Raw genomic sequence first — 56573 nt, forward strand, 5'->3', positions numbered from 1 at the left:
CTGGGAGTCGGGCGCCGCGCGGGCCGCCGCCGAGGTCGGGCCGGGGCAGGCGCGGCTGGCGAGCTGGCGGCAGCTGCTCGACGAGGGCTCGCTGCAGGTGGACGAGCCGCACCTGGCAGGCACCGCGCGGCGCGTGGTGGCCAGGGTGTCGGCGAAGACCGCGGCGGAGCTCGGTGACGAGGTGACCGTGTCGACCGAGCGGGGCGCGATCACGCTGCCCGTCGAGGTCGCCGACCTGCCCGACGACGTCGTGTGGCTGCCCGGCAACTCCGAGGGCTCGCGGCTGCGCAGAACGCTCGCCGCCGGGCACGGGGCGGTCGTCAACATCGAGGGAGCGCGGCGATGACACCGTTTTTCGCGCAGCAGGCCGCGGATCAGATGACGCGGGCCGAGCTGCTGGCGGACGACCCGTGGTGGCTGATCCTGCTCAAGACCGTCGTGGTGCTGCTGATCGGGCCGCTCCTGACGATCTTCCTCATCGTGTGGGAGCGCAAGGCGATCGGCCGGATGCAGAACCGGCCCGGCCCGAACCGCGTCGGCCCCGGCGGCTACTTCCAGTCGCTGGCGGACGCGATCAAGCTCCCGTTCAAGGAGCAGATCATCCCGGACGGCGCGGACCGGAAGGTGTACTTCCTGGCGCCGGTGCTGTCCGCGGTGCCCGCGTTGATCGCGCTGGCCGCGATCCCGTTCGGGCCGCGGGTGTCGATCTTCGGTGAGCAGACCGTGCTGCAGCTGGTCGACCTGCCGGTCGGCGTGCTGGTGATCCTGGCCTGCTCGTCGGTCGGCGTGTACGGGATCGTGCTGGCCGGGTGGTCGTCCGGGTCGCCGTACCCGCTGCTCGGCGGGCTGCGGTCGGCGGCGCAGGTGATCTCGTACGAGATCGCGATGGGCCTGTCGATCGTCGGGGTGGTGCTGTACTCGCAGTCGATGGCGACCGGCGCGATCGTCGACGCGCAGGCCCGCGGCTGGTACTTCTACCTGCTGCTGCCCAGTTTCGTGATCTACCTGATCTCGATGGTCGGCGAGACGAACCGGGCGCCGTTCGACCTGCCGGAGGCCGAGTCGGAGCTGGTCGGCGGGTTCCACACCGAGTACTCGTCGATGAAGTTCGCGATGTTCTTCCTCGCCGAGTACGTGAACATGGTGATCGTCTCGGCGTTCGCGACGACGTTGTTCCTCGGCGGCTGGATGTTCCCGTTCGTCGGGCTGGACTCGCCGCTGAACCAGGGGTGGCTGCCGCTGATCTGGTTCGCGGTGAAGCTGTTCGCGTTGCTGTTCGGGTTCATCTGGCTGCGCGGGACGCTGCCGCGGTTCCGGTACGACCAGTTCATGAAGCTGGGCTGGAAGGTCCTGGTGCCGGCCAACCTGGTGTGGATCGTGATCATCTCGTCGATCCGCGCGATCCGGAACAACGGTGGCCTGACGACGGGCCAGATCCTGATCGGCGGTGCGGTCGTGGTGGTGGTCGCGGTGGCGATCGCGTTGCTGGTGCCGGAGAAGAAGCAGGCCGACAGCGATTCGGTGCCGGTCACCGGCGGCGGTTTCCCGTTGCCGCCACTGGATCTGCGCGTGCCCGAGGTGCCCGAGCGGGGCGCCGGGAAGCGCCGTCGCCGGGTGGCGGGACGTACTTCGGAGCCTGCCCAGGTGGGCGCCGGGAAGGAGGGTTCCGATGGGACTGTTTGACCCCATCAAGGGTTTCGGCGTCACTTTCGGCACGATGTTCAAGAAGGTGGCGACGGAGGAGTACCCGGAGATCGGCGCCCCCGCCGCGCCCCGGTACCACGGGCGGCACCAGCTCAACCGGCACCCGGACGGGCTGGAGAAGTGCGTCGGCTGCGAGTTGTGCGCGTGGGCCTGCCCGGCGGACGCGATCTTCGTCGAGGGCGGCGACAACACCGAGGACGCCCGGTACTCGCCCGGCGAGCGGTACGGCAAGGACTACCAGATCAACTACCTGAGGTGCATCGGCTGCGGCCTGTGCGTCGAAGCCTGCCCCACCCGCTCCCTGACGATGATCAACTTCTACGAAATGGCGGACGACGACCGCCAGAAGCTGATCTGGACCAAGGAGGACCTGCTGGCGCCGCTCCTGCCGGGCATGGAGCAACCCCCGCACCCGATGCGCCTGGGCGACGACGAGCAGGACTACTACGTGCACGGCCCCGAACTGGCCCGCGGCCGCGGCATCCCGACGGGCGAAACGGTGGAAACCTCCCGCGAGGAGGCAATCCAATGAGGACGCTGACAGTGGTGCCGCGCTCCGGCGCGGTAGCCGCCCCCGGCGCGGCTCCGGCTGCGGTGGCCCGCTGCTCTGATCCCGCGATCGCGCTTGGTGGGGCTCCGGCTGCGGTGGCCCGCGGCATTGATCCCGCGGCCGCGCTCGGTGGGGCTCCGGCTGCGGCAGCGCGAGGCGCTGCCCCGGTGGCGGGTTTTGGGTTCGGTTCGGTGGCTGCCGGTCGGGCTGCGGTTGCAGTGGCGCGAGGTGCCGCACCGTTGGCAACTTTCAGGGTTGGTTCGGTGGCCGCGCTCGGTGGGGCCGCGGGTGCGGTGGCGCGAGGCGCTGCCCCGTTGGCACCCGCTGCTACCGGGTTCGTTGCGCGCGGGTTCCGTCCGGCGGGCGGCGCTCGTCGAGGGGAGGTGCGGTGATGGTGCTGGCACAGGCCGCCGAGGCGGTGTCCACCGGGGAGGCCATCGCGTTCTGGATCCTCGGTCCGATCGCTCTGCTGGGCGCCCTCGGGCTGATCTTCGCCCGCAACGCCGTCCACTCGGCGCTCTTCCTGGCCCTCACGATGTTCTCGCTGGGCATCCTCTACATGGTCCAGCAGGCGCCGTTCCTCGGGTTCACCCAGATCATCGTCTACACCGGCGCGATCATGATGCTGTTCCTGTTCGTGCTGATGCTCGTCGGGCGGGAGAGTTCCGACTCGGTCGTCGAGGTGCTGCGCGGGCAGCGCCTGTGGGGCGGCATCCTCGGCATCGGCATCGCCGGGCTGATGGCCACCGCGCTCACCCGGGCGCTCGCCAACGTCACCCCGGCTCCCGCGCCGGACGGGACCGCCGGCGGGCTCGGGCGCCTCATCTTCACCGACTACCTGTTCCCGTTCGAGCTCACCTCGGCGCTGCTGATCACCGCCGCGCTCGGGGCGATGGTGCTGGCCTTCACCGAGAAACGCGGCCGCCGCACGCAGAAGGAACTCGTCGAAGCCCGGTTCCGCGGCGAGTACGAACGCATCTCGCCCAAGCCGGGGCCCGGCGTGTTCGCCACGTCCCACTCGGTCACGACCCCCGCGATCCTGCCCGACGGCACGGTCGCGCCCGAGTCGCTGTCCACCATCATCGAGTCCACGCCCACGGCGCGGCTCGAAGCCGAGCGCAAGCAGGTCGAGGGCACCGAGCCGCAGCCCGACGCCCACGCGCTCGTCGGGAAGGGTGACGAGGAATGACCCCCACCTACTACCTGCTGCTGTCGGCCCTGCTGTTCGCCATCGGCGCGGTCGGCGTGCTGGTGCGGCGCAACGCCATCGTCGTATTCATGTGCATCGAGCTGATGCTCAACGCCGTGAACCTCTCCCTGGTCACCTTCTCCCGCGTCAACGGCGGGCTCGACGGCCAGGTCATGGCGTTCTTCGTGATGGTCGTCGCCGCCGCCGAGGTCGTCGTCGGCCTGGCGATCATCATGGCCATCTTCCGCACCCGCCGCTCGGCCTCGGTCGACGACACCAACCTGCTCAAGTACTGAGAGGGCTACTCAGTGATCGCATCATCGTGGCTGCTGGTCGCGTTCCCGGCCCTCGGCGCGCTCGTCCTGCTGGCCGGGGGACGGCGCACCGACCGCTGGGGTCACCTCCTCGGGTGTGCGACGGTCATCGCGTCGTTCGTGTACGGCCTGGTGCTGTTCTTCGGCAGCGACGGGCACGTGACCGACACCAGGATGTTCACCTGGATCGGCGTCGGTGACCTCCAGATCGACTTCGGACTTCGCATCGACGCGCTCTCGCTCGTCTTCATCCTGCTGATCACCGGTGTGGGCGCGCTGATCCACATCTACTCGATCGGCTACATGGCGGAGGACCGCAACCGGCGGCGATTCTTCGGGTACCTGAACCTCTTCGTGGCCTCCATGCTGGTTCTGGTGCTGGGCAACAACTTCGTGACGCTCTACCTCGGCTGGGAGGGCGTCGGCCTGGCCTCGTACCTGCTCATCGGCTGGTACTCGGACCGCCCGTCCGCGGCGACCGCCGCGAAGAAGGCGTTCCTGATGAACCGCGTCGGCGACGTCGGCCTCGCGCTCGCGATCTTCCTGATGTTCAAGTACCTCGGCACGGTCACCTACGCGGGCGTGTTCGACCGCATCGGCGACGCCCCGCCCGCCGTGATCACCGCGATCGCGATCCTGCTGCTGCTCGGCGCGTGCGGTAAGTCCGGCCAGTTCCCGTTGCAGGCATGGCTCCCGGACGCGATGGAAGGCCCCACCCCGGTGTCGGCCCTCATCCACGCGGCCACCATGGTCACCGCCGGCGTGTACCTGGTGGCGCGCGCCAACCCGATCTACAACGAGACCGAGACGGGCAGGCTGATCGTCACCCTTGTCGGCGCGATAACCCTGCTGATCGGGTGCATCATCGGCTGCGCCTACGACGACATCAAGAAGGTGCTCGCGTACTCGACGGTCAGCCAGATCGGCTACATGATGCTCGCCGTCGGGCTCGGCCCGTTCGGCTACGCGCTCGGCATCATGCACCTCCTGACGCACGGCTTCTTCAAGGCCGGGCTGTTCCTCGGCGCCGGTTCGGTCATGCACGGCATGAACGACGAGGTCGACATGCGCAAGTTCGGCGGCCTGTACCGGCACATGCCGATCACGTTCGTCACGTTCGGGCTCGGCTACCTGGCGCTCATCGGGTTCCCCTTCCTGTCGGGCTACTTCTCCAAGGACGCGATCATCGAGGCCGCCTTCGGCCAGGAGGGCTGGCGTGGCTGGGTGTTCGGCCTCGCCGCCATGCTCGGCGCCGCGCTGACCGCCTTCTACATGACCCGCCTGATGCTGCTCACCTTCTTCGGCAAGGAACGCTGGCGGGACCTGCGCACCGCTGAGGGCAAGGAGTTCCACCCGCACGAGTCGCCGCCGGTGATGACCGCGCCGATGATCGTGCTGGCCATCGGCTCGCTCGGCGCCGGTGCGTTCTTCGCCCTCGGCGACCGCCTGTCCGAGTGGCTCGCCCCGGCGCTGGGTGAGCTCGGCGAGGCCGAGCACACCGCGATCCCGCACTCGCTGATCCCGTGGATCACGGTCGCCCTGTCCGCGCTCGGCGTGCTGCTCGCCTGGCTCGTCGTCGGGCGCCGGGACGCCCCGGTCGAGCGGCCGGAGAACGTCTCCGCCGTCGTCAAGGCGGCCCGCAAGGACCTGTACGGCAACGCGGTCAACGAGGCACTGGTCGCGACCCCGGGCATGTGGCTCACCCGGTTCTCGGTCTACCTCGACAGCCGGGGCGTCGACGGCGCGGTCAACGGACTGGCCGCCGCCCTCGGTGGCGGATCCGGGCGGTTGCGCAGACTGCAGACCGGCTTCGTCCGCTCGTACGCCCTGTCGATGCTGGCCGGCTCGTTCGTCCTTGTCGCCGCACTGCTGATGGTGAGGTTCTCATGACCTGGGTACTGGCCCTCATCCTCTGGCCGCTGGTCGGCGCGTGCGTCGTCACCGGGCTGCGCCGCAACGACCGGCTCGCCACGGTCACCGCGGTGGCGTTCGCCCTCGTCGAGCTGGCGATGATCATCCCGACGTGGGCGACCTACGAGCCGACCGGCGCCCGCCTGCAGCACACCAGCTCGATGGACTGGATCCCGAGCTTCGGCGTGCACATCTCCTTCGGCATCGACGGCATCGCGCTGGTGATGATCGCCGTGATCGCGTTCCTGGTGCCGATCGTCATCGGCGCACTGGGCACGGCGGACAAGCTGCCGCAGGACCGCAGCGCGGGTGGTTTCCTCGCGTTGATCCTGGTGCAGGAGGCCATCACCATCGCGGTGTTCGCCGCGACCGACGTGTTCCTGTTCTACGTGCTGTTCGAGATCATGCTGATTCCGATGTACTTCCTCATCGGCGGCTACGGCGGCGCGAACCGGCAGTACGCGGCGGTCAAGTTCTTCCTGTACTCCTTCCTCGGCGGTCTGATCATGCTGGCCTCGGCGATCGGGGCCTACTCGCTCGCCGCCGACGAGCTGGGCAACGGCACCTTCGACTGGGCGACGCTGGTCACGGTGGTCCGGGACGCGCCGGCGAGCACCCAGATCTGGCTGTTCCTCGGGTTCTTCCTGGCGTTCGCCATCAAGGCGCCGCTCGTGCCGTTCCACACCTGGCTGCCCGACGCCGCCGGCGAGGCGCCCATCGGCGTCGCCGTGCTGCTGGTCGGCGTGCTGGACAAGGTCGGCACGTTCGGGTTCCTGCGCTACTGCCTGCCGATGTTCCCGGAAGCCAGCAAGGACCTGGCGCCGCTGGTGCTGGTGCTGGCGGTGATCGGCGTGCTCTACGGCTCGATCCTCGCCGCCGGGCAACAGGACATGAAACGGTTCGTCGCCTACGTCTCGATCGCGCACTTCGGGTTCATCGCGCTGGGCATCTTCGCCTTCACCCAGCAGGCCGGGGTCGGCGCGGTGACCTACATGCTCAACCACAGCCTCGCGACCGGCATGCTGATCGTGGTGCTGGGCCTGGTGATCGCGCGCGGCGGCTCCACTCGGATCTCCGACTACGGCGGCATGTTCAAGCTGACGCCGTTGCTCGGCGGGATGCTGCTCATCGCCGGTCTGTCCACTTTGTCCCTCCCGGGTACCAACTCGTTCGTCAGTGAGTTCCTGGTGCTGCTGGGCGCTTTCGAGACCCAGCCGGTGTACGCGATCCTCGCCACCGTCGGCATGGTGCTCGCCGCGGCCTACGTGCTGTGGCTGTACCAGCGCCTGATGACCGGCCCGGTGCGGGGGACCGCGCTGGTCGGCGCCGGGGGCGGCCCGGGCACCGCGATCGCCCCCGAGCTGGGCGCCCGCAAGACGATCCGGGACCTGGGCGGCCGGGAGCTGGCGATCCTGGTGCCCATGGTGGTGCTGATCATCGGGCTCGGCTTCTACCCCCAACCCGTGCTGGACACGGTGACCCCGTCGGTCGACGCGACGCTTTCCGCACTCAACGGAGGCCAGTGAAATGCTCGGGATTCTGGCCCAGCAAGGGCAAATCTCCGCCCCGGAGATCGCGTACGACGCGATCCTGCCGGTGCTGATCGTGCTCGGCGCGGCGTGCGTCAGCGTGTTGTTCGAGGCGTTCCTGCCCCGGCACATGCGGTGGCCGTCGCAGGTGCTGCTCAGCCTGACCGGTCTGGCCGCCGCCGGTGTCGCGCTGGCCGTGTACGTCAGCGGTTCGCCGGTCAAGGGCCTGACCACCCTCAGCGGCGCCGTGTCGGTGGACAAGCCCGCCCTGTTCCTGTGGGGCACGCTCCTCGCTCTCGCGCTGCCCGCGATCCTGCTGATCGCGGACCGCTCGGTCGAGCCGGGTGGCGCCTTCGTCGCGCAGGCCGCGATCCGGCCGGGCACCGTGCAGGACCGGGCCCAGGTCGGTTCGACGGGCATGCAGACCGAGGTCTTCCCGCTGGCGTTGTTCGCGCTGGGCGGGATGATGACGTTCTGCGCGGCCAACGACCTGCTCACCATGTTCATCGCGCTCGAGGTGCTGAGCCTGCCGCTGTACCTGATGTGCGGCCTGGCCCGGCGCCGGCGCCTGCTGTCGCAAGAGGCGGCGGTCAAGTACTTCCTCCTCGGGGCCTTCTCGTCGGCGTTCTTCCTCTACGGTCTGGCGCTGCTCTACGGCTACGCGGGCTCGGTCAAGCTGGCCGACATCGCGGGCGCCGCGGCCGGCTCGGACCGGTCGGACATGCTGTTGTTCGCGGGCATGGGTCTCCTCGTGGTCGGGTTGCTGTTCAAGGGTTCGGTCGGCCCGTTCCACACCTGGACGCCGGACGTCTACCAGGGCGCGCCGACCCCGGTCACCGGGTTCATGGCGGCCTGCACCAAGGTCGCCGCGTTCGGCGGCATCCTGCGGGTGCTGACCGTCGGGTTCGAGTCGACCAGCTGGGAGTGGCGCGGCGTGCTGTGGGCCGTCGCGATCATCTCCATGGCGATCGGCGCCGTGCTCGGCCTGACCCAGACCGACGTCAAGCGCATGATCGCCTACTCGTCCGTCGCGCACGCCGGCTTCCTGCTCGTCGGCACGCTCGCGATGACCGATCAGGGCCTGTCCGGGACCCTGTTCTACCTGCTGGCCTACGGCTTCACGACGCTCGCCGCGTTCGGCGTGGTCTCGCTCGTGCGTGACGCCAAGGGCGAGGCCACGCACCTGTCGGCGTGGGCCGGCCTGGCCAAGCGGTCGCCCGTGCTGGCCGGGGTGTTCACCTTCCTCCTGCTCGCTCTGGCCGGGATCCCGCTCACCAGCGGGTTCGTCGGCAAGTTCGTCGTGTTCTCGGCGGCGCTGCGGGACGGCATGGCGCCGCTGGTGGTGATCGCGCTGGTGTTCAGCGCCGTCGCGGCGTTCTTCTACCTGCGGGTGGTCGTGCTGATGTACTTCTCCAAGCCGGCTCCCGAGGGCCCGACCGTGACGGTGCCGGGCGCGTTCACCACGGCGGCGATCACGCTCGGCGTGATCATCACCCTGCTGCTCGGCGTCGCCCCCGCCTTCGCCCTCGACTGGGCGGGAGCGGGCGCCTTCGCCTTCTGACGACCGCGCCACCGGAAGTGCCCCCCGCCCGCCAGGGCGGGGGGCACTTCCGCGTGCGGGGTCAGGTCGGATCGAGCGCGCGCACCACGTCGGGATAGGCACATGCGTGCCGGTGCACGTCGCCGCACCGGCAGGGCTGCTCGCGCGCCAGCCGCATCAGCTTGCGCAGGTGCCGCTGGGCGAGCCTGCGCTCGCGCGCTTCTCCCATGACAGGCCGGAGGGCCTGGTTGCGGGTGCGGCGGCCGGGGAGGGTCAGCTCGGTCATTTCTCGAGGCTCCTTTCGGAAGGGATGTCTCGAGCATGCCCGGTGTGGCGGCGGAGTGGGAAACAGAACGGGATTCTGTGGATGGCTGAGGGCGATGTGGACAAGTCGCGCCGTTTCGCCGGTGTGGCGCCGTTTTTGTCGGTCGGGTGTGCTAACCGACCGGCGTCGCATGCCTGCCCGGCGGCGTCAGCGCGCGGCTGTTGCTGATCAGCTGCGTCGCGATCTCGTCCACGCAGGCCGTGAAATCCCGGCCCGCCGCGGCCTCCGAGCCCGTCACGTTGTCCAGCACCCACAACCGCCACGCGCCGACCAGCCGGGCGAACGTGTCGCTGCCGTGCCCGGTGAACGTGAAGTGCCCGTCGGCCTCGGCGAGCTGCCCGGCAGCCACCAGCTGCCGCGCGGTGGGTTCGAAGATGCCCGCCGGAACACCGGTCTGCACGGCGATTTCCTGCAGGGTGGCGTCGCCGTCGTCGACGCTGTTGCGGTAGATCTGCGCGATCAGCCACGCCTGCGCGTAGCTCAGCGGCACGCCGGAGCGGGCCAGGATCTCCGGCCCCGGATCGGTCTTCTGCTTCGACCACACCGTCGCCACGACCTTCTCCAGCTCCTGCCGCGAATCCCCGGAGCCCGGCACGGCGAAGCCCTCGCCGACCCCGCTGTTGCCCGACGCCAGCGCCTTCGACGTGTCCCGCAGTGGAACCTCCTTGAGGAACAACGCGACCACCAGAGCGAGCAACCCGATCGGCGAGGCGATCAGGAACATCGTCCCGATGGCGTCCACATAGGACCCCGTGGACGGCTGCGGTGGCAGGTTGTTCGCGTAGATGGAGCCGAACACCGCGACCCCGAAGGAACTCCCCAGAGTGCGCAGGAAACTCACGCCGGACGTCGCCACCCCGAGGTCGGCGTAGTCCGCGGTGTTCTGCACGACGATCGTGGGCACCTGCATGGTGCAGCCGAGCCCGAGGCCCAGCACGACCATGTACGCCGAGGTGACCCAGAAGCTCGTGGTGGCGTCCAGGTGCGACAGCAGGTACAGGCCCAGCGCCAGCACGAGCGAACCGGCGATCGGGAAGACCCGGTACCGCCCGGTGCGGCTGATCACCACGCCGCTGACCAGCGAGGTGATCATGATCCCGACCACCAGCGGCAGCATCCGCAGTCCGGACTCGGTCGCGCTCGCGCCCTGCACGCGCTGCAGGTACGTCGGCAGGTAGGTGATGCCGCCGAGCATCGCGAACCCGACGACGAAGCTCAGGATGCCCGCCACCGAGAACACCCGGCCGCGGAACAGCCGCATCGGCAGCATCGGCTCCGCGGCCCGCAGCTCGACCAGCACGAACGCCACCAGCAGCACGACCGAGCCGACGGCCATCGTGATGATCACCGGCGACGCCCAGGGGTACTCGGTGCCGCCCCAGCTGGTCACCAGGGTCAGCCCGGTCGAGGCGAGCGCGATGAGGACGATGCCGAGGTAGTCGATGCGGGGTTTCACCGCCGCCTTGACCGTGGGCAGCGCGAACACCGCCACGAGGACCACCAGCACCCCGAGCGGCACGTTCACGTAGAACGCCCACCGCCAGCTCAGGTGGTCCACGAACAGGCCGCCGAGCAGCGGCCCGGCCACCGTCGAGACGCCGAACACCGCCCCGATCGCGCCCTGGTACTTGCCGCGTTCGCGCAGCGGCACGACGTCGGCGATGACCGCGGCCGAGGTCACCATCAACCCGCCCGCGCCGAGGCCCTGCAGCGCGCGGAACGCGACGAGCATGGCCATCGAGTCGGCCCATCCGCACAGGAACGACCCGGCGAGGAACAGGACCACGCTGGCCAGGAACGCCCGCTTGCGCCCGTACAGGTCGCCGAACTTGCCGATCAGCACCGTCATGATCGTCTCGGCGAGCAGGTACGACGTGACCACCCACGACAGGTGGTTCGCGCCGCCGAGGTCCGCCACGATGGTGGGCAGGGCGGTGGACACGATCGTCTGGTCCAGCGCCGCCAGGAGCATCCCGAGCATGATCGCCGCGACGATGGTGTTCTGCGCCCTCCTGCTGGTCACCTCGCGAACGTTAGTGCTGGTCAGAAGGGCCTGCGGGGCAGCTCACCCGATGGTGTGGGCACCCGTTGTCACGCGCATCACCAGGGTGGTTCGCAGAGGGCCCACGAACACCCCGGGTGCAGCCATTACGCTGGTGAGGACCGGTCAGTGAAGTGCGGAGAGGGCGGACAACGTGTCAGTGCGGCACCGGGGTAGCACGATCGAGGAGCTGCGCGGGAGCGTGGGCCTGCGGATCGCCGACGAGCAGCTGCTGCGCACGCTGGCCGCTGGACTGGACGACGTCGAAAAGCTGCTGCGCGACACCGCGCGCAGCGAGGTGCAGGCCGTCCACGACGCCGCGTCGCACCTGGTCGAGGCGGGTGGCAAACGTTTTCGCCCGCTGATGACTCTGCTGGCGGGTGAGTTCGGCGAGGGCAACCACTCCGACGTCGTGATCGCCGCGGCGGCCGTCGAGCTGGTCCACCTGGCCACCCTGTACCACGACGACGTGATGGACGAGGCGACGATGCGGCGCGGCGCGCCCAGCGTCAACGCCCGCTGGACCAACAGCATCGCGATCCTCACCGGCGACTTCCTGTTCGCGCACGCCTCCCGGCTGGTGTCCGACCTGGGCACCGACGCCGCCCGCATCCTCGCCGAGACGTTCAGCGAACTGGTCACCGGCCAGATGCGGGAGACCGTCGGGCCGGGCGAGGGCGAGGACCCGGTCGACCACTACCTCACCGTCATCGCGCAGAAGACCGGCTCGCTGATCGCCACCTCCGGCCGGTTCGGCGCGATGGTCTCCGGCGCCAAGCCGGACGCGATCCGGGCGATGCAGCGGTTCGGCGAGATCATCGGCACCGCGTTCCAGATCTCCGACGACATCATCGACATCGCCTCGCCGTCGCACGAGTCCGGCAAGACGCCGGGCACCGACCTGCGGGAAGGCGTGCGCACGCTGCCGATGCTGTACGCGCTGGCCGACCCGGACACCGACCCGCGGCTGGTGGAGCTGCTGGCGGGCCCGATCACCGACGACGAGCTGGTCGAGGAGGCCCTGACCCTGCTGCGGGCGTCCACCGGGCTGGACCGCGCCATGGTCACCCTGTCGGACTACGCTCAGCGGGCGAGGACGGAGCTGGCCCCCCTGCCGGCCGGGCCCGCGAGGGACGCGTGCGAGTCCGTCGCGGACTACCTCGTCGCGCGGACCAGGTAGATCGCGCGTCATGCGTGAGCCGCTGCGGCGTCACTGTGAGTGGTAACCGCGCGGTAGGAAAGGAAGGGCAGCACGGATGTCCATTTTCGGACAGGTCTGGCTGTGGAGCGCGGCGGCATTCGTGGTCGGGGTGCTGCTGACCTGGTTGTTCCTGGCCCGGCCCGCTCAGGCGAGAAGCCGGCACCTGGAGCGCAGACTCCTCGCCGCGCAGAGCGCGCCCGCCGCGCAGCCGACCCGCACGATCGAGCGGGACCCGGTGTCCGCGCCGGTCGCGCGGAAGGAACCGATCGCCGCGGAGACGCCCGAGGCGGAGGAGCAGCACGCCACGCCGTCCTGGCTGGAGCGCGACAGCCTCGCCGGACGGTCGCCCGGGTACCAGCCGGGCTCCGAGATCGACGACGACTCGCTGTTCGAGCCGGAGGAGCCGCAGGCGGAGGCGACGACGGTCTTCGACGCGTTCGGCCGCGAGCGGGACGACGCCGCCGAGCGGGGCGCGCTGCACGTGGGCGACGCGGGGCTCGGCCGGGAGCAGGTCGCGGGGTACGGACGCGAAGAGGCTGAGCGCGGCGCGCTGTTCGAGCCGGCCGAGGCCGGGTACGAGCGGGAGTCGCGCCACGGGCAGGACGATGCTGCCTACGGCCGCGAAGAGGCTGAGCGCGGCGCGCTGTTCGAGCCGGCCGAGCCGGGTACGAGCAGGAGTCGCGCCATGGGCAGGCCGACGCCGCTGGGTATGTGGCTGAGCAGGACCAGGCCGGGTCCGAGCGGGAGCCGCGCCACGGGCAGGGCGGCCAGGTTGCTGCACAGGATGACGCCGGGGCTGGGCGGAAGCCGCGCCATGGGCAAGAGGAGCCGCCTGCCGGCCGGGGGTCGCTGTTCGAGCAGGGGCAGGCTGGGCAGGCCGCGTTCGAGCAGGGGCAGGCTGGGCAGGCCGCGTTCGAGCAGGGGCAGGCCGGGCAGGCCGCGTTCGAGCAGGAGCAGCCTGCCGGGTCGTTGTTCCGGCGGGACGAGTCGCCTGCGGAGGCGACCACGTTGTTCCAGCCGGATCAGGCCCTTCGGGGTGAGGAGCGCCAGGCGCTGCGGGGTGAGGAGCGCGGCTCGCTGTTCGGGCGGGAGCGGGCTCCGGAGCCGGAGCGCGGGTCGCTGTTCGACCCGGACCACGCGCCCGAACCGGCGCGCGCGGAGGAGTCGGCCTTCACGCCGTTCGCCGCGCCGGAGCCCGAGCCGCCGGCCTACGCGTTCGAGGACCAGCCGCAGCCTCCGGCCGAGGAGACGGCCACCGAGACCACCCAGGTCCTGCCCAAGCGGCAGCCGCGGCGGTCGGCGCACGCCTTCGACCCGCCGAAGCCGGTCCAGCCGTCCATGCGGACCGTCGAGCGGCGCGAGCCCCGGCCCGAGGAGGGCGGCCGCAGCGGCTCCCTGTTCGAGCCGACCCCGCGCACGCGCGCGGACGGTTCGGTGCCGCCGGGCCCGTTCGGCCCCGGCTCGGCGATGCCGCGGCCCGGCGGTGGGAAGCCGTCCGAGGAGTTCACGGTCAAGGCCAGCGTCACCGCGCTGCGCTACTGCACCGAGGACTCGCCGCAGTACGACCGCATGATCGCCGAGGTCTGGTTCCGCACTGCCGACGACGCCGAGCGGGTCGGGTTCCGGCCGCTCTGAACCAAAGAAGAAGCCCCGCACGAACGATTCGTGCGGGGCTTCTTCGTGCGGTCAGTCGACCGTCCAGGTGTCCTTGCCGGTCAGCAGCGCCTGCAGGTCGGCCGGCTTCGCGGAGCGGGCCTGCTCGACCTGGGCGCGGGCCTGGTCGTCGTAGGTGGGGCGGGAGACCTGGCGGAAGATGCCCGTCGGCGTGTGGTTGAGGTGCTGGTCGCCGATGCGGGACAACCCGAAGGCGTACGCGGTGTCCTCGATCGCCGGGTCGTGGACGATCAGCTCGGACTCGCCGACCTCCGCCACCTTGGCGATCTCGAAGCCGCCCCAGCGGTTCGGCACCACGCCGTACTCGCCCTCCGGGCCGAAGCGGATCGGCTCGCCCGCCCGCAACGGGATGATCCGGTGCGCGGCCTCGTCCTTGTCCTTCAGCACGTCGAACGCGCCGTCGTTGAAGATCGGGCAGTTCTGGTAGATCTCCACCAGCGCCGAGCCGCGGTGCTGGGCCGCCGCGGTGAGCACCTCGGTCAGGCCCTTCTTGTCGGAGTCCAGCGCCCGGCCGACGAAGGAGGCCTCCGCGCCCAGCGCCAGCGAGATCGGGTTGAACGGCGTGTCCACCGAGCCCATCGGGGTCGACTTGGTGATCGTGCCCGGGTCGGACGTCGGCGAGTACTGGCCCTTCGTCAGGCCGTAGATCCGGTTGTTGAACAGCAGGATCTTGATGTTGACGTTGCGGCGCAACGCGTGGATCAGGTGGTTGCCGCCGATGGACAGCGCGTCGCCGTCACCGGTGACCACCCACACCGACAGGTCCGGCCGCGTGGTCGCCAGACCGGTCGCGATCGCCGGCGCGCGGCCGTGGATCGAGTGCATCCCGTAGGTGTTGAGGTAGTACGGGAACCGCGACGAGCAGCCGATGCCGGAGACGAACACGATGTTCTCGCGCTTCAACCCGAGCGTGGGCAGGAACGACTGCACCGTGTTGAGCACGACGTAGTCCCCGCAGCCCGGGCACCAGCGCACTTCCTGGTCGGACTTGAAGTCCTTCGCCTTCTGGGTCTCGTCCGTGGTCGGCACCAGGTCCAGACCGCCCAGGGTGGGCAGGCCCAAGTCGGTGGCGGTCATCGGGTCAGCGCTCCTTCGATGATGTCGGTGAAGACGTGCTGGAGTTCCTCGGCCTTGAACGGCAGGCCGGCGACCTTCGTGTAGGAGTGCACGTCCACGAGGTACTTGGCGCGCAGCAGCAGGGCGAGCTGCCCCAGGTTCATCTCCGGCACCACCACGCGGTCGTACCGGGCCAGGACCTCGCCCAGGTTCTTCGGGAACGGGTTCAGGTGCCGCAGGTGCGCCTGCGCGATCGGCATGCCCTGCTTGCGCACGCGGCGGGCCGCGGCGCCGATCGGGCCGAACGTCGAACCCCAGCCCAGCGCCAGCACCCGCGCCTCGCCGGACGGGTCGTCGACCTCCAGGTCCGGCACGTCGACGCCGTCGATCTTGGCCTGGCGGAGCCGGACCATGTGGTCGTGGTTGTCCGGGTCGTAGGAGATGTTGCCCTTGCCGTCCTGCTTCTCCAGGCCACCGATGCGGTGCTCCAGGCCGGGCGTGCCGGGCACGGCCCACGCGCGGGCCAGCGTCTCCGGGTCGCGCACGTACGGCCAGAACTCGCCGGACCCGTCGGCCGCGTTCGGCTCCGAGGCGAACTCCACCGACAGGTCAGGCAGGTCCTCGACGTTCGGGATCAGCCACGGCTCCGAGCCGTTGGCGTTCGCGCCGTCGGACAGGATCATCACCGGCGTCCGGTACTTCAACGCGATCCGCACCGCCTCGATGGCCGCCGCGAAGCAGTCGCCGGGGGACTGCGGCGCGATGACCGGCAGCGGCGATTCGCTGTTGCGGCCGAACATCGCCTGCAGCAGGTCGGCCTGCTCGGTCTTGGTCGGCAGACCGGTCGACGGGCCGCCGCGCTGCACGTCGATCACGACCAGCGGCAGCTCCAGCATCACGCCGAGGCCGATGGTCTCCGACTTCAGCGCCACCCCCGGCCCGGACGTCGAGGTCACGCCGAGCGCGCCGCCGTAGGAGGCGCCCAGCGCGGCGCCGATGCCGGCGATCTCGTCCTCGGCCTGGAAGGTCAGCACGCCGAAGTTCTTGTGCCGGGACAGCTCGTGCAGGATGTCCGACGCCGGCGTGATCGGGTACGTGCCCAGCAGGACGGGCAGCCCGGCGCGCTGCCCGGCGGCCACGATGCCGTACGCCAGTGCCGTGTTGCCGGTGATCTGCCGGTAGGTGCCCTTGTCCAGCTTCGCCGGCGCCACCTCGTAGGTGGTGGCGAACGACTCGGTGGTCTCGCCGTAGTTCCAGCCCGCGCGGAAGGCCAGGATGTTGGCCTCGGCGATGTCCGGCTTCTTGGCGAACTTCTCGCGCAGGAACGCCTCGGTGCCCTCGGTCGGCCGGTGGTACATCCACGACAGCAGCCCGAGCGCGAACATGTTCTTGCACCGCTCGGCGTCCTTCTTGCCGAGGCCCGTGCCCTCCAGCGCGCCCTGGGTCAGGGTCGACATGGCGACCCGGTGCACCTGGAACGCCGACAGCGTGTCGTCCTCCAGCGGGTCGCTGTCGTAGCCGACCTTGGTCAGGTTGCGCTTGGTGAACTCGTCGGTGTTGACGATGATCGTGCCGCCATTGGGCACATCACGCAGGTTCGCCTTGAGCGCGGCGGGGTTCATCACGACGAGCACGTCCGGCCGGTCGCCGGGGGTGAGGATGTCGTAGTCGGCGAAGTGCACCTGGAACGACGAGACGCCCGGGATGGTGCCCTGTGGCGCCCGGATCTCGGCGGGGAAGTTCGGCAGGGTGGCCAGGTCGTTGCCGAAGGCCGCGGCCTCCGAGGTGAAGCGGTCGCCGGTGAGCTGCATACCGTCGCCGGAGTCACCCGCGAACCGGATGACCACGCGGTCCAGCTTGGCGACTTCAGTGGGCCGGCTCGCCGACAGCACACCGTTGCCGTTCGTGCTCGTGCTCATGGGTCAGAGAATCCCTCTCTCCCGACAGGCTGCGTCCTCGTCGACACGTGGCCGGTGGGCACACTTCCGCCGATACCTCCACCTTACTTGTCGTTCTGTGACGAGAATCGGCGGTGTGATACCGGTTACCTGTAACTTACGGTAGCGTCTACTTCCGCGTGGTGATCGTGGCCTGCATCGAAGCGAGCCGTTCTGCGAAGTCGGGGGAATTCAGGGACTTCAGCTGAGGCTCGATCTCGGTGTCCACTGCGCGGGAATGCTCGGCCATGGTCGAGGTTTGCCGCATCGACAGCTTGGTCGCGAGCACGACCTCGCGCGGTGCGTTCGCCGCCGGTTCCGCCAGTTGCAATGCCGCCTCCAGCAGGTCGTCGTGGTCGCCGTCCACGGTGCGCAACACCAGCCCGGCCGCCTCCGCCGCCGCGGCGTCGAGGGACTGGCCGAACAAGGTCATGGCCCGTGCCCGCTGGATACCCACCGCGCGCTGCAACATCCAGGTGAAACCGCCGCCGGGGTGCAGGCCGAGTTCGAGGAACCGCGGGATGAACTTCGCGCGCGGGCCGGCGAGGCGGACGTCCGCGGCCAGCGCGAGGTTCAGCCCGGCGCCGACGGCCGCGCCGCCCACCGCCGCGATCGTCGGCAATGGCGACCGCGCCACCGCGAGGAAGCCCTCGTACACCGCGCGCAAGCCCTCCTCCTGCGCGCTGCCCAGCGTCGTGAGGTCGGCTCCGGCGCAGAACGCGGGCGGGGTGCCGGTGACGACCAGCGCCTGCACGCCCTGGTCCTGCTCGGCTTCGGCCACGGCCTGGGCGAGGTCGGTGGAAAGCGCCAGGGTCAGCGAGTTCCGCCGCTGCGGGGCGTCGACGGTGATCACCGCGACCCTGCCGCGCCGCTCGGTCACGATGCGTTCGGTCATGCCCGCCATCATGTCGCGGGGTTGGGCGGGCGCTCAAGGAGCCGGGACAGCACGACAGTGGACACCGTGCGGTCGACGATCTCCAGCCCGCGCAGCCGCTCCAGCGCGGTTTCGAGCTGGTGGATGTCGGCGGCGCGCAGGTGCACGATGGCGTCCGCCGCACCGGTCACCGTGTAGGCGGCGACGACCTCGGGCAGCGGTTCCAGCCGCGCGCGGATGCGAGCCGGGGAGATGTTGCCGCGGCAGTGCACCTCGACGAACGCCTCGGTGCCCCGGCCCAGCGCCTCCGGGTCGACGACCGCGGTGAAGCCGCGCAGCACCCCGGTTTCCAGCAGCCGGTCCACGCGGCGTTTGACCGCCGGCGCGGACAGCCCGACGACCTTCCCGATCTCGGCGTAGCTGGCGCGCGCGTTCGTCACGAGGCACGAAACGATCTGCTGGTCGAGCGAGTTCACACGCAATGTTTAGCAGGTGGATGAGCAAGAAACAGCGATTGATTGTCCCTGAATCGAGACATACCGTGATGTCATGACGACTCGGGTTCCGACCACCCGCCGGTACCTCATGTGCCCGCCCCGGTTCTTCGCCGTCGACTACGCGATCAACCCCTGGATGGACCCGACGCGACCGGTCAGCGCCGAGCGGGCGATGACGCAGTGGCGCGAGCTGCGGGACACCTACCGCCGCCTCGGCCACACCGTCGAGGAGATCGAGCCGCAGCCGGGGCTGCCGGACATGGTCTTCGCCGCGAACTCCGGGACCGTGATCGACGGCCGGGTGCTCGGCGCCCGCTTCCGCGCTCCGCAGCGCGCCGCCGAGGCCGAGCACTTCCGCCGCTGGTTCACCGAGCACGGCTACCGCGACGTCGTCATGCCGTCCTACGTCAACGAGGCCGAGGGCGACTTCGCGTGGACCGGGCGGATGCTGCTCGCCGGCACCGGGTTCCGCACCGACCCCGCCGCGCACGCCGAAGCGCAGGAGGTGCTCGGGGTGCCGGTGCTGTCCCTGCGGCTGACCGACCCGCGCTACTACCACCTCGACACCGCGTTGTTCGTGCTCAGCGAGGCCACCGACACGACGCCGGCCCACATCGCCTACTACCCGGAGGCGTTCTCGGCCGGCTCGCGCCGCGTCCTGGCGCGCCTGTTCCCGGACGCCGTGCTCGCCACCGCGGCGGACGCGGAGTGCTTCGGCCTCAACGGCGTCTCCGACGGGCGCAACGTCGTGCTGCCGCTGGAAGCCACGGACCTCGCCGAGCGGCTCGTGGTGCGCGGCTACGAACCGGTGCTCGTCGACATCTCCGAACTGCGCAAGGCGGGCGGCGGTCCGAAGTGCTGCACGCTGGAGATCCGCAAGTAGTTCCCGTGTCTCATTTCGAGATCGGTGGGCGGAACCGGCCGCGGTGTCTGTAACAGGTCCTTCTCGTCTCCCGAATCAGGGGGCATGACCACCTGCCGACTCTGTGGCTCGACCCGGCTGGCGAGTGTCGTCGATCTCGGTGCGACTCCGCCGTGTGAGCTGTTCCTGACCGAAGCCCAACTCGACGAGTCGGAAAATACCTTTCCGTTGCACCTGCGGGTGTGCACGGATTGCTGGCTCGCGCAGATCCCGCCGTTGATCACGCCGGAGGAGACATTCACCGAATACGCGTATTTCTCGTCGTATTCGGAATCCTGGGTGGACCACGCGGGCAGGTTCGTCGCGGGCGCGGTGGACCGGCTGGGGTTGGACGGCGACTCGTTCGTCGTCGAGGTCGCCAGCAACGACGGGTATCTGCTCAAACACGTTGTGGCACAGGGTATCCGGTGCCTCGGCGTGGAGCCTTCGGTGAACGTCGGCCAAGCCGCCAGGGACGCGGGCGTGCCGACCCTGACCGCGTTCCTCGGGCCGGAGACCGGCGCGGCGGTGCGGGCCGAGCACGGGCCGGCGGATCTCGTGGTGGCGAACAACGTCTACGCGCACATCCCGGACGTCATCGGCTTCACAAAGGGCCTGCGGGCGCTGGTCGCCGACGACGGCTGGGTGTCCATCGAGGTGCAGCACCTGCTGACGCTCATCGAGAAGACCCAGTACGACACGATCTACCACGAGCACTTCCAGTACTACACGGTGGCTTCGGCGCAGCGGGCGCTCGCGTCCGGCGGACTGTCCCTTGTGGACGTCGAGCTGCTGCCGACGCACGGCGGGTCGATCCGGCTGTGGGCCCGGCCCGCGGAGACCGCCGGTGAGCCGACCCGGCGCATGGTCGACGTCCTGGCCAGGGAAAAAGCCGCCGGGCTGCACGAGCTCTCCGGCTACACCGAGTTCGCCGCCCGGGTCGCCAAGGTGCGCCGCGACCTGCTGCGCTTCCTCGTCGACGCGGCCGACGACGGCCGGACCGTGGTCGGCTACGGCGCGCCGGGCAAGGGCAACACGCTGCTCAACCACTGCGGCATCCGGCCGGACCTGCTCGCCTACACGGTCGACCGCAACCCGTACAAGCACGGCCGGTTCACGCCCGGCACGCGCATCCCGATCCTGCCGCCGGAGCGCATCGCCGCGGACCGGCCCGACTACGTACTGGTCCTGCCGTGGAACCTGCGGGACGAACTGACCCAGCAGCTGTCCTACGTCGGGGAGTGGGGCGGCAAGCTCGTCTTCCCCATACCCCGCCTGGAAATCGTCGAGGTGAACCCAACGTGAAGGTCGTCCTGTTCTGCGGCGGGTACGGGATGCGGATGCGCAACGGCACCGCCTCCGACGTGCCCAAACCCATGGCCATGGTCGGTCCCCGGCCGCTGATCTGGCACGTCATGCGCTACTACGCGCACTTCGGGCACACCGAGTTCATCCTGTGCCTCGGCTACGGCGCCCACCACATCAAGGACTTCTTCCTCAACTACGAGGAGACCACGTCCAACGACTTCGTGCTGCGGGGCGGCAAGGCGGAACTGCTGTCCACCGACATCGCCGACTGGACGATCTCGTTCGTGCAGACCGGGATCGAGTCGCCGATCGGGGAACGGCTGCGCCGCGTGCGGAAGCACCTCGACGGTGACGAGATGTTCCTCGCCAACTACGCCGACGTGCTCACCGACGCGCCGCTGCCGTCGATGATCGAGCGGTTCTCCCGGTCGGACGCGGGCGCGTCCATGATGGTCGTGCCGCCGCAGTCGTCGTTCCACTGCGTGGAGATGGACGAGGGCGGCCTGGTCGGTTCGATCACCGCGGTGAGCGAGATGCCGCTGTGGGAGAACGGCGGGTACTTCGTGCTGCGCCAGGAGGTGTTCGACCACATCCCGGAGAACGGCGACCTGGTCGCCGACGGGTGTGCGGAACTGGCCAAGCGCGGCCGCCTGCTGGCCTACCCCTACCGCGGCTTCTGGAAGCCGACGGACACCGTCAAGGAGCGCTACGCGCTCGACGAGGCCTACACGCGCGGGGTGCGCCCGTGGGCGCTGTGGGAGAAGGACCGAGTGCCGGCGTGATCGGACTGGTTCCGGAGCGGCTCGAGCGGATCGTGGTGCTCGGCGCCCACTGCGACGACATCGCGATCGGCGCGGGCGGCACGCTGCTCACGCTGAGCCGCCCCGGACTGCGGGTGGACGCTCTGGTGCTCTCCGGCGGCGGCACCGAGCGCGAGGACGAGGAACGGGCCGCGCTCGCGGCGTTCTGCCCCGGCGCGGATCTCGGCGTCACCGTGCTGAAGCTGCCGGACGGCCGGCTGCCCGCGCACTGGGACGAGGCCAAGAACGCGCTCGAGGAGCTGCGGGCGCGCACCGATCCGGACCTGATCCTCGCGCCCCGCACCGGCGACGCGCACCAGGACCACCGCGGCCTGGCCGAGCTCGTGACCACCGCGTTCCGCGGTCACCTCACCCTCGGCTACGAGATCGTCAAGTGGGACGGGGACCTGACCACGCCGTCGGCCTACGTCCCGCTGCGGGACGAACTCGCCGAGAAAAAAGTCGAATTGCTGCAACAGCACTACGCCTCGCAGCGACATCGTCCTTGGTACGACCGGGAGGCGTTCCTCGGGCTGGCCCGCATTCGGGGGATCGAGTGCCAGGCGCGGTACGCGGAGGCCTTCCACGTCAGGAAGCTGTGTCTCCGGCTGGAGGGTTGAGTCATGCGTGTGCTGCTGACCGGGCACAAGGGGTATCTGGGCACGGTGATGGCGCCGGTGCTCGCCGCCGCCGGCCACGAGGTGACCGGGCTCGACTCCGGTCTGTTCGACGAGTGCGTGCTCGGCCCGGCGCCGCAGGACCCGCCGGGGCACCGGGTGGACCTGCGGGACGTGACGCCGGAACAGGTGTCCGGTGTGGACGCCGTGATCCACCTGGCGGCGCTGTCCAACGACCCGCTGGGCGCGCTCGCCCCCGAGCTGACCTACGAGATCAACCACAAGGCGGCCGTCCGGCTGGCGCGGCTGGCCAAGGACGCCGGGGTGTCCCGCTTCCTGTACGCGTCGACGTGCTCGGTGTACGGCGCCTCCGGCGGCGCGGACCTGGTCAACGAGGACGCGCCGCTGCGGCCGGTGACGCCGTACGCGGAGTCGAAGGTGCTGGTCGAGGACGACCTGCACGAGCTGGCCGACGACGACTTCTCCCCGGTGTACCTGCGCAACGCCACCGCGTTCGGCTTCTCCCCGCGGCTGCGCGCGGACATCGTGCTGAACAACCTGGTCGGGCACGCGTGCCTGTCCGGCGAGGTGCTGGTGCTCTCCGACGGCACGCCGTGGCGGCCACTGGTGCACGCGAAGGACATCGCGCGGGCCTTCGCCGCCGCGCTCGTCGCGCCCCGGGAAGCCGTGCACGACAAGGCGTTCAACATCGGCACCGAGCGGAACAACGTGACCGTCGCGGAGATCGCCGAGCAGGTCGTCGAGGCCGTGCCCGGCTCGCGGCTGCGGATCACCGGCGAGGCCGGCGCCGACCCGCGCTCCTACCGGGTCGACTTCTCCCGGTTCCGCGCGGCGATCCCCGGCTTCGCCTGCGAGTGGTCGGTCAAGGACGGCGCGGTCGAGCTGGTCGAGGCCTACCAGCGGCACGGGCTCACCCACCGCTCGTTCGAGCAGAGCTTCACCCGGCTCGCGCGGCTCAAGCAGCACCGCGAGGCCGGTGCGGTCGACGACACCATGCGGTTCGTGTGATGCGTGACGGGGCCTGGATGCACGCGCTGGTGGAGCGGTTGTACCCGCTCTGCCGCAGCATCACGGGCGACGGCGTCCGGGCCACGCTGGACGTCATCGGGGAGCACGTCCCGCTGGAGCGGCACGAGGTGCCCACCGGCACGCAGGTCTTCGACTGGACCGTGCCGCAGGAGTGGAACATCCGGGACGCCTGGATGGCCGACGCCGACGGCAAGCGCGTGGTCGACTTCGCCGAGTCGAACCTGCACGTGGTCGGCTACAGCGTGCCGGTGTCGGCGACGATGAGCCTGGCGGAGCTGCGGCCGCACCTGCACACCCTGCCGGACCGCCCGTCCTGGGTCCCGTACCGCACCAGCTACTACTCGCCGGCGTGGGGTTTCTGCCTCGCGCAGGAGACGCTGGACGCGCTGCCGGAGGGCGACTACGAGGTCCGGATCGACTCCACGCTGGCGGACGGGCACCTCAGCTACGGCGAGCACGTGGTGCCGGGGCAGGTCGCCGACGAGGTGATCGTGTCCTGCCACATCTGCCACCCGTCGCTGGCCAACGACAACCTGGCCGGCGTGGCGGTCGCGATCGCGCTAGCCAAGGCGCTGGTGAACCCCTGGTACACCTACCGGTTCCTGTTCATGCCGGGCACGATCGGCGCGATCACCTGGCTGGCGCGCAACGACGTCGCGCGGGTCAAGCACGGGGTCGTGCTCGCCTGCGCGGGCGACCGGGGCGACCTGACGTACAAGCGGTCGCGGCGCGGGGACGCGGAGATCGACCGGGTGCTGGCGCACGTGCTGCGCGATCGTCCACACCGGATCTTGGACTTCTCGCCGTACGGCTACGACGAGCGGCAGTTCTGCTCGCCGGGGTTCGACCTCGGCGTCGGCTCGCTCACCCGCACTCCGTACGCCGGCTACCCGGAGTACCACACCTCGGCGGACAACCCGGACTTCGTGTCACCGGCGGCGATGGAGGACACGCTCGCCGTGCTGCGCGAGGCGTTCGCCGTGCTGGACCGCAACCGCCGCTACACGAACCTGAGCCCGTACGGCGAGCCGCAGCTGGGCAAGCGCGGGCTCTACGACTCGCTCGGCGGCCGCAGCGACGCCAAGCAGGCCCAGATGGCGATGCTGTGGGTGCTGAACCTCTCCGACGGCGACCACGACCTGCTCGACATCACCCGCCGGTCCGGCCTGGACTTCGCCGCGGTCGCCGCGGCCGCCGACGCCCTGCGGGACGCCGGCCTGGTGGCGGGGTGATCGCATGACCACCACCGGCCGCCACCGCAAACCCGCCGCGAAGCCCTCCGGGCTGCGCGCGATGGCCGGGCGGCTGTCTTGGGGCCTCGGCGACCAGGCCGTGTCGAGCCTGACGAACTTCGCCGTCGGCATCTACGTCGCGCGCGAGCTGGGCGTCACCGCGTTCGGCATCTTCAGCCTCGCCTGGGTCACCTACGGCGTGCTGATCAACATCTCGCGTGGCCTGGCGACCGATCCGCTGATCGTGCGCTTCAGCGGCGTGGACACCGGCGTGTGGCGGGCGGCGGTGGCCCGGTCGTCGGCGACCGCGCTGGCCGTGGGCGCGCTGGCCGGCCTGCTGAGCGTGGTGTTCGGGATCGTGGTGGGTGGGAGCCTCGGGCCCGCGTTCGTCGCGCTCGGCGTCATCCTGCCCGCGCTGCTGCTGCAGGACAGCTGGCGGTTCGCGTTCTTCGCCTCCGGCGAGGGGCGCAAGGCGTTCGTCAACGACGCCCTGTGGGGCGTCGCGATGATCCCCGCGATGGTGCTGGCCGACCTGCACGGCAGCGTCGTCGCGTTCCTGCTGGCCTGGGGCGGCGCGGCCGCGGTCGCCGCAGGCTACGGCTACCTGCAGACGGGTCTTCGGCCGAGCCTCGACGGGGTGCGGTCGTGGCTGCACGACCAGCGTGACCTCGGCCCGCGCTACCTGGTGGAGAACGTCAGCAACAGCGGTGGCTCGCAGATCCGCATGTACGGCCTCGGCGCGATCGCCGGGGTGGCGGCGGTCGGCACCGTGCGCGGCGGGGAGCTGCTGCTCGGGCCGTTCGTCGCGGTCCTGATGGGACTGGCGTTCGTCGCGGTGCCCGAGGCCGCCAGGGTGGTGCGCCGCAACTTGCGGCGGCTGCCGACGTTCGCCCTGCTCCTCGGCGGGAGCCAGGCGCTCGGCGCGCTGCTGTGGGGCGGCGCGCTGCTGCTCGTCCTGAACGACCGGCTCGGCGAGCTCGTGCTCGGCGACGTCTGGCACACCGCCGAGGCGCTGATCATCCCGGCCACCCTGTCCGTCTTCAACGCGAGCTTCATCGGCGGCGCCGCGACCGGCCTGCGGGCGCTCGGCGCGGCCAAGCGCAGCATGCGGTGCCAGCTCGTCGCGTCCGCGCTCTACGTGATCGGCGGCCTGACCGGCGCGGCGATCGGCGGCGCCGTCGGGTCCGGCTGGGGCGTCGCGTGCGCCACCTTCGCCGGCGCGTTCGTGTGGTGGAGCCAGTTGCACGTCGCCGTCCGCGAGCACGTTCCCGAGGAAGCGAGGACCCCATGACGACCGCACCGAGGCTGAGCATCGGCCTGCCCGTCTACAACGGGGAGAACTACGTCGCCGAAGCCATCGACAACCTGCTCGCCCAGACCTTCACCGACTTCGAGCTGATCATCTCCGACAACGCCTCCACCGACGGCACCCAGGAGATCTGCGAGAAGTACGCCGCGAAGGACGAGCGGATCCGCTACCTGCGGCAGCCGCGCAACATCGGCGCCGCGCCCAACCACAACTTCGTGGTGCAGGCCGCGCGGGGTGAGTTCGTCAAGTGGGCGGCGCACGACGACCTGTTCGCGCCGGAGCTGCTGGCGAAGTGCGTCCAGGCGCTCGACCGGCACCCGGAAGCGGTGCTCGCGCACTCGTACATGGCGATCGTGGACGAGCGGGGCGAGGTCATCGAGAACTACGACTACGGCCTGGACACCGATTCGCCGGACGCGGCGGTCCGGTTCCGCAGCCTGATGTTCACCGAGGGCGGCGACGACTTCTACGGCGTGATCCGCACCTCGGTGATGCGGCGGATCGCGCCGCACGACAGCTACCACAACGCCGGACGGAAGCTGGTCGGCGAGCTCGCCCTGCACGGCACGTTCGTGCAGGTCCCGGAGGTCATGTTCTTCCGCCGCGAGCACCCCGGCCGCGGCGACAACCTGGGCTCGGTGCAGAAGGTGTGCGCGAACCTGGACCCGCGCCGGACGGGGCAGTCGAAGGCGCGGCTGTTCGCCGAGTACCTGGCCGGGTACGTCACCGCGATCCGCCGCGCGCCGTTGTCGTCGAGCGAGCGGATGCGCTGCTACGGCGTCCTCGGCGAGTGGCTCGGCGGCAAGCCGCTGCGGAAGGTGGGTCTGCTTTCGTGACGCGCATCGGGTTCTTCGGCATCCTCGGTTCGGGCAACCTGGGCAACGACGGATCGCTCGACGCCGTATTGAGTTACGTGCGAGAGCGATATCCGAACGCCGAGCTGGGCTTCCTGGCGATGGGCCCCGAGCAGCTCACCGCGCGGTACGGCGCGCCGGCGACGCACCTGCAGTGGTACGAGCCGCACGCGGGTGACGCGACCGGGCTGCCGGCCGCGGGGCTGAAGGTGCTCGGCAAGCTGCTGGACCCGTTCCGGACCTGGGCCTGGGTGCGGAACTACGACGTGGTGATCGTGCCCGGAATGGGCGTGCTGGAGGCCACGCTGCCGCTGCGGCCGTGGGCGCTGCCATACTCGCTGTTCTGGCTCGGCGTCACCGCGCGGCTCACCGGGACCCGGGTCGCGCTCGTCAGCGTCGGCGCCGACGTGGTGCGCAAACGCGCCACCCGGTGGGTCATCACGCGCGCCGCGCGGCTGGCGCACTACCGCTCCTACCGGGACGAGCACTCGCGCCAGGCCATGGCGCGCATGGGCGTCGACGTGAGTTCGGACGCCGTCTTCCCCGACCTCGCGTTCGGGCTGGCCGATCCGGAGCCGCGGCCCTCGACCGGCGCCGTCGGGGTCGGGGTGATGGCCTTCCGCGGCGGCAACGACGACCGGGCCCGCGCGGACGAGATCAACCGCGCCTACCTGGACACCGTGAAGCGGTTCGTGCGGCTGCTGGCCGACGAGGGCCGTCCGATCCGGTTGTTCACCGGCGACGTCGCCGACGACGAGGTGCTCGCGGAGGTCATCGCCGCCGCGCCGGGCGCGGACATCACCGCCGAGCCGCTGACCTCGCTGCAGGACCTCATGCGTCAGATGGCCGAGGTCGACGTCGTGGTCGCCACCCGCTACCACAACGTGTTGTGCGCGCTGAAGACCGCGAAGCCGACGCTCTCGCTGGGCTACGCGCGCAAGAACGACATGCTGATGTCGGCGATGGGCCTGGGCGAGTTCTGCCAGTCCGCGCGGGAGCCCGAGTTCGACCGGCTCGTGGCGCAGTTCCGCGAACTGGAGGACCGGCGCGAGGAGCTGACCGCGATCCTCAAGGAACGCAATCGTGTGATGAGCGAGCGGCTGGAGCGCCAGTTCGCCATCATGTCCGAATCCGTCGTCGAAGGGAGCCGGACGTGAAGGCCGTTCCGGTAGCCGGCATCGCCGGGGCCTGGTTGTTCGAACCGACACCGCACGTGGACGCGCGCGGGTTCTTCTCGCGCACGTTCGACCGCGAGGTCGTCGCGTCCGTCGGCATCGACCCGGACGGCTTCGCGCAGGACAGCCTGTCCCGGTCGGTCAAGGGCGTGATCCGCGGCATGCACCTGCGCTCCGGCGCCGGCGAGTCCAAACTGGTCCGCTGCTCCTACGGCGAGGTGTTCGACGTCGTGGTCGACCTGCGGCCGGACTCGCCGACCTTCCGCAACACCGAGTACTTCCGGCTCTCCGGCGACACCCAGGTCACCGTGTACGTGCCGGCCGGCTGCGCGCACGGCTTCCAGGCGCTCACCGAGCCCGCCGACGTCTCCTACCGCATCGACCGGCCGCACGACCCGTCCGAGGACGTCACCATCGCCTTCGACGACCCCGACCTGGCCATCCCGTGGCCGCTGCCGGTGACCCTGACCTCCGACCGCGACCGAAGCGCGCCCTCGCTCGCCGAAGTCCTGAGAACCCTGAGGTGACAGTCATGGACGCGCAGATCCTGCCCCGCTCCACCGAGGTCAACGAGCGCCTGCACCAGCTCGTCCCCGGCGGCGCGCACACCTACGCCAAGGGGGAGGACCAGTACCCCGAAGGGCTGGCGCCGGTGATTTCACACGGCCGCGGCGCGCACGTGTGGGACATCGACGGCAACTCCTACATCGAGTACGGCTCCGGCCTGCGCTCGGTGAGCCTCGGGCACGCCCACCCGCGGGTGGTCGAGGCCGTGCGGCGCGAGCTGGACCGCGGCAGCAACTTCGTGCGGCCGTCCGTCGTCGAGCTGTCCGCGGCGGAGAAGTTCCTGGCGACCGTGCCGACCGCGGAGATGGTCAAGTTCGCCAAGAACGGCTCGGACGTCACCACCGCGGCGGTGCGGCTGGCGCGCGCGGCGACCGGGCGACCGGTGGTCGCGATCTGCGCCGACCACCCGTTCTTCTCCACCGACGACTGGTTCATCGGCACCACCGGCATGCCGGCCGGGATCCCGCCGCAGATCACCGGCCTGACCGTGCGCTTCCCGTACGGCGACCTGGCCGCGACCGAAGAGATCCTGCGCAACCACGACGTCGCCTGCCTGATCATGGAGGCCGCGACCGGGGTCGAGCCGCAGCCGGGGTACCTGGAGGGGATGCGCGCGCTGGCCGACCGGTACGGCGTGGTGCTGGTCTTCGACGAGATGATCACCGGTTTCCGCTGGTCGGAGGCGGGCGCGCAGGGCTACTACGGGGTGACGCCGGACCTGTCCACGTTCGGCAAGGCGCTGGGCAACGGGTTCGCGGTGTCCGCGCTGGCCGGCAAGCGGGAGCTGATGGAGCTGGGCGGGCTGCGGCACTCGCGCGAGCGGGTGTTCCTGCTGTCCACCACGCACGGCGCGGAGACGCACTCGCTGGCCGCCGCCATGGCCGTGATGGACACCTACGTCGAGGAGGGCATCTCGGCCCGGCTGCACGCACTCGGCGAGCGGCTCGCGTCCGGCGTCCGGGACGTGGCGGCGGCGATGGGCGTCGGCGAGCACGTCGTGGTGCGCGGCCGGGCGAGCAACCTGGTGTTCGGCACGCTCGACGAGCAGCTGCGGCCGTCCCAGCCGTACCGGACGCTGTTCCTGCGCCAGCTGGTCGCCGGTGGCGTGCTCGGGCCGTCGTTCGTGGTGAGCAGCGCGCTGACCGAGGCCGACATCGACCGGACGGTGGACGTGGTGGCGCAGGCCTGCGCCGTCTACCGGAAGGCGCTGGACGTCGAGGACCCGACGCCGTGGATCGGCGGCCGGTCGGTCAAGCCGGTGTTCCGGCCCTACGCCTGACGCGGTCGAGGAGCCACGCCGTCACGGGCACGACGACGAGCGCGACGCAGAAGCCGCCGAGCGTGTCCGTCGGGTAGTGCACGACCATGCCGAACTGCGCCCAGGCCTCGGCGGCGCCCGCGGTGACCGCGGCGTAGAGCACCACCGCCGTGGCCGCGGGCGGGCGCAGCCGCAGCCGGTCGGCCAGGACGAACGCGAACACCAGGACCATCGCGGTCACCACCGCGGTGTGCCCGCTGGGGAACGACAGGTGCGGGCCGTTGATCGTCCGCCCCACCACGGGTTTCAGCAGCGTCGTCACGGCCACCGACAGACCGGGCCCGAGCACGGCGAGCAGCGCGGTGCGCCGGTGCCCGAGCACCAGGCACAGCGTGACCAGCGCGGCCACCAGCAGGCCCGCGCCCGCCGGTTCGCCAGCGAAGTCCAGGCCCTTGGCGGTCACCCGCTGCGCCGACGGGTACGGGATCGCGCCGCCAGAGGCGTCCAGGATCCAGCGGTCGAGAGCGCTCGCCGAGCCGGCGCCCGCGACGCGGACGGCCAGCACCGCGACGGTCACCGCGGCCGGGATCGCGAGCACCAGCAGCGGGCGCCGCACGGCGTCGGGCAGGGCGGTTCGCGTGGGCAGCACGGCGGTGGTCACCGTTGGGAGTCGGTCCCGCGGCGGGGTTCGTTTCGCCGTAACGGGGGAATGATCATCGGCGACTGGCAGGTGAAGCCGCCAGTTCCGGGAGGGCCGCCATGCGCGTACGGGCATCCGACATCTCGGCTCGCACCATCGGTGACGAGACGATCGTGCTCAGCCTGTCGACCTCGAAGTACTTCACCATCACCGGTGTCGGCACGCGACTGTTCGAACTGCTCGCCGAGGACCGCTCGCTCGACGACCTGGTCGGCGCGATCACCAGCGAGTACGACATCGACGCGGACACCGCGCGCCGCGACATCGAGGCGTTCCTCGGCCGGCTCCGCGATGCCCAGCTCCTCCACTGAGGCGCCGCCGCGACTGTCTACAATGGACGTCGCGGTGGGACGCCCGCTCGGATCCGCGCCGTTCCCGCTCGGCTCGCCGATGGACCCGGTGCTCGCGCTGCGGAACGCGTTGCGCCCCGCGTTGCTGCGTGAGCCGTGCGTCATCGCCTTCTCCGGTGGGCGGGACTCCTCGGTGCTGCTGGCGGTCGCCGCGGACCTCGCCGCGCGCGAAGGGCTCGCGCCGCCGATCGCGCTCACCTTCCGCTACCCTGGCGACCCGGCCGCGGACGAGTCGGCCTGGCAGGAGTCGGTGATCCGGCACGTCGGCGTCGAAAGCTGGGTGCGCCGCGACATCGGCGACGAGCTGGACCTGATCGGGCCGCTCGTGCAGCCGGTGCTGCGTGCCCGCGGCCCGGTCTACCCGGCCGCGCTGGGCAACACGGTGCTGCTCGCGTCGCACGCGCCCGGCGGCAGCCTGGTGACCGGCAACGCCGGGGACGAGGTGCTCGGCGGGCACCGGCTCGGGACCCTGCGCGCGGTGGCGCGCCGTCGCGGCCGCGGGATGACCGGGGCGGACTGGGCGCGGTTCGCGGTGTGCGCGGCGCCCGGGTTCGCCCGCCGCGAGGTGGCCCGCCGGTCCGTCCCGATGCCGTGGCTGCGGCCGGACCTGCGGCGCGTGGTCTGGCGCGAGGCCGCGGACCGCCCGTTGCGGTGGGAGACCAGCGTGCGGACCGCCCTGGCGACCCGGGCCTACGCGGTGGGTTTCCGGACGCGGGCCGACGCCGCGGCGGAGTACGACTGCGAGCTGGTCGAGCCGTTCGCCGACCCGTCGTTCGTGGCGTCCTACGCGGCCGGGCGGCCGATGACCCGCGCGGCGGGCACCCGGCTGGTCGCGGACGGGCTGCTGCCGGAGGCGGTTCTCCAGCGGCGGGACAAGGCGCGGTTCAACGCGTCCCGGTTCGGGCCGCGGTCGCGGGAGTTCGCGCGGAACTGGGACGGCAGCGGCGTCGACGGCTCGCTGGTCGACCCGGACGCGCTGCGGGCCGCGTGGCTCGCCGACGAGCCGCCCGCGTCCACGGCGATGCTGCTGCAACAGGCCTGGCTGGCGACATGAGGAGGCGGCGGCTGGCGTGGGAGGTGCTGCGGGCGCTCCCGCCGATGGTGCGGATCGAGCTCAGCCTGCGGCGCGCCGACCTGCGGGAGACCTGCCGTCGCCTCGGTGTGCGGTGCGACCTGACCAGCGCCGCGCCGCCCGCAGACGAGTCGCCCGTGCTGCCGCGGTGGTCGCGCGCGCCGATCCGGGCCTCGTACTTCGTGGTGTCGCGGTGGCCCGCCGGGGACACCTGCCTGCGGCAGTGCCTGCTGATCGGCCACCGGTTGCGGGCACTGGAGCCGGTGCTGCGGATCGGCGTGCGGCGCGAGGCGGACGGCCGGTTCTCCGCGCACTCCTGGCTGGAGATCGACGGCAAGGCGCTCGACCCCACGGCGGGTCGGTACGCGGTACTCGGATCGGCGGGGTGACCACGATGGACTTCACGTACCGGGCGCACGGGCTGACCGTGTGGAGCGACGTCGAGCTGGCGCTGCCCGCCGGGGACGGCGGCGAGCCGGACCTGGTGCTGCGGCGGGGCGCCGACCGGGAGGTGCCACGCGCGGAGCTGCCCGGGCGGTGTCTGGCCGAGCTGGCGAAACCGGACGGGCGGGTGTTCTACACGCTCGCCACGGACGGCGACCGGACGGTGCTGCGGTATCCGGGACTGTGCGAGTTCGCCGGCGATCCGTTGCTGCGTGAGGTGACCTACCACCTGGACCCGGCGGCCGACCACGGGTTGCTGACCGTGCTCGCGACGGGCGCGCTGCTGGCCGTGCACCTGACGCTGAACTCGCACCTCGTGCTGCACGCGAGCGCGGTGCGCGTGGACGGGCGGGCCCTGGCGTTCGTGGGCGCGTCCGGGATGGGGAAGTCCACGCTGGCCGCGGCCCTGTGCGGGCACGGGTGCGATCTGGTGGCCGACGACGTGCTGCGGGTGGACCCCGGCGGGCTCGTGCACCCGGGGAGCACGGAGAACCGGCTGCGCATGGCGGCGCGGGGCCTCGCGGACGGAGCGGCCGCGGCGGACGTGCGGCCGACCGCGGACGGGCGGCTGGCCCTGCGGTCGCCGGTGACCGCGGACGCGTTGCCGCTGGCGGCGTGCGTGATCCCGCGGCCGAGCCGGTCCGCTGTGGACGTTTCCGTCGAGCGGCTCACCGGGACGCGGGCGTTCCTGCGGATGAGCCAGTTCCCGCGCGTGCTCGGCTGGCGCGATCCGGCCGTGATGGACTTCGCGTTCCAGGGGCTGGCCGACCTGGTCGCGCAGGTCCCGGTGTTCGAGGCGACCGTGCCGTGGGGACCGCCGTTCCGCGACGAGGTGCTCACGGACCTGCTGTCAGCGGTAAGCAGCTGACTGGAGCCGGTACAGCTCGGCGTACTGGCCGGCGCGTGCCATCAGCTCGTCGTGCGTGCCGCACTCCACCACGCGGCCCGCGTCCAGCACGTAGATCCGGTCGGCCATGCGGGTGCTGGAAAAGCGGTGCGAGATCAGCAGCGCGGCGCGTCCGCCCAGCATCGCGCGGACGTCGGTGAACAGCTCGTGCTCCGCGCGCGGGTCGAGCGCCGCGGCGGGTTCGTCCAGCACCACCAGCGACGTGTCCCGGTAGAGCGCCCGCGCCAGCGCCACCCGCTGCCACTGCCCGCCGGACAGGTCGAAACCCTCGTCCAGGTCCCGGCCGAGCATCGTGTCCAGGCCGTGCGGCAGCTCGCGCGTCACCCCGAGGACACCCGCGCGCCGGGCCGCGTCGTGCACCGACTCCTCGTCGCCCGGCCGGTCGCCGTCGCTGATCGTGATGTTGTCGCGCAGCGTCATCTGGTACCGCACGAAGTCCTGGAAGATCACCGTGACCGAGGCGCGGATGTCGGCGGGCGGGGCGTCGGCGCCGTCCCAGCGGCGGGTGCCGAGGTCCGGGTCGTACAGTCCGGCGACGATCTTGGCCAGCGTCGTCTTGCCGGACCCGTTCTCGCCGACCAGCGCGACCACCTCGCCCGCGCCGATCTCGATGTCCACCGCGTCGACCGCGGGCCGCTCCTGCTCGGGGTAGCGGAAGCTGATGTCCCGCAACACGACTCCCTGCCGCAGCGGCCGCTTCTCCCCGGCCGCGGGCGACGGCGGGGCGGACGCGACGAACCGCTCCAGGTCGGCCAGGAACGGCGCCGATTCGAGCAGCCCGCCGATCGAGGTGAACAGCGTGCCGAGCTGGCTGCTCAGCAACCGCACCGCGATCGCGGCGGCGCCCGCGGCGGGCAGGTCGATCCGGCCGCTGCGCACCAGGCCGATGATCGCCAGCAGCGCGGCCGTCAGCGACAGCGCGACGCCGATCGTGGTGAGACCGGCGATCAGCTGCCGCCGCCGGACCTGTTGCCGCAGCTGGACGTTGATGCCGGCGTTCAGCTCGCGGTGGCGCTCCCGCAGCGGCTTCGTCGAGTGGAACGCACGCAGCTCCGCCGCGTACGGGCGCTGGGTGAGCAGCTGCCGCAGGTAGTTGCGGCGGCGGAACAGCGGGGTCAGCCGGTGGGCGAACGCGAACTCGGTGCGGCTGGCCCACCGCGCGAGCAGCACCGCGGGCAGCCCGGCGGCGAGCAGGATCGGCACCAGCAGCGGTTCGACGCCGATCAGCACCGCCGACATCGTGACCACGCCCAGCAGGCTGCCGGTCAGGCCGAGCAGCGCGGTGGTCACCGCGAACGGGCGGGTGAGCGCGTTCTGCTGGACGCGCTCCAGCGACGTGGCGAAGCCGGCGGACTCGTAGGTCACCAGGTCCGCGCGCGCCGTGGTGTCCAGCACCCTGTCCCACACCCGCTGCGACACGCGCTCGCCGAGCAGCCGGTGCTGCTGGGTCTGCAGGGCGCCGACCGAACCGGTCAGCGCCGTCATCAACGCCAGCGCCAGCAATGAAACGGTGAGGCCGAAGCGCGCGCGCTCCGGTTGCAGCAACGCGTCGAAGGTCAGTTTGCTCGCCGCGACCACGCCGAGCGCACCGACGGCGCCGATGATTTGGTAGACCGCCGCCGTCACGGTGCCGAACCGGTCGGCCGCCGCGACCTCGCGCGCCGCGGCCGCGATCAGCCGTGGCGTGGCCGCCGAAGCCCGCGCGATGCGTGTGATCCCCACCGTCGAATCGTACCGCCGGGAAAACGTATTCCAGGAATTGTCCCGGTACCGGTTGGACAACGTCACCAGCACATTCGGCGAGTGGTTGTAACGGCCTGCCGCATTCAGGCGAATCCCGGTCGAGGTCCTTGGGCTCTGTCACGTCGACGATTAACGGAAAGGAGTGACATGAAGAAAGAGTACGCCGCCCCCGGCATCGAGGACATCGGCTCGTTGTCCGAGCTCACGCTCGGTCAGTCGTCGGGAAGCCGGCTCGACGCCGATTTCGCCGCGGGCACCCTCTTCGGAGATCTGACGTTTTCGTGACCCCGGTTTTCCCGTTCCTGCCAGTGGCGGGGGGAGGTGAACACATGCGCGAGCCCTACACGACCCCGGAAATCACCCTGTTGGGTTCGGTGACGGACTTGACACAGGCGAACCTGTTTGGTTCTTCGCCGGACAACCTCACGTGGGCGATCCCGATTCTCGGCGACAACGACGCCTACTCGTGATGCGTTGCCCGGTCACGGGGCCGGCGGTCGCCCGCCGGTCCCGTGACCACCTGTCCCCGTCCGCCGACTGTCCGGAAGTGAGCACCCGGTGGCGCTGTACACAATGGACCGACTGGAGATCGCGGGTGGCTGGATCAACGGGTACGACCTCCTCCCGCTGCCGCTGGGCGATCCCGGCGAGCCGCGGCGGGTGCTGGACCGGATCCTGCTCGGCCACCTGAGCCGCACGCCGTGCCTGGTCGCCTTCTCCGGCGGCCGGGACTCCTCCGCGCTGCTGGCCGCGGCGGTGGCGCTGGCGCGGCGCGAAGGGCTGCCGCTGCCGGTGCCGATCACGTTGCGTTATCCGGCCGCGCCGGAGTCGGACGAGACCGCGTGGCAGGACGCCGTGCTCACGCACCTCGGGGTCACCGAACGGATCGTGCTGACCGTGGACGACGAGCACGACCCGGTCGGGCCCATCGCGACCGCGGTGCTGCGGCGGCACGGGCTGGTGTGGCCGCCGAACTTCGCGCCGACCTGGCGGATGATGGACGCGGCCCGCGGCGGGGTGCTGCTGACCGGCGAGGGCGGCGACGAGGTGTTCGGGCTGAAGCGGATCACGCCGTTGACGAAGGTGCTCAAGGCGCGGGGGCGGGTGCGGGCGAGCGTGTTCCCGGACGCGGTGCGCGCGCTGGCCCCGGCGCGGGTGCGGCGGCGGGCGGCGCTGCGCAACCGGCACCAGCGGCCGTGGCTGCGGCCTGCCGCGGCCGAGTTGCTCGCCGAACGGGACGCGGCGGACGCGGCGGCGTACGAGCTGCACGCCGGCCGCCACGCGTGGCAGTTCACGACGCGGCGGTGCGCGCGGCTGGGCTACCAGAGCGTGCGCGCGCTGGGGTCCGAACTGGACTGCCGGTACGTGCAGACGTTCGCGGAGCCCGACTTCGTGGCGGCGATCGCGCGGGCCGCCGGGTTCTGGGGGTGGAGCGGGCGGACGGCCACGATGCGCGACGTGTTCGGCGACCTGCTGCCCCGGGAGGTCCTGGAACGCACGACGAAGGCGACCTTCACCGGCGCGGTGTTCACGGAACGGACGAGGGCGTTCGCCCGGGAGTGGACCGGCCGCGGGGTGGACCACGACTTGGTGGACGCGCAGGCGCTGCGGGACGGATGGCTGTCGGCGAAGCCGCACGCGGCGTCGATGACGTTGCTGCAGCAGGCCTGGCTCGCGGCGGCTCGGTAGGTGGTTCGGCGGTGGGTTGCTGTGCGGGGCGGCGCGGTTTGGTGGGACGGTGGGGCGGCAGGGTTGGCTGGCGGCGGTCCGGTAGGTGGTGCCCGCGGGTTGTTGTGCGGGGCGGCGCGGCTTGGCGGGACGGTGGGGCGGCAGGCTTGGCTGGCGGCGGCTCGGCAGGTGGTGCCCGCGGGTTGCTGCGCGGGGCCGCGTGCCATGACGGGACGGTGCTGCGGCAGGCCGGACTGGCCACCGCTCGGTAGGAGTCCGACGGTTCCTGGTTGTCGGCACTAGGCCGCGGATCGTGTCGCCGCCGCAGCGGGCGCGGCTGGCCACCGCCCGTTGGGTGGTATCCGCAAGTCCTGGTTGTCCCCACCCCACGCGGATCATGCTGGGCACGTGGAACGGAACGAACTCGCGGACTTCCTCCGGCGTCGCCGGGCGGTGCTCCAGCCTGGGGACGTCGGGGTGCCCGCCGGCGGGCGGCGCCGGACGCCGGGGCTCCGCCGCTTCGAGGTCGCCCAGCTCGCCGGCATGTCGCCGGACTACTACGCCCGCCTGGAGCAGGGCCGCGGCCCGCGACCATCAGTCTCCGTGCTCACCGCGCTGACCCGCGCCCTGCGGCTGACCGTCGACGAACGCGACCACCTCTTCCGGCTCGCCGGCCACCAGGCCCCGCCGCGCACCGACGGTGACGAGCACGTCAGCCGCGGCCTCCTCCGGCTCCTGGACGGGCTCACCGGCCTCCCCGCGCTGATCGCCACCGACCTGAACGTCGTGCTCGCCCAGAACGCCATGGCGGACGCGCTGCTCGGCGAGCAGACCCGCTTCCGGGGCCTGGCCCGCAGCTGCACCTACCGGTGGTTCACCGACCCGGCGATGCGCGAGCGCCACCCCGCCGAGGACCACGACCACGAAAGCCACGCGCAGGTCGAGGACCTGCGCGCGACCCTCGCGGCCCGCCCGAGCGATCCGGCGGCACGCGAACTGGTCGAGGCGCTCCGGGCGGAGAGCGCCGAGTTCGCCGGGCTCTGGGCCCGGCACGACGTCGCCGTCCGCCGCAGCGACCGCAAGCGCATCCGGCACCCGGTGATCGGGCTCGTCGAGCTGGACTTCGACGTGCTGGCCACGGCCCGCCAGGACCAGCGCTTGATCGTCTACTCGCCCGCGCCGGGCAGCGCCGCGGTGTCCCAGCTGGAGCTGCTGGCCGTGCTCGGCCAGGAGACCTTCACCACCGGAGGAGAAGCATGACGCCCCACCGGATCACCGCCCTCTTCGCCGCCACCCTGCTCGCCGCGGGTGTCCCGGCCACCGCGGACGCCGGCACCCGCCTGGCCGACGTTCGCGTCCTCGCCCACTTCGACCGGGCCGCGGGGCAGGCCGCCGAGAGCATCGCCCCGGAACCCGGCGGCGGTGCGGTCGTCGGCATGATCCCCGCCCGCCAGGTGGTGCGGGTCGCGCCGGACGGGACCGTCCGGGTGCTCGTCACGATGCCGCTCCCACCGGACGGCGGCGGCACCACGCCGGCCGTCGGGACCCCCGTGGTCACCGGGGTGGCCCGCTCGGACCGCGGCGACGTGTACTTCCTCTACTCCGCCGGACAGGGCGGGCTGACCGGGATCTGGCAGATTCGCGCCGGGACGCCACGGCTGGTCGTGCCGCTGCCCGCCGACACCATGCCGAACGCCCTGGTCATCGACGGCGACCGCTTCCTGGTGACCGATTCCGCGGGCGGGCGCATCTGGCGGGCGCCGCTGCGTGGTGGCGCGGCAACCGTGTGGTCGGCCGACCCGGCTCTGGCGCCCCACGGCTTCTTCGGCGTGAACGGCCTGAAGGTGCACGACGGCGCCGTGTGGGCGAGCAACTCCGACCGAGGCACGATCGTCCGCATCCCGCTGACCGGCGGCCCCGCCGAGGTCCGGGCCACCGGGCTCGCGGGCATCGACGACTTCGACTTCACCGGCCGCGGCGACGAGATCCTCGCGGCGATCAACCAGGACAGCAAGCTCGTGCGGGTGGCTCCGGACGGCGCCGCGGAGACCCTCCTCGACGCCGGGGACGGCATGCAGGGCACCACGGCCGTGGTGGTGCGGGGAAGCCGGGTCTACGTGACCAACGGCGCCAACCTGGTGGGCGACGACTCGAACCTGCTGGTCGCCCGGCTGCGGCGCTGACCCTCAGCGCGTCCCGGTCGGCGAGCCCTTCCGCACCTCGCGCAGCGCGTAGGTGAAGCGGCTCAACGGGTTCCGGTGCCGGTCCGCCGTGTAGTCCGCGTCCGGGAAGACCAGGGCACGCAGGTAGGCCGGCTTGTCGCGCCAGGGCAGGACCCGCAGGGTGGCCACGGCCTGCGCCGCGAACGTCTTGTCCGGCGTCGTGTGCAACCCCAGCCACGACTCGTCCCGCGGCGACGGCACGTAAGCCACCGCCCAGTGCGCCAGCGGGCCGGGGACCTTGATCCCCAGCAGGCGCACCGTGTCGGCCACCGCGGCGGCGACCACGGCCTCCGCGCCCCACGACCCGGCCAGCGCCAGCACCGGCCCCGGATCCACCACGCGCAGCATCTCCGCCACGTCCCGCAGCGACCCGAGCCGCAGCGGCCAGTCGCCGAGGGCCGCGTGGTAGCAGGCGTGCAGGAACCGGTTCGGCGGCGACAGCGCCCGCACCGCTCGGCCGCCGATGGCGAACTCCTGCCCGGCGTCCCACACCGCGTCCAGGTCGACCCGCCGCCCCCACGGCCCGAGGACGAAGGTGCGGTGCAGGTCCAGCTCGTACCCGGCGGGCGGGCGCAACGTCATGCCCTTGTCGAAGCGCCGGTCGAACCCCGGCCGCGGCTCGGCGAGCGTGCGCTGGAACCCGGCCGCCCCCAGCACCGCGACGGTCCGGTCGATGTCCGCCGCGCGCACCATCACGTCCAGGTCGTTGAAGGACCGCAGCGCCGGATCGGGGTAGTCCAGGTGCGCCACCGCCGTGCCCTTGAGCACCCGCGCCTCGATGCCCGCCCCGTCGAGCAGGTCCAGGATCCGCAGCAGCTCGTGCTCCAGCACCAGCACGCGCATCTGGTTGGTGGCGTGCGCCGACCTCACCTCGCGTGCCTGCTCGCCGGTCGCCGGGAACGCGCCCGCGGTGATCGCCGCGGTCAGCAACCCGGTCATCCGGTGCTTCCGCGCCGCCGCGAGCAGCCTCGGCCACTCCTCGGTGGCCACCGGTTCCGCCGGGAACGCCCGGTCACTCCCCGGCAGGCGGTACCCCGCCACGGCGAGCAGCGCCGCCGGGTACTCGCTCTCCGCGCACAACCTGCGTCCCATCCGCCCTCCGCTCATCCGAACGTGCTGCCCGCGTCCTGGTGGTACGGCGCCCCGGTCCACTGCGGGACCGGCACCGTCGTGCTCATGTCCGGGACCGTGAACCGCCACGGCCCGGTGTAGGTGTTGTCGTGCCAGCGGTTGCCCGCCGCGAACACGATGTGCCGCTGGATCACGTCGCCCTGGTACGGCGACCACTCCGGCGAGCTGCCGTAGTTGGACAGCAGCGCCATCCGCCCGCAGAACTCGACCGGGCATCCGCCGTCGACCGCGGCCGGGTCGAACCGGAAGGTGTTGCCGTGAATCTCCAGGCCCGAGGTCCACCAGCGGCAGTCGGTGTACAGCGGCTCGCGGGCGATCGCGGGCGGCGAGCAGACCGAGGTGTTCTCCGGGCCGACGATCAACGTGCAGTCGGCGGTGGTCGACGCGGACGAGTTGCAGAACCGATCCGCGTTGGCCCAGGCCACCACGCCGCCCCAGTTGTTCTCCAGCAGGTTCCCGGTGACCTCGATCTTCGCGGTGCGGGCCGGGATCCGCGCGTCGCCGTCGGTCTCGGACAGGTAGATCGCGCCGGTCGGGAACGGGTCGCGCTCGCCGGCGAACTCGCGGCCGGTTCGCCACGCGTTGTCCCGCAACGTGTTGCCGCGGATCACCGCGTTGTAGGAGATCTCGTAGAAGATGCCGGTGCCGTCGTTGTCCTCGATGAGGTTGCCCTCGATGAGGAAGTCGTTGTTGTTCGTGTCGGCCCACACGGCGGTGCCGTGGTTGCCGTGGATCCAGTTGTCGCGCACGTCGGCGCCGTTGACCGCCCAGAACTTCATCGCGCCGGTGCAGCCGCAGCCGGGCAGCTGCGCCTCCCAGTCCTCGGTGTTGTTGCCGGTGAACTCGTTGCCCTCGACGACGAGATCGGTGATGCGGTTGCCGGACTGGTAGGCGTTCAGGCCGTACTGGCCGTTGTCCGCGAGGCAGTTCCCAGCGATGCGGTTGCGCGCGCCCGCCATCAGCGCCGCGCCGCGGTTGCGGGTCAGGGTGTTGTGCTCGACGGTCCAGCCGTCGCCGGAGTCGTGGTTCACCACGCCCTCGTCGCGGGGCGCGACGAAGTTGCGGATCGTCAGGTGCCGGATCGTGACGCCGGTGGCGCGGCCGGTGATGGCGTACCGGTTGTCGCGGTTGCCGTCCAGCACCGCGCCGGGCCCGCCGAGCAGCGTCGCGCCCGCGCCGGGGCTGATCTGCGAGTACTCGCCGGGCGCGAGCATGTGGACCCCGGGCGCGAACCAGTAGGTCGCGCCCGGCGTGCTGAAGTCGAAGCCCGCGTTGCTGCCTGCCGGGACGACCACCGCGCCGGGCGGTGGCGAAGCCGGCCCGGCCAGCGCCGGGCTGCCGCAGACCGCGGCGGGCGGCGCGGGGGGAGCGGCCGGGGCGCCCTGCGCGGTCGGAACCACGGCCGGCGGGGCGGGATCGGTCGCGACGGCCGCGACGACGCCGGCGAGCGCGAGGACAGCCGCGGCGCCGAGCGCGAGCGGGATCGCCCGGCTCCTCGTGGTCATCACCCGCCCCCGTCCGTCAAGGTGTTCGTCTATGGAAGTCGCCGGGGCGAAAAGCGCCGTTACCCTCCGGCGTTCACACGATCGGCTACTCGATCGATCGCCAGCGCGGCGACGACCACCACGGCCAGGGACGTGCAGAACCCGCCGACGGTGTCGGTGAGGTAGTGGACCCGGGACGCGGTCTGCGACCACGACATCGCCGCGCCGCACAGCACCGCCAGGCCGAGCACCAGCGGCAGCCCGGCGCGGCCGAGTCGGAACCGGTCGGCGAGCAGCAGCCCGACGACGATCCCGAGCGAGGTGACCAGCGCGGTGTGCCCGCTGGGGTAGGACAGGTGGTCGCCGTTGATCGTCCGGTCCACCACGGGTTTCACCACCGTGGTGAGCACCCCGGTCGCGGCGGGCCCGGCGACGGCGAGCAGCGCGAGACGACGGCGTCGCGCGGCGAAGCAGATCACGGCGAGGACCACGACCAGTCCGGCGGCCCACCCCGGATCCCCCGCGGTGCCGACGGCCCACGAGACGTCGAACGACAACGACGGTTCGCGCACGCTGTCCCGCAACGCCTCGTACGCGCGCTGGTCGAGCGCGGTGCCGGTGCCGTCACCGGAGAAGAGCACGCCGAGCACGAGCGCCACGACCCCCGCCACGGCGGCGGCAGCCGCGAGCGGAACCCGCAGCGCGGGTGGGACGGCGGGCCGGGGGGCCTGCACGTTCGTCTGGTCCACGTGGGGAAGTCGCCGCCGATCGGCGTATTGTTGCCACCCGGCAGGCAAATGGCCTGGCACGGTGGGTTGTGGCCGGCCGCGGCGTCGGTGCCGGTGGTGGTCGCGTGCAGCACCGCCGCGGGCGGTCCCGCCGGGTTCGTGCGCCCGTCGTGCTGTACCCGCACACCGTTTCGACGGGTCTTGTCGCGGCCCTGGTCAGCTCCAGATGTCGCGGTGCACGTTGAAGATGATGCGGGACCCCAGCCGCTCCAGTTTGATCGGCAGTTCCTTCATCGTGGTGAGCCGGGCGCGCACCGCGTGCTGGTGTTCCAGCGGGCAGCTCACCAGCAGGAACCCGCCGCCGCCCGCGCCGGTCACCTTCGCCCCGGTCGCGCCCGCCGACAGCGCCGCGTCGACGGCCTCGTCGATCTGCTGGTTGGACACCCCGGACGCGAGCGAGCGCTTGGCCTCCCAGCTCTTGCGCAGCGCGGTGCCCAGCGCGGACAGCTCGCCGCCGCGCAGGCCGTCCGCCGCTTCGCCCGCGAGGTCGCGCAGCTGCCCCAGCTGGGTGAGCTTGTTGCCGACGTTCGCGTTCTGCTCGCCGAGGATCGTGTTGGCGCTGCGCGTGATGCCGGTGAAGAACAACATCAGCTCGTCCTGCAGCTTCCGCCAGTCCGCGCGCGGCAGGTCGATCTGCTCGACCCCGACCGCGTCGCCCGGCCCGAACTGCAGGTCGCACAACCCGCCGAAGGCGGCCGCGTACTGGTCCTGCTTGCCGATCGGCTTGCGGCACCGGTCGATCTCGATCGCGCACGCCCGCTCGGCCAGCTCCTCGGCCGTCACCTGCCTGCCCTGGTAGGCGAACAACGCGTGCAGCAGCCCCACCGTCACCGACGACGACGACCCGAGCCCGGACCCGGCCGACGGGATGTCGGCGAGCGTGGTGATCTCCACGCCGCTGCGCACCCCGGTCATGTGCATGGCCTCGCGCACCAGCTCGTGCTCGAGGTCCTCGACGCGGGAGACGATCTCCTTGCGCGAGTAGTTGACGTAGATCTCGTCGTCGAAGCGCTGCTTGACCACGACGTAGACGTACTTGTCGATGGCCGCGTTGAGCACCCGGCCGCCGTGTTCCCGGTAGTAGCTGGGCAGATCGGTCCCGCCACCGACGAGCCCGATGCGCAGCGGGGTCTGGGTGATGATCACGATGCTCGCCTGCCTTGCCAGACTTCGCGTGCCCTGGACAGGGCCGCGGGGGTGCCGATGTCGAGGAACCACGAGTCGCCGAGGGAGACCGCGCGGGCGCGCCCGACGAGCGCGGGCAGCAGGTCGTAGCCGATGTCCCGGGGCGGCGGGCCGATCAGGTCGAGCACCGTGGGGGAGAACGCGTACATCCCCGCGTTGGCCAGGTCGCCCGGCGGGTCGGCGGGCTTTTCCACGAACCCCGTCACCAGCCCGTCGTCGACCGTGAGGATTCCGCACTGCGTCGGATCGGGCGCCCGGAACACCGACAACGTCGCGATCGCCCCGCCCGCGCGGTGCGCGCCGACCAGCACCCGCAGGTCGAAGTCCGTCAGGTTGTCGGCGTTGAGCGCCAGGAACACCTCCTCGCCGGCGACGAACTCCCGGTTGGCCCGCAGCGTGCCCGCGCTGCCGAGCAGTTCCGGCTCCTCGACGGTGTGCACGACCGGACCGCCGTCGCGCCCGGCCAGGTGCCGCCGGACCAGCGGCGCGAGGTGGTGCAGGTTGACCAGCACCTCGTCCACCCCGGCGGCCGCGAGCGCGTCCAGCCAGATGTCCAGCATCGGCCGCCCGCCGATCTCGACGAGGCACTTGGGGGTGTGGTCGGTCAGGGGCCGCAGCCGCGTCCCCAGCCCGGCCGCGAGCAGGAACGCCTTCACGACCCCGCCTTGCGCACCACGCCGAGCGAACGCATCTTGGCGTCGGCCTCGGATAGGATTTCCTCCAGGCCCGGCATGTCCCGCAACCACGCGGCGTACTCGGCGACCGAGTCCGCCGGGGTCCGCTTCGGGGACCAGCCCAGCTGCTTGAGCGCGTCGACGTCGGAGAGGATGTGCCGGGTGTCGCCGAAGCGGTACTCGCCGCTGATCCGGCCCGGCCGGTCCGATCCGTACTGCCGGCGCACGACCTCGGCGAACTCCTGCGTGGTGTACCCGGTCCCACCGCCGACGTTGAACACCCGCCCCGCCGCGCGGTCGTCGGCGAGCACCAGCACGTTCGCGTCGACGACGTCGTGGATGTTGACGTAGTCGCGGATGTTCTGCCCGTCCTCGTACAGGGTCGGCGCGCCGCCGAGCAGGTAGTGCAGGTTGAAGATGCGGCACGCGCCGGAGTAGGCGTTGTAGACCGACTGCCGCGGGCCCTGCACGATGCTGTAGCGCAGGGCGACGGTCGGGATGCCGTAGCGGCGCCCGAGGTTGACTGCCACGACCTCCTCGCCGTGCTTGGACATGCCGTAGGCGTTCTGCGGGTTGGCGACGCGTTCCGGTGTCGCCAGCACCTCGATCGGCTCGCTGCACACCGCGCAGCCGATGTCCCAGCGCGCGGCCCGCAGCGCGGACTCCGGGCGCATGTCCGGCGTCTGCTCGCCGTGCGCCGCGCACCGGTACAGCCCTTCGCCCATCGCCGCCTGCGAGGACGCCACGACGATCCGCTGCAGGTCGAGTTTCTCGGCGACCACGATCTCGTAGATCATCGCGGTCGAGGTGACGTTGACGTCGGTGAACTTGGCGAAGTCCGGCAGGTAGTCCTGGTAGGCGGCGAAGTGGTAGACCGCGTCCACCCGGCGCAGCAGGTTGCGCACCAGGTCGCGGTTGCGCACGTCGCCCTCGTAGAACTCCACGCCGGGCGTGAGGTGGTTCGGCTTGCCGTCGCGGTGCACCGGCGCGGCCAGGACGTCCAGCACGATCACCTCGTGCCCCAGCTCGACGAGCCGGTCGCAGGTGTGCGAGCCGATGAACCCGGCACCGCCGGTGACCAGGACCCTCATCGGGCGTGCACCTCGCGGTACACGTCGAGCGTCCGCGCCGCGGTGGCCGCCCAGGTGAACTCGCCGGCGCGTTCCGGTCCGCGGGCCCGCAGCCGCTCGCCCTCCGGGCCGCACGCCTTGACGATCTGGTCGGCGATCGAGTCCGCGTCCTTAGGGTCGGCCAGCAGCGCCGCCCCGCCCGCGGTCTCCGGCATCGCTGTCACGTTCGAGGTGACCACCGGGCACGCCGACGCCATGGCCTCCAGGATCGGCAGGCCGAACGTCTCGTTGTGCGACGGGTACACGAACACGTCCGCGGCGCGGTAGAAGTGCACCGTCTCCTCCAGCGGCACCCCGCCCACCCACACGATGTCGTCCGCCACGCCGAGCCGCGCGGCCAGCGCCTTGAGCTCGCCGACGTACTCGACGTCCCGGCCGGGTCCGACGACGACCAGCTGCCTGCCGCCGAGGTCGGACTTCGCCGCGGCGAACGCGCGGATCAGGCCCTCGCAGTTCTTGTACGGCCACAGCGACGACACGAACAACACGAAGTTCTCGCGCACCCCGTACCGCTTCGCGACGTGCGCGAACGCCTCGTCCCGGTCGCCGGGGTTGAACAGCTCGTGGTCGACCGCCTCCGGGATGAGCCGGATCTTCGCCGGATCGACCTTCAGGTACCGCTGCACCTCGTCGACCAGGCTGCGCGAGTTGAGGATGATGGCGTCGGCCAGGCGGGCGGTGCGCGGGTAGCTCAGCTGGCGGTACAGCCGCGCGGGCGGCGAGATCGCGTGCGGCGTCGTGTACGCGTGCAGTGTCTTGATGTGCACCACGAGTTTCGGCGCGGACTTCACGATCGGCGCCATCAACGTGTTCAGCACGTCGATCCCGCTCAGCGGCAGCCGCAGCGGCGAGTACAGGTGCTCCGACAGCGTGCGCAGGTTGCGCTTCTCGTTCGACCACGGGTAGGTGATGTAGCCGACGCTGCGGCCGTAGTCGTGCGTCGGCCGCGACTTCGGGCTCACCATCAGGTGGAACGACTCGCCGTCGCGGAGCAGCCTGGTCATCTCGGGGATGACGCGGGTCCAGAACCAGTGCGCGCCCGACGGGTTGAACGGGTCGTCGGTGAGCAGGTTGATCGCGACGCGCATGCGGTCAGAATGTCTGCGAGACAACGGCATCTGGGGTCATCCTCGACTGTCGGACGTACTGGGCCAGCAGGTGCATGCACGCCTGGTGGGCGTCTTCGACGACGCCGTAGTTGGCGGAGTCGACGTGGATGGAGACCTCGGCCCGGCGGCGGGCGGGCCCGCCGGCGAAACCGGTGAGCGCGATGGTCGGCATTTCGTGCGCCGCCGCCCAGTCCAGCGCCCGCACGATGTTCGGCGAGCGGCCCGAGGACGAGATGACGATCAGCACGTCACCCGGCCGCGCCTGGGACTGCAACTGGTACTCGAAGACGTGTTCGTAGCCGAGGTCGTTGGCGATCGCGCTGAACAGCTCCACGTTGGTGCTCAGGCTCTGCACGCGCGTGGTGACACCGGTGCCGTTGCGCACGCCCTTCACGTGGTCGCACTGCAGGTGGTTGGCGATCGACGCGGATCCGCCGTTGCCGCAGGCGAACACGGCCGAATCGCGGTCGTAGGCGGCATTCAGGATCTTCGCCGCGCGGCTGACCTGCTCCAGGTCCACGGTGGCGAAGGCGCGCGCCAGCTCGGCGACGTAGGCGCCGCCGTAGGAGTCGGCCCGGTGGAACTTCGCGGCCGGGAACTTGGGCGCCTTTTGCTGCTCCGGCGCGGGTGCGGTGTCGCCGCCGAGGATGAACCGCACGGCGGCGGCGAGGTCGGGGAACGTGTCCACGCCCGTCACGGCCGAGCCGGGCGGCCCGACGTGCAGCGGTTTCGCGCCGACGGCCCGCGCTAGCCCGACGTCGGCCGGGCTGTCCCCGACCACCCAGGACGCGGACAGGTCCAGGTCGAGCGCTTCCGCGGCGGCCAGCGCCATGCCCGGCCCCGGCTTGCGGTCGGCGCTGCGGCGGGCGAAGGCCTCCACGATGCCGTCCGGGTGGTAGGGGCAGAACAACCACAGGTCGACGTGCGCGCCGTGCCGCGCCATCTCGGCGATCATGTGCTTGTGGACCTGCTCCACGTCGGCGATGCCGTAGTACCCGCGGGCGACGCCGGCCTGGTTGGTGACCACGGCGACCGGGATGCCGGCCCGGTTGAGCGCGGCGATCGCCGCGATGGACCCGTCGATGAACTCGACCCGGTCGACGGAGCCGACATACCCGCTGTCGACGATGATCGTGCCGTCGCGATCGAGCAGAACCCCTGGCTGGCTCACGGTTCGACCACCTCTCTGCGATGTCTTGAGGTCGCGCGCGGGCGCTGGTCCGTTACGGGTTCGCCGCTCACCGCGGTACCGTCCTTTGTGGAGTGCCGGCGAGGAGGCCAGCCGCGACGGCCAGGTGCAGCAGGTACGGGGAGGCGTCCCCGAGCCCGGCTTCGGTGTAGGAGGCCGCGAGGCAGTACGTGATCAGGAACAACGCGCACGCCCGCCCCGGCGACGGCGGGCGGGCGATGGCCACCACGACGAGGGTCACCAGGAACAACACGACGATCGTGGCGCCCAGGTAGCCCTGCTCGTGGTAGACGGCCAGCCAGCTGTTGTCGATGGGCAGGCCGTCGAAGGACTTGTTGGACAACCCCGTGCCGAAGATCTCCTCGAACCAGGTACGCGGGGTGGCCAGCAGCCGCTCCCACACCTTCGCGCGGCCGGTGAGGTTGCCGAAGTTCTCCGCGTCCTGACCGCGCAGGACCCAGGTCTGCAGCAGCGGCCCGAGCAGGACGGCGCCGATCCCGGCCACGGCGATGCCCCAGGCGAACGCCTTGCGGGCGCGGCCGCTGGTGAGCCACATCGACAGCATCGCGATGACGAGCCCGGCGACCAGGCCGAGGGTCGCCGTGCGGGTGTGGGTCAGCACGAGCAGGACGATCGCCGGGCCGGCGACCATGACCACGCTGCGCGTGTCGGTGAGCTTGTTGATCCACAGCAGCACGGCAAGCCCGGCGGCGATCGCGGCGTACTGCCCGATCTGCGTCGGCGTCAGCGGCCACAGCACGCCGGTGAGCCGGCCGTCGTTGAGTTCCGGCATCGCCAGGCCGGGGGAGATCACCAGGCCGACGGCGACGGAGACCAGCAGCACGGTCAGCACCCTGATGTGCTGGCGGACGAACCAGATCGAGCCGTTCATCCACGGGCTGATCAGCCACAACGTCCCGACGAACAACCCGAGCCGGGCGCACCGGAACAGCGAGCCGAGGCCGGACTCCATTCGCACGCTGCTCGCGAAGCTCGCCACCAGCAGCAGGCTGAGCAGCACCAGGAACGCGCTGGGCCGGATCTTCAGGCGCGGGTTGAGGATCAGGGCGAGCGCGAACGCGATGCCGACCGCGCTCATCGTGAGCGCCTGCGTGACCGGGCGCGGGATCGGGATGAGCGCCGAGACGCCCTGGGTGGCGAGGGTGTTGAAGATCAGCAGCGCCCAGATCGCGCCGAGGATCCGGAAGGTGCGCGGGCCGCGGGCGACGTCGTCCTCGTCGAGTGTCCGCGGCCGGATGCCGGTGAGGCTCATCAGTTGCCGCCCCCTGCCGCGAAGGTGCTGCCGGCGTCCTGCCGGTAGGCCGGGCCCTGCCACTCGATCTGCTCGACCAGCCTGCTCGCGTCGTGCGCGACGAAGGTCCACGGCCCGACGTAGGTGTTGCCGGACCAGCGGTTGTTCTGGTCGAAGGTGATCGCCTGCGGGACCACGTCGCCCTGGTACGGCGACCAGTCCGGCGAGCTGCCGTAGTTGGACAGCAGCGCCATCCGCGCGCACATCGCCTGGCAGCCGATGTTGCGCGGGTTCACCTCGAACCGGTTGCCGTGGACCTGCACGTTCTGGGTCTTCCAGCGGCAGTCGGCGTGCAGCGGGTCCGTGTTGATGCCCGGCGGGGCGCACTTCGCGACGTCCCCGACGACGAGCGTGCAGGTGCCGGTGGACGTGTTGGCGGGGCTGTTGCAGAAGCGGTCCGCGTTCTCCCACAGCGTGACCCCGCCCCAGTTGTCCACGAGGTCGTTGTCGTAGATGTCGATCTTGTCGGTGCGGGCGGGCACGCGCGCGTCACCGCCGGACTCGGAGATGTAGACGGCCGCGGACGGGAAGTTGTCGTCGCGGTCGACGAACTCGCGCCCGCTGACCAGGTTGTTGCGCTTCAGCGTGTTGCCGCGGATGGTCGCGTTGTAGCTGGTCTCGTAGAAGATCGCGGTGCCGTCGTTGTTCTCGATGAGGTTGTTCTCGATCAGGAAGTCGTTGTTGTTGGTGTCGGCCCAGATGCCCGGCCCGCGGTTGTCGTGGATCCAGTTGCCGCGGATGTCGGCGCCGTCGACCTCCCAGAACTTCATCGCGCCGGTGCAGCCGCAGCCGTCGGGGTACTTGCTCTCCACGTCGTCGGCGTTGTTGCCGACGAACTCGTTGCCCTCCAGCACGAGATCGGTGACGTCGCCGCAGCAGGCGTTGAGCCCGTACTGCCCGTTGTCCTTGAGGCAGTTGCCCGTCATGACCTGGCGCGCGCCCGCCATCATCGCGGCGCCGCGGTTGTCGGTGAGCAGGTTCGACCGGATGACCCAGCCCGCGCCGGAGTCGTGGTTGACCACGCCCTCGTTGTCCGGCGCGTCGAACCCGGTCACCGTGAGGTGCTGGACGGTCACCCCGCTCGCCTTGCCGCTGAAGGCGTACCGGTTGGTGTGGCGCCCGTCGACGACCGCTCCCGGGGCGCCGGTGTAGGTGTTGCCGTCCTTCGGCGCGACCTGGTCGAACTCGTCGGTGCCGAGGGTGTGCGTGCCGGGCTGCAGCCAGAACGTGGTGCCCGGCGGGCTGGCCTTCGTCTTGGCCTGGAGGTCGCCCGGCACGGCGGCGTCGACGACGACCGCGCCGGCCGGCGGCTCCGCGGGGCCGGGCGGCAGGTTGCCGCACGCACCGGAACCCGCGATTGCCGCGGTGGTGTCCGCCGGTTCCGGGGTGGGGGTGCACGCGAGCGCGGCCAGTGGCGCCAGGACGCCGAGGAACACCGCCACCCAGCGGGCTCGGGTCGTCGTTGGTGCGGGCACGGCGGGCAACCTCCCGGCTAGTCGGCGAAGCGCAGCAGTGTGGTGAGCGGGCCGGCGCGGCCGGTGAGCCCACTGCCGATCAGGGTCGTGGCCGGTTCGCGGCGGCCGTAGCCGGGCGAGTACCAGCCGAGCGGCGGGTCGGTCTGGCCGCGGTGCGCGGTCCAGGTGAGCGCCGCGGGAAGGTCGAGGATCGCCGCCCGGTCGCGGCCGCCCGCGGTCCACGTCAGCACCGCCGCGTTGCCGGTCAGCTCGGCGCTCACCCGCGGGCCGAGGTGGAACGCGAGCCGCGCCGGGTGGTGCCGGTCGTCGGTGATCTCGTCGGTGATCCGCAGTTCCCGTTCGGCCGGGTCGAGATCGACGGTGCGCCGGTGCACGGCGGGCCGGTAGCCGTCGTGCTCGGCGGACCACCGCGCCACCCCGCCGCCGGGGCGGGCCAGCACGCGGGTGCGCGCGTGCCGCGTCCACAGGAACGGGCCGCCCGAAGTGGACTGGTCGGCGTCGTCCAGCTGCACCGTGTTGTGGCCGAGCGTGGACCGGAAGTACGCCCGCCACCCGGGTTCGCCGTGGTAGCAGTAGGTTCCCGGGTCGGCGAGAACGTCGACGCCGTCGTGCCGCACCTCGACCGACAACGCGTCGGCGTGCGCGTGCGCGGCGATGGACAGGAACCCGTGCGGGCCGCCGTCGCAGCGGCACCAGATCTCGCCGCGGCCGTCCCCGGCCGGGGTGCGCAGCAGGGTCAGCCCGGCGTCGGCGAAGTGGTCCGGTCGCGTGCGTGGCCGGTCCGCGGCCTCGAAGCGACGGGCGAGCGCGGTGAGCAGCGGCGTCCGGGCGTCCCCGCCGCGCGGGCTCGGCCACCAGTCCAGCCGTCCGAACAGGACGTCCCCGGTCGCCAGCAGCGACGACCACCGGTTGACCCCGGCGCCGTCGAGCACGAGCCCGTGCCCGTCGTCGCTGTCGCCCTGGCGCGGCGGGTGCAGCCGCACGTCGACGACGGCCGCGAGCGCGTCGGTCATCCGCAGCAGCGTCCGCCACAGCGAGTCCGGCGCCGCCGGGCCGGCCTCGATCGCCGCGGCCAGGCCCAGTTCCAGGACCAGGCCGTGGTACTCGGTGGCCAGCTCCCGGTTCAGGCCCGAGCCGAACGTGTTGGCCGCCAGGTGCTCGTCCAGCGAGCGCAGCGCCGCCGCCCGCCAGCCGGCCGATTCGGGGAACCACGGGAACGCGCAGGACGCGGCAAGCTGCCCGGCCGCCTCGGCGATGACGTGGTTGTTCGCCGACGACCCGCGGCTCGGGAAGGTGGCGAGCCACCGCTGGTGGTGCCAGATCTGGTGCAGCGCCTCGGGGTTGTCCTCGAACAGCCCGGACGCGCCGGGCCAGCCGTCGAGCAGCCGCCGCACCCACACCCAGGACAGCAGCCGGATGCCCAGCTCGATCCCGCTGACCCAGTGCACGCTCGTCATCGGCGCGTTCGCCGCCCACCACGACTTCAGGTGGTCGGCGACGCGCTCGGCGTAGCGGTCCTCACCGGTCAGCGCGTACGCGGTGGCCAGCACGGTGAGGTGCTGGTGCCGCGACGGCTCCCAGATCTGCTTGATGTCGCCGACGACGTCCTCGTGCCGGTAGGGGATGTCGAAGGCGAAGGTGTCGGCGGGCGCGTGCCGCCCGGTCTTCGGGTCGAACGACCAGTCCGGGCTCACCATGTCGTGCCGCCGCAGGCCGAAGTACTCGGCGCGGCCGTCGAGCAGCCGGTCCGCGGTCTCCAGCACGCGGGCCCGCGCGTCCGCCGGGACCTGCACGCCGTCGGGCAGCACCGCGGTGAACCGGCGGCCGGGCAGCGGCGCGGACGCCTCGGGCAGCGCGCGCCGCAGCCTGCGCCGGTTCAGCACGTCCGCCGCGCGGCCGGCGACCTCGCGCGGGCCCATCCGCGACAGCCGCCGCAGGTACCAGGCGGGGTCCATCATGACGTGGTTCCGATCTTGACCGGCACGCCGGTGGCCAGGCTGGTCTGCACCGCGAGCGTCGCGAGCGTGGTCGCGACCAGCGACTCCAGCGGCACCGGCATCGGGCCACCCGAGGTGACCGCGGTGACGAACGCGTCCAGCTCGGCGTGCTGCCCCTTATCGCGGCCCTTCGGCAGGCGCGAGCTGGTCCACCGCTTGCGCCCGTACACCGAGGCGCGCGCGAAGTCGTCGAACTTCAGCACCTTGCCATCGGCGACGACGTCCAGCGTTTCCTTGGGGAAGCTCGTCGAACCGCTGGTGGCGTAGCTGATGGTCGCGGTCGAGCCGTCCGGGTACCGCAGCACGACCTGCAGGTCCTGCTGGTCCGGCGTGGCGCACGCGTAGACCGACACCGGGTCCGCGCCGAGCAGCCAGCTCACCGTGTCGATGAAGTGCCCGCCCTCGCCGGCGAACCGGGTGCCCTCGGAACCGGCCTGGTTGTACCAGCTGCCGTGCTCCAGGCGGCCCGCGTTGACCAGGTACCGCACCGACGCCGCGCCGATGCGCCTGCCGAACCGGCCGGTGGCCTCGTGCAGCAGCGGCGCGAACCGCCGGTTGAACCCGACCTGCAGCCGGTCGTTGCCGGACTCCTCGATCGCGCCGAGCACCTTGCCCAGCTCGGCTTCGCTGAGCGCCAGCGGCTTCTCCACGAACACCGCCTTGCCCGCCAGCAGCGCGCGGCGGGTCAGTTCGGCGTGCGAGCTGTGCCGGGTCACCACGAACACCGCGTCGATCTCCGGGTCGGCGAGTGTGGCGTCCACATCGGTCGTGGCCTCGGTGAACCCGAACTTCCGCTTGGCGTTCGCGCCCGACAGGGCGGACGTGGTGACGACGCGTCGCAGCTCGACGTCCTCCCGTTCGGCCAGGTGCGGCAGCAGCATCGAGGACGCGTAGTTGCCCGCGCCGATGAACGCCGTGCGCACCTTGCCCATCCGCTGCGACGTGCGGATCGGCTCGCGCCGGGGGACTTCCGCGACGAGTGCGGGCTCCTCGGCGTCCTTGGCCACGTCGGGGTACCGGAAGAGAACGGCGACGGCCTTCAGCTCGCCCTCGTTGAGCCTGCGGTAGGTCTCCACGGCGGTCGAAAAGTCCGCGACGTGCGAGACCAGCGGCTCGACGTCGACCCGTCCGCGGGCGATCAGGTCGAGGAAGCACTCCAGGTTGCGCCGCTCGGTCCAGCGCACGTAACCGATCGGGTAGTCACGGCCGTCCAGTTCGTACTCCGGGTCGTACCGGCCGGGGCCGTAGGAGCGGGAGAACCGGACGTCGAGTTCCTTTTCGTAGTAGGCGTTCCACGGCAGGTCGAGACGGCACTTGCCGATGTCGACCACGCGGCCGCGGTCGCGGGCGAGCTTCGCGGCCAGCTCGACCGGCTCGTTCGTGCTGCCGCCCGCGGCGAGGTACACCTGGTCGACGCCGTGCCCGCCGGTCAGCTCGCCGACCGCGATCTCCACGTCCCCGGAGCCGGGGTGCCCGCACACCGACGCGCCCAGCCGTTCGGCCAGCTTGCACCGCTCCTGGTCCGGGTCCACGCCGACCACCCGCACGCCGGACGCGGCCAGCAGCTGCACGACCAGCTGCCCGATCAGGCCGAGCCCGATGACCAGCGCGACGTCGCCGAGCTGCGGCTCCCCGCGCCGGACGCCCTGCATGGCGATCGCGCCGACGGTCGCGAAGGACGCGTGCCGCGGCGCGACCCCGGCGGGCACCCGCGTGTAGAGGTTCTTCGGCACCCAGTTCAGCTCGGAGTGCAGCGCGTGTTCGTTGCCCGCACAGGCGACGAAATCCCCGACGGCGACATCGTCGATCCCGGGCCCGACCTCCTCGACCAAGCCGCACAGCGAGTAGCCGAGCGGGGTGTAGGAGTCGAGCCGGTTCATCACCTTGCGGTAGGTGGCGCCGACGCCGTTGGCCGCGACGCTCTGCACGACCTTCGCGACCTGATCCGGCCGCGACCGCGCCTTGCGCAGCATCGACATGCTCGCCTCGGACACCTTCATCATCTCGGTGCCCGTCGAAATGAGCGAGAACGCGGTCCGCACGAGCACGCCGCCCGGCTTGCACGCCGGCGCCTCGACGTCCAGCAGCGCCAGCTCGCCGCTCTTGTAGTTCTGTACGACCTGCTTCACCAGGGCTCCTTACGCTGCTCGCTCGGCCGCGCCGGCTTCGGTCGCGCTGCGGTACCAGTACTCCAGGGTCAAGACGTGCCAGAGGTGCTTGGACCGGTCCTCGCGGCCGGCGGCGTCCTCGTCGACCAGCCGCTGCAACGCCTCGCGCCGCAGGAACCCGGACTTCACGAGGACACCGTCGTGCACGACCTCGCGCACCAGCGGCGCCAGATCGCGGCTCATCCACGCCCGCAGCGGGGCGCTGAACAGGCCCTTCGGCCGGTAGACGATCTCCTTCGGCAGGATCGACAGCGCGGCTTCCTTCAGCGCGGCCTTGCCCTGCCGCCCGGCGATCTTGCGGTTGCCGGGCAGGCTGAACGCGGCCTTGACGACCTCGACGTCCACGAACGGCACCCGCACCTCGGTGGAGGCGGCCATGGTGGAGCGGTCGGTGTAGGTCAGGTTCAGCCCCGGCAGGAACATCCGCGCGTCGGCGAGGCACATGCGGTTGACGAAGTCGTCGAGCAGGTTGTCGTGGTAGGTGTCGGCGTGCTCGGTGAGCACGTCGTCCACCGCGCCGGCGAGGTCGGGCGCGACCAGGCCGGCGAGCTCGTCCCGGTCGTACATCGTGTAGCTGCGCCGGAACGCGGTCTCCTCCGGCAGGGTCGCGAAGGACAGGAACCGCTTCGCGAAGCGGACCGACCGGAAGCCCCGCTTCGAGGTCGCCACCGGCAGCCGGTCCACAACGGACTCCAGCGGCGTGCGCACCGCGCCGGGGATCTTCTGGTAGCGCAACGCGATCAGGTTCGCCAGGTGCTTGCGGTAGCCGGCGAACAGCTCGTCCGCGCCCATCCCGGACAGCATCACCTTCACGCCGGCCTCCCGCGCGGCCAGGCAGATCAGGTAGCTGTTGATGGCCGCCGGGTCGCCGATCGGCTCGTCCAGGTGGTAGGTCAGGTGCGGCAGCAGGTCCTGCACGTTCGGCGCGATCTCGATCTCGTGCAGGTCGACGCCGAAGCGGTCGGCCACGATCCGCGCGTACCGCAGGTCGTCCGGCATGGCTTCGAACTTCGCGTCCTCGGCGCGGAAACCGATGGTGTAGGCGGAGATCCCGGGGGAGTACTTGGCCGCCAGCGCGGTCAGGTAGCTGGAGTCCAGGCCGCCGGACAGGAACGTCGCCACCGGCACGTCGGAGAGCAGGTGCTTGCGGGTGGAGTCCTCGACGACCGCGGCCAGGTCGGCGGGCGGGCCGTGCCGGGCCTCGGTCGCGACGTCCCGCAGGATCCAGTAGCGGCCGGTGTCCACCCGGCCGTTCGGGCGCATGCGCAGCCACGAGCCCGGCGGCAGCTTGCGTGCCTCGCGGAACGCGCACCGGCTGTCCGGCACCCAGTAGTAGAGCAGCGACGCGACCAGCGCGGTCTCGTCCACGTGCAGCCCGCCGATCTCGCCGGCGAGAGCTTTCAGCTCGGAGGAGAACGCGATCCCGTCGCCGCGGCGCACGTAGAACAGCGGCTTGATGCCGAGCTGGTCGCGGGCGAGGAACAGCTCACCGGTGCGCTCGTCGAAGATCCCGAAGGCGAACATGCCGCGCAGCCGCGGCAGGCACTCGACGCCCCAGCGCCGCCACGCCTCCAGCAGGACCTCGGTGTCGGAGGTGCCGCGGAACCGCACGCCCTTGCTCATCAGCTCGGCCCGCAGCTCGGGCGCGTTGTACAGCTCCCCGTTGTAGGTCAGCGCCAGTCCGCCGGAGACCATCGGCTGCGCGCCCGTCTCGGACAGGTCGATGATCGACAACCGGCGGTGGCCCAGGTGCACGTCACCGTGGTCGTAGCGGCCCTCGCCGTCCGGCCCGCGGTGGGCCAGGCGCTTGGTGAGCCGGTCGGTCAGCGGGCCACCGTCGGGCCAGCGGTAGGTTCCTGCGACACCGCACATGGTCAGCCTTCGCGATCGAGGGGCAGCTTGCCGTTCACGTGTGCCTCCGGGGCGTCGACCGGCGTGAACTGCTTCGTCGGCAGGTCGGCGTGCACCGGCTGGAGCGTCACGGTCTGCTCGCCCTTCCCGGCGGAGGAGGGGATCGGCGCGAACCACTTCGTCGGGTGGTCGTCGACGTTGGCGCTGCCGTTGGCGGGCCGCGCCTCGGCGAACGCGGCGCGGCCGCGCAGCGCGGTGTGCAGCCCGTCCCACAGCGTGCCGTCCGTGCGGTCCCGCTGATCCGGCGCGACGAGCACGATGCCGATGACCGGGATGCCCAGGTCGGCCAGCTGCCGCGCGACGGTGTGCAGCCACGCCGCGTCCGCCTTGCCCGCGCGGACCACCAGCACGGTTTCCGCGCCCAGCCGGCGCAGGTCGGTCCACGCCGTCCCCGGCGACACCGACCCGACCCCGATGCGGGCCTTCTCGGCCGCGCTGCCGTCGACGACCCGCACGCCCTCACCCGCCTCGCCGGACAGCGCGGTGACCTCGCGGTGCGGC

General features: G+C 71.5%; 52 protein-coding genes (2 of these 52 running past the window's edge). 30 read left to right on the forward strand and 22 right to left on the reverse strand.

Features of this window, described 5'->3' with window-relative positions; genetic code table 11:
* From AMY39116_RS0309320 to nuoN, 8 genes are all read left to right on the forward strand, one after another.
* On the forward strand, window positions 1-346 hold the 3' portion of the coding sequence (locus AMY39116_RS0309320; protein WP_020417420.1) for an NADH-quinone oxidoreductase subunit G. Its footprint begins 2123 nt before the window's first position; only the last 346 of its 2469 coding nucleotides appear in the window; the start codon falls outside the window, past its left edge; its stop codon occupies window positions 344-346.
* Entirely contained in the window at window positions 343-1683 is a 1341-nt protein-coding gene (gene nuoH, locus AMY39116_RS0309325) for an NADH-quinone oxidoreductase subunit NuoH (RefSeq protein ID WP_020417421.1), read from the forward strand. Before AMY39116_RS0309320 ends, nuoH begins: the two co-directional genes overlap by 4 nt.
* Entirely contained in the window at window positions 1670-2236 is a 567-nt protein-coding gene (gene nuoI, locus AMY39116_RS0309330) for an NADH-quinone oxidoreductase subunit NuoI (RefSeq protein ID WP_020417422.1), read from the forward strand. Before nuoH ends, nuoI begins: the two co-directional genes overlap by 14 nt.
* A 409-nt stretch (window positions 2237-2645) precedes the next feature.
* Window positions 2646-3443: an NADH-quinone oxidoreductase subunit J gene (locus AMY39116_RS0309335; protein ID WP_020417423.1), complete on the forward strand. Its 798-nt coding sequence runs from the start codon at window positions 2646-2648 to the stop codon at window positions 3441-3443.
* Window positions 3440-3739 (forward strand): NADH-quinone oxidoreductase subunit NuoK, encoded by a 300-nt coding sequence (gene nuoK, locus AMY39116_RS0309340; RefSeq protein WP_020417424.1) that lies wholly within the window; start codon window positions 3440-3442, stop codon window positions 3737-3739. The genes AMY39116_RS0309335 and nuoK overlap by 4 nt, the downstream gene beginning before the upstream one ends.
* Before the next feature lie 12 nt (window positions 3740-3751).
* Window positions 3752-5647 carry an NADH-quinone oxidoreductase subunit L gene (gene nuoL / locus AMY39116_RS0309345; RefSeq protein ID WP_020417425.1) on the forward strand — a complete coding sequence of 632 codons (1896 nt, stop codon included), beginning with the start codon at window positions 3752-3754 and terminating at the stop codon, window positions 5645-5647.
* Complete coding sequence (locus tag AMY39116_RS0309350) at window positions 5644-7194, forward strand: NADH-quinone oxidoreductase subunit M (protein ID WP_020417426.1); 1551 nt, start codon at window positions 5644-5646, stop codon at window positions 7192-7194. Before nuoL ends, AMY39116_RS0309350 begins: the two co-directional genes overlap by 4 nt.
* A gap of 1 nt (window position 7195) precedes the next feature.
* A complete protein-coding gene (gene nuoN / locus AMY39116_RS0309355) occupies window positions 7196-8758 on the forward strand; it encodes an NADH-quinone oxidoreductase subunit NuoN (RefSeq protein ID WP_020417427.1) in 1563 nt (520 codons plus the stop codon).
* A gap of 61 nt (window positions 8759-8819) precedes the next feature.
* Here nuoN and AMY39116_RS0309360 read toward each other — a convergent pair whose 3' ends face one another.
* On the reverse strand, window positions 8820-9023 hold the full coding sequence (locus AMY39116_RS0309360; protein ID WP_020417428.1) for a hypothetical protein: 204 nt from the start codon (window positions 9021-9023) through the stop codon (window positions 8820-8822).
* 151 nt (window positions 9024-9174) lie between these two features.
* Entirely contained in the window at window positions 9175-11085 is a 1911-nt protein-coding gene (locus AMY39116_RS0309365; RefSeq protein WP_020417429.1) for a DHA2 family efflux MFS transporter permease subunit, read from the reverse strand.
* Between the two features lie 178 nt (window positions 11086-11263).
* On the opposite strand from AMY39116_RS0309365, the gene AMY39116_RS0309370 reads away from it, so the two are divergent.
* Window positions 11264-12283 (forward strand): polyprenyl synthetase family protein, encoded by a 1020-nt coding sequence (locus tag AMY39116_RS0309370; RefSeq protein WP_020417430.1) that lies wholly within the window; start codon window positions 11264-11266, stop codon window positions 12281-12283.
* Window positions 12284-13015: 732 nt separating this feature from the next.
* Window positions 13016-13939: a hypothetical protein gene (locus tag AMY39116_RS48085; protein ID WP_020417432.1), complete on the forward strand. Its 924-nt coding sequence runs from the start codon at window positions 13016-13018 to the stop codon at window positions 13937-13939.
* Window positions 13940-13990: 51 nt separating this feature from the next.
* Here AMY39116_RS48085 and AMY39116_RS0309385 read toward each other — a convergent pair whose 3' ends face one another.
* The 4 genes from AMY39116_RS0309385 to AMY39116_RS0309400 all read right to left on the reverse strand — a co-directional run bounded on the left by AMY39116_RS0309385 (window position 13991) and on the right by AMY39116_RS0309400 (window position 18321).
* Window positions 13991-15055: a 2-oxoacid:ferredoxin oxidoreductase subunit beta gene (locus tag AMY39116_RS0309385; protein WP_020417433.1), complete on the reverse strand. Its 1065-nt coding sequence runs from the start codon at window positions 15053-15055 to the stop codon at window positions 13991-13993.
* Window positions 15052-16953 carry a 2-oxoacid:acceptor oxidoreductase subunit alpha gene (locus AMY39116_RS0309390; RefSeq protein ID WP_020417434.1) on the reverse strand — a complete coding sequence of 634 codons (1902 nt, stop codon included), beginning with the start codon at window positions 16951-16953 and terminating at the stop codon, window positions 15052-15054. The genes AMY39116_RS0309385 and AMY39116_RS0309390 overlap by 4 nt, the downstream gene beginning before the upstream one ends.
* 148 nt (window positions 16954-17101) lie before the next feature.
* The gene (locus AMY39116_RS0309395; RefSeq protein ID WP_020417435.1) at window positions 17102-17866 is read right to left on the reverse strand and encodes an enoyl-CoA hydratase; all 765 of its coding nucleotides are present in this window, start codon (window positions 17864-17866) and stop codon (window positions 17102-17104) included.
* Window positions 17867-17874: 8 nt separating this feature from the next.
* Window positions 17875-18321, reverse strand: a complete 447-nt coding sequence (locus AMY39116_RS0309400; RefSeq protein ID WP_020417436.1) for an Lrp/AsnC family transcriptional regulator — start codon at window positions 18319-18321, stop codon at window positions 17875-17877.
* 73 nt (window positions 18322-18394) lie between these two features.
* Here AMY39116_RS0309400 and ddaH point away from each other — a divergent pair, with 73 nt between their 5' ends.
* The 11 genes from ddaH (at window position 18395) to AMY39116_RS0309455 (ending at window position 29434) form a co-directional block, all read left to right on the forward strand.
* Complete coding sequence (gene ddaH / locus AMY39116_RS0309405) at window positions 18395-19225, forward strand: dimethylargininase (RefSeq protein WP_235716088.1); 831 nt, start codon at window positions 18395-18397, stop codon at window positions 19223-19225.
* A gap of 84 nt (window positions 19226-19309) precedes the next feature.
* Entirely contained in the window at window positions 19310-20548 is a 1239-nt protein-coding gene (locus AMY39116_RS0309410; protein ID WP_027935777.1) for a class I SAM-dependent methyltransferase, read from the forward strand.
* Window positions 20545-21333: a sugar phosphate nucleotidyltransferase gene (locus AMY39116_RS0309415; protein ID WP_020417439.1), complete on the forward strand. Its 789-nt coding sequence runs from the start codon at window positions 20545-20547 to the stop codon at window positions 21331-21333. The genes AMY39116_RS0309410 and AMY39116_RS0309415 overlap by 4 nt, the downstream gene beginning before the upstream one ends.
* Entirely contained in the window at window positions 21330-21971 is a 642-nt protein-coding gene (locus AMY39116_RS0309420; RefSeq protein ID WP_020417440.1) for a PIG-L deacetylase family protein, read from the forward strand. Before AMY39116_RS0309415 ends, AMY39116_RS0309420 begins: the two co-directional genes overlap by 4 nt.
* A 3-nt stretch (window positions 21972-21974) precedes the next feature.
* On the forward strand, window positions 21975-22997 hold the full coding sequence (locus AMY39116_RS0309425) for an NAD(P)-dependent oxidoreductase (protein ID WP_020417441.1): 1023 nt from the start codon (window positions 21975-21977) through the stop codon (window positions 22995-22997).
* Window positions 22997-24250, forward strand: coding sequence for a DUF4910 domain-containing protein (locus AMY39116_RS0309430; protein WP_020417442.1), 1254 nt, complete (start codon window positions 22997-22999; stop codon window positions 24248-24250). The genes AMY39116_RS0309425 and AMY39116_RS0309430 overlap by 1 nt, the downstream gene beginning before the upstream one ends.
* A 4-nt stretch (window positions 24251-24254) precedes the next feature.
* A complete protein-coding gene (locus AMY39116_RS0309435) occupies window positions 24255-25541 on the forward strand; it encodes a membrane protein (protein WP_020417443.1) in 1287 nt (428 codons plus the stop codon).
* Window positions 25538-26395, forward strand: coding sequence for a glycosyltransferase family 2 protein (locus AMY39116_RS0309440; protein WP_020417444.1), 858 nt, complete (start codon window positions 25538-25540; stop codon window positions 26393-26395). Before AMY39116_RS0309435 ends, AMY39116_RS0309440 begins: the two co-directional genes overlap by 4 nt.
* Window positions 26392-27570, forward strand: coding sequence for a polysaccharide pyruvyl transferase family protein (locus tag AMY39116_RS0309445; protein WP_020417445.1), 1179 nt, complete (start codon window positions 26392-26394; stop codon window positions 27568-27570). The genes AMY39116_RS0309440 and AMY39116_RS0309445 overlap by 4 nt, the downstream gene beginning before the upstream one ends.
* A complete protein-coding gene (locus AMY39116_RS0309450) occupies window positions 27567-28115 on the forward strand; it encodes a dTDP-4-dehydrorhamnose 3,5-epimerase family protein (protein WP_020417446.1) in 549 nt (182 codons plus the stop codon). The genes AMY39116_RS0309445 and AMY39116_RS0309450 overlap by 4 nt, the downstream gene beginning before the upstream one ends.
* A 5-nt stretch (window positions 28116-28120) precedes the next feature.
* A complete protein-coding gene (locus tag AMY39116_RS0309455; RefSeq protein WP_020417447.1) occupies window positions 28121-29434 on the forward strand; it encodes a glutamate-1-semialdehyde 2,1-aminomutase in 1314 nt (437 codons plus the stop codon).
* On the opposite strand, the gene AMY39116_RS0309460 is transcribed toward AMY39116_RS0309455, so the two are convergent.
* Window positions 29406-30074, reverse strand: coding sequence for a phosphatase PAP2 family protein (locus tag AMY39116_RS0309460; RefSeq protein WP_020417448.1), 669 nt, complete (start codon window positions 30072-30074; stop codon window positions 29406-29408). The genes AMY39116_RS0309455 and AMY39116_RS0309460 overlap by 29 nt on opposite strands.
* A 98-nt stretch (window positions 30075-30172) precedes the next feature.
* On the opposite strand from AMY39116_RS0309460, the gene AMY39116_RS0309465 reads away from it, so the two are divergent.
* The 4 genes from AMY39116_RS0309465 to AMY39116_RS0309480 are packed head-to-tail and all read left to right on the forward strand — an operon-like array spanning window position 30173 to window position 32847.
* Entirely contained in the window at window positions 30173-30424 is a 252-nt protein-coding gene (locus AMY39116_RS0309465) for a PqqD family protein (RefSeq protein ID WP_020417449.1), read from the forward strand.
* Window positions 30425-30446: 22 nt separating this feature from the next.
* A complete protein-coding gene (locus AMY39116_RS0309470) occupies window positions 30447-31517 on the forward strand; it encodes an asparagine synthase-related protein (RefSeq protein WP_020417450.1) in 1071 nt (356 codons plus the stop codon).
* The gene (locus AMY39116_RS0309475; protein WP_235716089.1) at window positions 31514-31924 is read left to right on the forward strand and encodes a lasso peptide biosynthesis B2 protein; all 411 of its coding nucleotides are present in this window, start codon (window positions 31514-31516) and stop codon (window positions 31922-31924) included. The genes AMY39116_RS0309470 and AMY39116_RS0309475 overlap by 4 nt, the downstream gene beginning before the upstream one ends.
* Window positions 31925-31929: 5 nt before the next feature.
* Window positions 31930-32847: a hypothetical protein gene (locus AMY39116_RS0309480; RefSeq protein WP_039791374.1), complete on the forward strand. Its 918-nt coding sequence runs from the start codon at window positions 31930-31932 to the stop codon at window positions 32845-32847.
* Here AMY39116_RS0309480 and AMY39116_RS0309485 read toward each other — a convergent pair.
* The gene (locus AMY39116_RS0309485; protein ID WP_020417453.1) at window positions 32830-34608 is read right to left on the reverse strand and encodes an ABC transporter ATP-binding protein; all 1779 of its coding nucleotides are present in this window, start codon (window positions 34606-34608) and stop codon (window positions 32830-32832) included. The genes AMY39116_RS0309480 and AMY39116_RS0309485 overlap by 18 nt on opposite strands.
* A gap of 168 nt (window positions 34609-34776) precedes the next feature.
* Here AMY39116_RS0309485 and AMY39116_RS46010 point away from each other — a divergent pair, with 168 nt between their 5' ends.
* The 5 genes from AMY39116_RS46010 (at window position 34777) to AMY39116_RS0309515 (ending at window position 38480) form a co-directional block, all read left to right on the forward strand.
* Window positions 34777-34914, forward strand: a complete 138-nt coding sequence (locus AMY39116_RS46010) for a lasso RiPP family leader peptide-containing protein (RefSeq protein WP_020417455.1) — start codon at window positions 34777-34779, stop codon at window positions 34912-34914.
* 44 nt (window positions 34915-34958) lie between these two features.
* Window positions 34959-35099: a hypothetical protein gene (locus tag AMY39116_RS46785; RefSeq protein ID WP_017986482.1), complete on the forward strand. Its 141-nt coding sequence runs from the start codon at window positions 34959-34961 to the stop codon at window positions 35097-35099.
* A gap of 103 nt (window positions 35100-35202) precedes the next feature.
* Complete coding sequence (locus tag AMY39116_RS0309505) at window positions 35203-36318, forward strand: asparagine synthase-related protein (protein ID WP_020417456.1); 1116 nt, start codon at window positions 35203-35205, stop codon at window positions 36316-36318.
* Window positions 36319-36705: 387 nt separating this feature from the next.
* Window positions 36706-37557, forward strand: coding sequence for a helix-turn-helix transcriptional regulator (locus tag AMY39116_RS0309510; protein ID WP_020417457.1), 852 nt, complete (start codon window positions 36706-36708; stop codon window positions 37555-37557).
* A complete protein-coding gene (locus tag AMY39116_RS0309515; protein WP_020417458.1) occupies window positions 37554-38480 on the forward strand; it encodes a hypothetical protein in 927 nt (308 codons plus the stop codon). Before AMY39116_RS0309510 ends, AMY39116_RS0309515 begins: the two co-directional genes overlap by 4 nt.
* A gap of 3 nt (window positions 38481-38483) precedes the next feature.
* On the opposite strand, the gene AMY39116_RS0309520 is transcribed toward AMY39116_RS0309515, so the two are convergent.
* From AMY39116_RS0309520 to AMY39116_RS0309585, 14 genes are all read right to left on the reverse strand, one after another.
* Window positions 38484-39611, reverse strand: a complete 1128-nt coding sequence (locus tag AMY39116_RS0309520) for a nucleotidyltransferase family protein (protein WP_027935779.1) — start codon at window positions 39609-39611, stop codon at window positions 38484-38486.
* 11 nt (window positions 39612-39622) lie between these two features.
* Complete coding sequence (locus tag AMY39116_RS0309525) at window positions 39623-41155, reverse strand: right-handed parallel beta-helix repeat-containing protein (protein ID WP_020417460.1); 1533 nt, start codon at window positions 41153-41155, stop codon at window positions 39623-39625.
* Window positions 41156-41214: 59 nt separating this feature from the next.
* On the reverse strand, window positions 41215-41883 hold the full coding sequence (locus AMY39116_RS0309530; RefSeq protein ID WP_020417461.1) for a phosphatase PAP2 family protein: 669 nt from the start codon (window positions 41881-41883) through the stop codon (window positions 41215-41217).
* 195 nt (window positions 41884-42078) lie between these two features.
* Entirely contained in the window at window positions 42079-43068 is a 990-nt protein-coding gene (locus AMY39116_RS0309535) for a GHMP kinase (protein ID WP_020417462.1), read from the reverse strand.
* Window positions 43065-43763, reverse strand: a complete 699-nt coding sequence (locus tag AMY39116_RS0309540; protein WP_020417463.1) for a nucleotidyltransferase family protein — start codon at window positions 43761-43763, stop codon at window positions 43065-43067. Before AMY39116_RS0309540 ends, AMY39116_RS0309535 begins: the two co-directional genes overlap by 4 nt.
* Window positions 43760-44872, reverse strand: a complete 1113-nt coding sequence (locus AMY39116_RS0309545) for an SDR family NAD(P)-dependent oxidoreductase (RefSeq protein WP_020417464.1) — start codon at window positions 44870-44872, stop codon at window positions 43760-43762. The genes AMY39116_RS0309540 and AMY39116_RS0309545 overlap by 4 nt, the downstream gene beginning before the upstream one ends.
* Window positions 44869-45999, reverse strand: a complete 1131-nt coding sequence (locus tag AMY39116_RS0309550; protein WP_020417465.1) for a glycosyltransferase family 1 protein — start codon at window positions 45997-45999, stop codon at window positions 44869-44871. The genes AMY39116_RS0309545 and AMY39116_RS0309550 overlap by 4 nt, the downstream gene beginning before the upstream one ends.
* 4 nt (window positions 46000-46003) lie before the next feature.
* Window positions 46004-47191 carry an HAD-IIIA family hydrolase gene (locus tag AMY39116_RS0309555; RefSeq protein ID WP_020417466.1) on the reverse strand — a complete coding sequence of 396 codons (1188 nt, stop codon included), beginning with the start codon at window positions 47189-47191 and terminating at the stop codon, window positions 46004-46006.
* A 67-nt stretch (window positions 47192-47258) separates the two neighbouring features.
* Window positions 47259-48482: a membrane protein gene (locus AMY39116_RS0309560; RefSeq protein ID WP_020417467.1), complete on the reverse strand. Its 1224-nt coding sequence runs from the start codon at window positions 48480-48482 to the stop codon at window positions 47259-47261.
* Window positions 48482-49963 carry a right-handed parallel beta-helix repeat-containing protein gene (locus AMY39116_RS0309565; protein WP_020417468.1) on the reverse strand — a complete coding sequence of 494 codons (1482 nt, stop codon included), beginning with the start codon at window positions 49961-49963 and terminating at the stop codon, window positions 48482-48484. Before AMY39116_RS0309565 ends, AMY39116_RS0309560 begins: the two co-directional genes overlap by 1 nt.
* 50 nt (window positions 49964-50013) lie before the next feature.
* A complete protein-coding gene (locus AMY39116_RS0309570; protein ID WP_020417469.1) occupies window positions 50014-51951 on the reverse strand; it encodes a heparinase II/III family protein in 1938 nt (645 codons plus the stop codon).
* The gene (locus tag AMY39116_RS0309575; protein WP_020417470.1) at window positions 51951-54122 is read right to left on the reverse strand and encodes a bi-domain-containing oxidoreductase; all 2172 of its coding nucleotides are present in this window, start codon (window positions 54120-54122) and stop codon (window positions 51951-51953) included. Before AMY39116_RS0309575 ends, AMY39116_RS0309570 begins: the two co-directional genes overlap by 1 nt.
* 9 nt (window positions 54123-54131) lie before the next feature.
* Complete coding sequence (gene asnB / locus AMY39116_RS0309580) at window positions 54132-56033, reverse strand: asparagine synthase (glutamine-hydrolyzing) (protein ID WP_020417471.1); 1902 nt, start codon at window positions 56031-56033, stop codon at window positions 54132-54134.
* A gap of 2 nt (window positions 56034-56035) precedes the next feature.
* On the reverse strand, window positions 56036-56573 hold the 3' end of the coding sequence (locus AMY39116_RS0309585; RefSeq protein WP_020417472.1) for a Wzz/FepE/Etk N-terminal domain-containing protein. The gene runs 1064 nt beyond the window's last position; the window shows 538 of its 1602 coding nt (coding positions 1065-1602); its start codon lies off the right edge, out of view; the stop codon is at window positions 56036-56038.

The sequence above is a fragment of the Amycolatopsis sp. ATCC 39116 genome (assembly GCF_000231075.2).
Lineage (GTDB): Bacteria > Actinomycetota > Actinomycetes > Mycobacteriales > Pseudonocardiaceae > Amycolatopsis_E > Amycolatopsis_E tucumanensis.

What these genes read in the sequence shown, in the direction of transcription:
- nuoH (WP_020417421.1), top strand. Translation starts at nt 343, where the DNA reads ATGACACCGTTTTTCGCGCAGCAGGCCGCGGATCAGATGACGCGGGCC.
- nuoI (WP_020417422.1), top strand. Translation starts at nt 1,670, where the DNA reads ATGGGACTGTTTGACCCCATCAAGGGTTTCGGCGTCACTTTCGGCACG.
- AMY39116_RS0309335 (WP_020417423.1), top strand. Translation starts at nt 2,646, where the DNA reads ATGGTGCTGGCACAGGCCGCCGAGGCGGTGTCCACCGGGGAGGCCATC.
- nuoK (WP_020417424.1), top strand. Translation starts at nt 3,440, where the DNA reads ATGACCCCCACCTACTACCTGCTGCTGTCGGCCCTGCTGTTCGCCATC.
- AMY39116_RS0309350 (WP_020417426.1), top strand. Translation starts at nt 5,644, where the DNA reads ATGACCTGGGTACTGGCCCTCATCCTCTGGCCGCTGGTCGGCGCGTGC.
- nuoN (WP_020417427.1), top strand. Translation starts at nt 7,196, where the DNA reads ATGCTCGGGATTCTGGCCCAGCAAGGGCAAATCTCCGCCCCGGAGATC.
- AMY39116_RS0309360 (WP_020417428.1), bottom strand. Translation starts at nt 9,023, where the DNA reads ATGACCGAGCTGACCCTCCCCGGCCGCCGCACCCGCAACCAGGCCCTC.
- AMY39116_RS0309385 (WP_020417433.1), bottom strand. Translation starts at nt 15,055, where the DNA reads ATGACCGCCACCGACTTGGGCCTGCCCACCCTGGGCGGTCTGGACCTG.
- AMY39116_RS0309390 (WP_020417434.1), bottom strand. Translation starts at nt 16,953, where the DNA reads ATGAGCACGAGCACGAACGGCAACGGTGTGCTGTCGGCGAGCCGGCCC.
- AMY39116_RS0309395 (WP_020417435.1), bottom strand. Translation starts at nt 17,866, where the DNA reads ATGACCGAACGCATCGTGACCGAGCGGCGCGGCAGGGTCGCGGTGATC.
- ddaH (WP_235716088.1), top strand. Translation starts at nt 18,395, where the DNA reads ATGACGACTCGGGTTCCGACCACCCGCCGGTACCTCATGTGCCCGCCC.
- AMY39116_RS0309410 (WP_027935777.1), top strand. Translation starts at nt 19,310, where the DNA reads ATGACCACCTGCCGACTCTGTGGCTCGACCCGGCTGGCGAGTGTCGTC.
- AMY39116_RS0309425 (WP_020417441.1), top strand. Translation starts at nt 21,975, where the DNA reads ATGCGTGTGCTGCTGACCGGGCACAAGGGGTATCTGGGCACGGTGATG.
- AMY39116_RS0309430 (WP_020417442.1), top strand. Translation starts at nt 22,997, where the DNA reads ATGCGTGACGGGGCCTGGATGCACGCGCTGGTGGAGCGGTTGTACCCG.
- AMY39116_RS0309435 (WP_020417443.1), top strand. Translation starts at nt 24,255, where the DNA reads ATGACCACCACCGGCCGCCACCGCAAACCCGCCGCGAAGCCCTCCGGG.
- AMY39116_RS0309440 (WP_020417444.1), top strand. Translation starts at nt 25,538, where the DNA reads ATGACGACCGCACCGAGGCTGAGCATCGGCCTGCCCGTCTACAACGGG.
- AMY39116_RS0309455 (WP_020417447.1), top strand. Translation starts at nt 28,121, where the DNA reads ATGGACGCGCAGATCCTGCCCCGCTCCACCGAGGTCAACGAGCGCCTG.
- AMY39116_RS0309465 (WP_020417449.1), top strand. Translation starts at nt 30,173, where the DNA reads ATGCGCGTACGGGCATCCGACATCTCGGCTCGCACCATCGGTGACGAG.
- AMY39116_RS0309470 (WP_020417450.1), top strand. Translation starts at nt 30,447, where the DNA reads ATGGACGTCGCGGTGGGACGCCCGCTCGGATCCGCGCCGTTCCCGCTC.
- AMY39116_RS0309475 (WP_235716089.1), top strand. Translation starts at nt 31,514, where the DNA reads ATGAGGAGGCGGCGGCTGGCGTGGGAGGTGCTGCGGGCGCTCCCGCCG.
- AMY39116_RS0309480 (WP_039791374.1), top strand. Translation starts at nt 31,930, where the DNA reads ATGGACTTCACGTACCGGGCGCACGGGCTGACCGTGTGGAGCGACGTC.
- AMY39116_RS46010 (WP_020417455.1), top strand. Translation starts at nt 34,777, where the DNA reads ATGAAGAAAGAGTACGCCGCCCCCGGCATCGAGGACATCGGCTCGTTG.
- AMY39116_RS46785 (WP_017986482.1), top strand. Translation starts at nt 34,959, where the DNA reads ATGCGCGAGCCCTACACGACCCCGGAAATCACCCTGTTGGGTTCGGTG.
- AMY39116_RS0309505 (WP_020417456.1), top strand. Translation starts at nt 35,203, where the DNA reads ATGGACCGACTGGAGATCGCGGGTGGCTGGATCAACGGGTACGACCTC.
- AMY39116_RS0309515 (WP_020417458.1), top strand. Translation starts at nt 37,554, where the DNA reads ATGACGCCCCACCGGATCACCGCCCTCTTCGCCGCCACCCTGCTCGCC.
- AMY39116_RS0309520 (WP_027935779.1), bottom strand. Translation starts at nt 39,611, where the DNA reads ATGGGACGCAGGTTGTGCGCGGAGAGCGAGTACCCGGCGGCGCTGCTC.
- AMY39116_RS0309525 (WP_020417460.1), bottom strand. Translation starts at nt 41,155, where the DNA reads ATGACCACGAGGAGCCGGGCGATCCCGCTCGCGCTCGGCGCCGCGGCT.
- AMY39116_RS0309545 (WP_020417464.1), bottom strand. Translation starts at nt 44,872, where the DNA reads ATGAGGGTCCTGGTCACCGGCGGTGCCGGGTTCATCGGCTCGCACACC.
- AMY39116_RS0309550 (WP_020417465.1), bottom strand. Translation starts at nt 45,999, where the DNA reads ATGCGCGTCGCGATCAACCTGCTCACCGACGACCCGTTCAACCCGTCG.
- AMY39116_RS0309560 (WP_020417467.1), bottom strand. Translation starts at nt 48,482, where the DNA reads ATGAGCCTCACCGGCATCCGGCCGCGGACACTCGACGAGGACGACGTC.
- AMY39116_RS0309570 (WP_020417469.1), bottom strand. Translation starts at nt 51,951, where the DNA reads ATGGACCCCGCCTGGTACCTGCGGCGGCTGTCGCGGATGGGCCCGCGC.
- asnB (WP_020417471.1), bottom strand. Translation starts at nt 56,033, where the DNA reads ATGTGCGGTGTCGCAGGAACCTACCGCTGGCCCGACGGTGGCCCGCTG.